Annotated in this window: 49 protein-coding genes, 2 tRNA genes, 3 rRNA genes and 1 pseudogene (2 of these 55 cut by a window edge); 41 read left to right on the forward strand and 14 right to left on the reverse strand. The window is 40.8% G+C overall.

What is annotated here, in order from left to right:
- Window positions 1-1,110: the 3' portion of a bacteriocin secretion accessory protein gene (locus tag BFM96_RS04180; protein WP_068990716.1), read on the forward strand. It extends 246 nt beyond the left edge of the window; 1,110 of the gene's 1,356 nt are visible here — the last part of the coding sequence; its start codon lies beyond the left edge, outside the window; its stop codon occupies window positions 1,108-1,110.
- 246 nt (window positions 1,111-1,356) lie between these two features.
- Window positions 1,357-2,613, forward strand: a complete 1,257-nt coding sequence (locus BFM96_RS04185) for an ISL3 family transposase (RefSeq protein ID WP_068990719.1) — start codon at window positions 1,357-1,359, stop codon at window positions 2,611-2,613.
- A gap of 77 nt (window positions 2,614-2,690) precedes the next feature.
- On the opposite strand, the gene BFM96_RS04190 is transcribed toward BFM96_RS04185, so the two are convergent.
- Complete coding sequence (locus BFM96_RS04190) at window positions 2,691-5,060, reverse strand: bifunctional 2',3'-cyclic-nucleotide 2'-phosphodiesterase/3'-nucleotidase (RefSeq protein WP_083201742.1); 2,370 nt, start codon at window positions 5,058-5,060, stop codon at window positions 2,691-2,693.
- A 200-nt stretch (window positions 5,061-5,260) separates the two neighbouring features.
- Between BFM96_RS04190 and BFM96_RS04195 the strand changes: the two genes are divergently transcribed.
- The 10 genes from BFM96_RS04195 (at window position 5,261) to BFM96_RS04240 (ending at window position 11,675) form a co-directional block, all read left to right on the forward strand.
- Complete coding sequence (locus BFM96_RS04195) at window positions 5,261-5,626, forward strand: DUF1033 family protein (protein WP_068990721.1); 366 nt, start codon at window positions 5,261-5,263, stop codon at window positions 5,624-5,626.
- 61 nt (window positions 5,627-5,687) lie between these two features.
- Entirely contained in the window at window positions 5,688-6,629 is a 942-nt protein-coding gene (comGA, locus tag BFM96_RS04200; RefSeq protein ID WP_068990723.1) for a competence type IV pilus ATPase ComGA, read from the forward strand.
- Window positions 6,550-7,593 carry a competence type IV pilus assembly protein ComGB gene (gene comGB / locus BFM96_RS04205; protein ID WP_068994164.1) on the forward strand — a complete coding sequence of 348 codons (1,044 nt, stop codon included), beginning with the start codon at window positions 6,550-6,552 and terminating at the stop codon, window positions 7,591-7,593. Before comGA ends, comGB begins: the two co-directional genes overlap by 80 nt.
- An 11-nt stretch (window positions 7,594-7,604) precedes the next feature.
- Entirely contained in the window at window positions 7,605-7,925 is a 321-nt protein-coding gene (gene comGC, locus BFM96_RS04210) for a competence type IV pilus major pilin ComGC (protein WP_068994166.1), read from the forward strand.
- A gap of 10 nt (window positions 7,926-7,935) precedes the next feature.
- Window positions 7,936-8,313 carry a competence type IV pilus minor pilin ComGD gene (comGD, locus tag BFM96_RS04215; protein ID WP_068990726.1) on the forward strand — a complete coding sequence of 126 codons (378 nt, stop codon included), beginning with the start codon at window positions 7,936-7,938 and terminating at the stop codon, window positions 8,311-8,313.
- Window positions 8,285-8,575 (forward strand): competence type IV pilus minor pilin ComGE, encoded by a 291-nt coding sequence (comGE, locus tag BFM96_RS04220; RefSeq protein WP_068990728.1) that lies wholly within the window; start codon window positions 8,285-8,287, stop codon window positions 8,573-8,575. Before comGD ends, comGE begins: the two co-directional genes overlap by 29 nt.
- Window positions 8,541-8,999, forward strand: a complete 459-nt coding sequence (gene comGF / locus BFM96_RS04225; protein ID WP_145939743.1) for a competence type IV pilus minor pilin ComGF — start codon at window positions 8,541-8,543, stop codon at window positions 8,997-8,999. The genes comGE and comGF overlap by 35 nt, the downstream gene beginning before the upstream one ends.
- Entirely contained in the window at window positions 8,971-9,435 is a 465-nt protein-coding gene (gene comGG, locus BFM96_RS04230; RefSeq protein ID WP_068990735.1) for a competence type IV pilus minor pilin ComGG, read from the forward strand. Before comGF ends, comGG begins: the two co-directional genes overlap by 29 nt.
- A 43-nt stretch (window positions 9,436-9,478) precedes the next feature.
- Window positions 9,479-10,426: a class I SAM-dependent methyltransferase gene (locus tag BFM96_RS04235; RefSeq protein WP_068990737.1), complete on the forward strand. Its 948-nt coding sequence runs from the start codon at window positions 9,479-9,481 to the stop codon at window positions 10,424-10,426.
- Between the two features lie 58 nt (window positions 10,427-10,484).
- A complete protein-coding gene (locus BFM96_RS04240) occupies window positions 10,485-11,675 on the forward strand; it encodes an acetate kinase (RefSeq protein ID WP_068990741.1) in 1,191 nt (396 codons plus the stop codon).
- A 198-nt stretch (window positions 11,676-11,873) separates the two neighbouring features.
- Here BFM96_RS04240 and recD2 read toward each other — a convergent pair whose 3' ends face one another.
- From recD2 to rnhC, 3 genes are all read right to left on the reverse strand, one after another.
- Window positions 11,874-14,267, reverse strand: coding sequence for an SF1B family DNA helicase RecD2 (recD2, locus tag BFM96_RS04245; protein ID WP_068990743.1), 2,394 nt, complete (start codon window positions 14,265-14,267; stop codon window positions 11,874-11,876).
- An 82-nt stretch (window positions 14,268-14,349) separates the two neighbouring features.
- Entirely contained in the window at window positions 14,350-14,973 is a 624-nt protein-coding gene (gene lepB / locus BFM96_RS04250; protein ID WP_068990745.1) for a signal peptidase I, read from the reverse strand.
- Window positions 14,974-14,976: 3 nt separating this feature from the next.
- Entirely contained in the window at window positions 14,977-15,867 is an 891-nt protein-coding gene (gene rnhC, locus BFM96_RS04255) for a ribonuclease HIII (RefSeq protein ID WP_068990747.1), read from the reverse strand.
- Between the two features lie 98 nt (window positions 15,868-15,965).
- Here rnhC and BFM96_RS04260 point away from each other — a divergent pair, with 98 nt between their 5' ends.
- The 13 genes from BFM96_RS04260 (at window position 15,966) to BFM96_RS10815 (ending at window position 27,345) form a co-directional block, all read left to right on the forward strand.
- Window positions 15,966-16,271, forward strand: coding sequence for a hypothetical protein (locus tag BFM96_RS04260; RefSeq protein ID WP_068990751.1), 306 nt, complete (start codon window positions 15,966-15,968; stop codon window positions 16,269-16,271).
- Window positions 16,268-16,816, forward strand: a complete 549-nt coding sequence (locus BFM96_RS04265; RefSeq protein ID WP_068990752.1) for a CvpA family protein — start codon at window positions 16,268-16,270, stop codon at window positions 16,814-16,816. The genes BFM96_RS04260 and BFM96_RS04265 overlap by 4 nt, the downstream gene beginning before the upstream one ends.
- Window positions 16,817-16,871: 55 nt before the next feature.
- A complete protein-coding gene (locus BFM96_RS04270) occupies window positions 16,872-19,205 on the forward strand; it encodes an endonuclease MutS2 (protein WP_068990756.1) in 2,334 nt (777 codons plus the stop codon).
- A 115-nt stretch (window positions 19,206-19,320) separates the two neighbouring features.
- On the forward strand, window positions 19,321-19,713 hold the full coding sequence (locus BFM96_RS04275) for a VOC family protein (RefSeq protein WP_068990759.1): 393 nt from the start codon (window positions 19,321-19,323) through the stop codon (window positions 19,711-19,713).
- Window positions 19,714-19,884: 171 nt separating this feature from the next.
- Window positions 19,885-20,199 (forward strand): thioredoxin, encoded by a 315-nt coding sequence (trxA, locus tag BFM96_RS04280; RefSeq protein WP_068990764.1) that lies wholly within the window; start codon window positions 19,885-19,887, stop codon window positions 20,197-20,199.
- Window positions 20,200-20,718: 519 nt separating this feature from the next.
- Window positions 20,719-22,266 (forward strand): 16S ribosomal RNA (locus tag BFM96_RS04285).
- Between the two features lie 54 nt (window positions 22,267-22,320).
- A tRNA-Ala gene (locus BFM96_RS04290) sits at window positions 22,321-22,393 on the forward strand.
- A gap of 133 nt (window positions 22,394-22,526) precedes the next feature.
- Window positions 22,527-25,431: ribosomal RNA gene (locus BFM96_RS04295) — 23S ribosomal RNA — on the forward strand.
- A gap of 92 nt (window positions 25,432-25,523) precedes the next feature.
- Window positions 25,524-25,639, forward strand: a 5S ribosomal RNA gene (gene rrf / locus BFM96_RS04300).
- Together the 16S, 23S and 5S rRNA genes with 2 tRNA genes alongside form the textbook arrangement of a ribosomal RNA operon.
- Window positions 25,640-25,644: 5 nt before the next feature.
- Window positions 25,645-25,718: transfer RNA gene (locus tag BFM96_RS04305), tRNA-Asn, on the forward strand.
- 237 nt (window positions 25,719-25,955) lie between these two features.
- On the forward strand, window positions 25,956-26,141 hold the full coding sequence (locus tag BFM96_RS04310; protein WP_068988958.1) for a hypothetical protein: 186 nt from the start codon (window positions 25,956-25,958) through the stop codon (window positions 26,139-26,141).
- The gene (tnpB, locus tag BFM96_RS04315; protein WP_068988960.1) at window positions 26,122-26,472 is read left to right on the forward strand and encodes an IS66 family insertion sequence element accessory protein TnpB; all 351 of its coding nucleotides are present in this window, start codon (window positions 26,122-26,124) and stop codon (window positions 26,470-26,472) included. The genes BFM96_RS04310 and tnpB (BFM96_RS04315) overlap by 20 nt, the downstream gene beginning before the upstream one ends.
- A 57-nt stretch (window positions 26,473-26,529) precedes the next feature.
- Complete coding sequence (locus BFM96_RS10815) at window positions 26,530-27,345, forward strand: IS630 family transposase (RefSeq protein WP_083201807.1); 816 nt, start codon at window positions 26,530-26,532, stop codon at window positions 27,343-27,345.
- Window positions 27,346-27,381: 36 nt separating this feature from the next.
- On the opposite strand, the gene tnpB (BFM96_RS04325) is transcribed toward BFM96_RS10815, so the two are convergent.
- From tnpB (BFM96_RS04325) to BFM96_RS04365, 8 genes and pseudogenes are all read right to left on the reverse strand, one after another.
- Window positions 27,382-27,732: an IS66 family insertion sequence element accessory protein TnpB gene (tnpB, locus tag BFM96_RS04325; protein WP_068990766.1), complete on the reverse strand. Its 351-nt coding sequence runs from the start codon at window positions 27,730-27,732 to the stop codon at window positions 27,382-27,384.
- Between the two features lie 185 nt (window positions 27,733-27,917).
- Window positions 27,918-29,270, reverse strand: coding sequence for an IS66-like element short variant transposase (locus BFM96_RS04335; protein WP_068990772.1), 1,353 nt, complete (start codon window positions 29,268-29,270; stop codon window positions 27,918-27,920).
- The gene (locus tag BFM96_RS04340; protein WP_068990777.1) at window positions 29,224-29,430 is read right to left on the reverse strand and encodes an IS66 family transposase; all 207 of its coding nucleotides are present in this window, start codon (window positions 29,428-29,430) and stop codon (window positions 29,224-29,226) included. Before BFM96_RS04340 ends, BFM96_RS04335 begins: the two co-directional genes overlap by 47 nt.
- Window positions 29,431-29,481: 51 nt before the next feature.
- Window positions 29,482-29,832: an IS66 family insertion sequence element accessory protein TnpB gene (gene tnpB / locus BFM96_RS04345; protein WP_068990780.1), complete on the reverse strand. Its 351-nt coding sequence runs from the start codon at window positions 29,830-29,832 to the stop codon at window positions 29,482-29,484.
- Window positions 29,813-29,998: a hypothetical protein gene (locus BFM96_RS04350; protein ID WP_068990783.1), complete on the reverse strand. Its 186-nt coding sequence runs from the start codon at window positions 29,996-29,998 to the stop codon at window positions 29,813-29,815. Before BFM96_RS04350 ends, tnpB (BFM96_RS04345) begins: the two co-directional genes overlap by 20 nt.
- Window positions 29,999-30,237: 239 nt before the next feature.
- Window positions 30,238-31,047 (reverse strand): hypothetical protein, encoded by an 810-nt coding sequence (locus tag BFM96_RS04355; protein ID WP_068990789.1) that lies wholly within the window; start codon window positions 31,045-31,047, stop codon window positions 30,238-30,240.
- The gene (locus tag BFM96_RS04360) at window positions 31,011-34,337 is read right to left on the reverse strand and encodes a VWA domain-containing protein (protein WP_068990792.1); all 3,327 of its coding nucleotides are present in this window, start codon (window positions 34,335-34,337) and stop codon (window positions 31,011-31,013) included. The genes BFM96_RS04355 and BFM96_RS04360 overlap by 37 nt, the downstream gene beginning before the upstream one ends.
- A 48-nt stretch (window positions 34,338-34,385) precedes the next feature.
- Window positions 34,386-34,781: pseudogene (locus BFM96_RS04365) on the reverse strand (IS630 family transposase); the annotation flags it as partial.
- A 439-nt stretch (window positions 34,782-35,220) separates the two neighbouring features.
- On the opposite strand from BFM96_RS04365, the gene BFM96_RS04370 reads away from it, so the two are divergent.
- On the forward strand, window positions 35,221-36,279 hold the full coding sequence (locus BFM96_RS04370) for a hypothetical protein (RefSeq protein ID WP_068990795.1): 1,059 nt from the start codon (window positions 35,221-35,223) through the stop codon (window positions 36,277-36,279).
- Between the two features lie 1,002 nt (window positions 36,280-37,281).
- Here BFM96_RS04370 and BFM96_RS04375 read toward each other — a convergent pair.
- Entirely contained in the window at window positions 37,282-37,914 is a 633-nt protein-coding gene (locus BFM96_RS04375) for an HXXEE domain-containing protein (protein WP_068990796.1), read from the reverse strand.
- A gap of 100 nt (window positions 37,915-38,014) precedes the next feature.
- Here BFM96_RS04375 and BFM96_RS04380 point away from each other — a divergent pair, with 100 nt between their 5' ends.
- The 8 genes from BFM96_RS04380 to BFM96_RS04415 all read left to right on the forward strand — a co-directional run bounded on the left by BFM96_RS04380 (window position 38,015) and on the right by BFM96_RS04415 (window position 49,305).
- Entirely contained in the window at window positions 38,015-38,638 is a 624-nt protein-coding gene (locus tag BFM96_RS04380; protein WP_068990797.1) for a TetR/AcrR family transcriptional regulator, read from the forward strand.
- 743 nt (window positions 38,639-39,381) lie between these two features.
- Window positions 39,382-40,212 (forward strand): MetQ/NlpA family ABC transporter substrate-binding protein, encoded by an 831-nt coding sequence (locus BFM96_RS04385; RefSeq protein WP_068990800.1) that lies wholly within the window; start codon window positions 39,382-39,384, stop codon window positions 40,210-40,212.
- Window positions 40,213-40,309: 97 nt separating this feature from the next.
- A complete protein-coding gene (locus BFM96_RS04390; protein WP_068990802.1) occupies window positions 40,310-41,332 on the forward strand; it encodes a methionine ABC transporter ATP-binding protein in 1,023 nt (340 codons plus the stop codon).
- The gene (locus tag BFM96_RS04395; RefSeq protein ID WP_068990806.1) at window positions 41,325-42,032 is read left to right on the forward strand and encodes a methionine ABC transporter permease; all 708 of its coding nucleotides are present in this window, start codon (window positions 41,325-41,327) and stop codon (window positions 42,030-42,032) included. Before BFM96_RS04390 ends, BFM96_RS04395 begins: the two co-directional genes overlap by 8 nt.
- A gap of 529 nt (window positions 42,033-42,561) precedes the next feature.
- Window positions 42,562-43,848, forward strand: a complete 1,287-nt coding sequence (locus tag BFM96_RS04400) for a TRZ/ATZ family protein (RefSeq protein WP_068990808.1) — start codon at window positions 42,562-42,564, stop codon at window positions 43,846-43,848.
- A gap of 435 nt (window positions 43,849-44,283) precedes the next feature.
- On the forward strand, window positions 44,284-46,155 hold the full coding sequence (locus BFM96_RS04405) for a beta-glucoside-specific PTS transporter subunit IIABC (RefSeq protein ID WP_068990811.1): 1,872 nt from the start codon (window positions 44,284-44,286) through the stop codon (window positions 46,153-46,155).
- Between the two features lie 78 nt (window positions 46,156-46,233).
- Window positions 46,234-47,904, forward strand: a complete 1,671-nt coding sequence (locus BFM96_RS04410; RefSeq protein ID WP_068990814.1) for a carboxylesterase family protein — start codon at window positions 46,234-46,236, stop codon at window positions 47,902-47,904.
- A gap of 252 nt (window positions 47,905-48,156) precedes the next feature.
- Window positions 48,157-49,305, forward strand: coding sequence for a CapA family protein (locus BFM96_RS04415; RefSeq protein ID WP_223245873.1), 1,149 nt, complete (start codon window positions 48,157-48,159; stop codon window positions 49,303-49,305).
- Window positions 49,306-49,431: 126 nt separating this feature from the next.
- On the opposite strand, the gene BFM96_RS04420 is transcribed toward BFM96_RS04415, so the two are convergent.
- Entirely contained in the window at window positions 49,432-50,313 is an 882-nt protein-coding gene (locus tag BFM96_RS04420) for an AraC family transcriptional regulator (protein WP_068990819.1), read from the reverse strand.
- Window positions 50,314-50,423: 110 nt separating this feature from the next.
- Between BFM96_RS04420 and BFM96_RS04425 the strand changes: the two genes are divergently transcribed.
- From BFM96_RS04425 to BFM96_RS04455, 7 genes are all read left to right on the forward strand, one after another.
- The gene (locus BFM96_RS04425; RefSeq protein WP_068994171.1) at window positions 50,424-51,830 is read left to right on the forward strand and encodes a glycoside hydrolase family 1 protein; all 1,407 of its coding nucleotides are present in this window, start codon (window positions 50,424-50,426) and stop codon (window positions 51,828-51,830) included.
- A gap of 94 nt (window positions 51,831-51,924) precedes the next feature.
- On the forward strand, window positions 51,925-52,557 hold the full coding sequence (locus BFM96_RS04430) for an SGNH/GDSL hydrolase family protein (RefSeq protein ID WP_068990824.1): 633 nt from the start codon (window positions 51,925-51,927) through the stop codon (window positions 52,555-52,557).
- 198 nt (window positions 52,558-52,755) lie between these two features.
- Entirely contained in the window at window positions 52,756-55,011 is a 2,256-nt protein-coding gene (gene metE, locus BFM96_RS04435; protein ID WP_068990830.1) for a 5-methyltetrahydropteroyltriglutamate--homocysteine S-methyltransferase, read from the forward strand.
- A gap of 50 nt (window positions 55,012-55,061) precedes the next feature.
- Complete coding sequence (gene metF, locus BFM96_RS04440) at window positions 55,062-55,928, forward strand: methylenetetrahydrofolate reductase [NAD(P)H] (RefSeq protein WP_068990834.1); 867 nt, start codon at window positions 55,062-55,064, stop codon at window positions 55,926-55,928.
- A gap of 146 nt (window positions 55,929-56,074) precedes the next feature.
- A complete protein-coding gene (locus tag BFM96_RS04445) occupies window positions 56,075-56,923 on the forward strand; it encodes a Cof-type HAD-IIB family hydrolase (protein ID WP_068990837.1) in 849 nt (282 codons plus the stop codon).
- Window positions 56,920-57,516: a histidine phosphatase family protein gene (locus tag BFM96_RS04450; protein WP_188595295.1), complete on the forward strand. Its 597-nt coding sequence runs from the start codon at window positions 56,920-56,922 to the stop codon at window positions 57,514-57,516. Before BFM96_RS04445 ends, BFM96_RS04450 begins: the two co-directional genes overlap by 4 nt.
- Window positions 57,513-57,671, forward strand: the start of a protein-coding gene (locus BFM96_RS04455) for a histidine phosphatase family protein (protein ID WP_068994174.1). The gene runs 420 nt beyond the window's last position; 159 of the gene's 579 nt are visible here — the first part of the coding sequence; the start codon lies at window positions 57,513-57,515; its stop codon lies off the right edge, out of view. Before BFM96_RS04450 ends, BFM96_RS04455 begins: the two co-directional genes overlap by 4 nt.

Consider the following 57,671-nt stretch of genomic DNA (forward strand, 5'->3'; position numbering starts at 1 on the left):
AAGGGGCAAGTACTTGTCAAATACAAGCTAGAAGGAGAACAGGCGCAACAAGCAACCCTTTCTTCCCAACTAGAAACCCTAAAAGAACAAAAAGGCCAGTTAGAACTACTCAAAGCCAGTCTTGAATCTGGATCTAGCCAATTTCCTGCAGCAGATAAATTTGGCTATGAACAAAATTTTCAAGACTATCTTAATCAAGCAGCTAGTTTAAGTGCAAATACGGAGCAACAAAATGCCACTATTGCTTCTCAAAACGCAGCCGCAAGTAATTCTCAAGCAGAACTAGGTAACATTATCAATGAAACCAATGCCAAGATTGCAGATTATCGAGCAGTTAAATCTGCTATCCAAACAGGGGCTAGCTTAGACCCCACAACAAGTGGCTATGAGATTTACCAAGCCTACAGTGCCCAAGTAACCGATGGTTCTCAAGAACAGCTCAAAAGTCAATACCTGGCGCAAGTAGATGGTCAAATCAGTCAATTAGAATCTGCCCTATCTGGCTATCGCTTGCAATATGCAGGATCAGGAGCTCAACAGGCTTATTCTGGGAGCCTTCCTAGCCAGCTAGAATCTCTCAAAGCGCAAAATCTAGCTAGGGTTGGTCAAGAAATGACAGCACTCGAACAAAAAATTATGGAAGTTGAAGGAAATAGCAAGATTCAAGCAGGCTTAACTCAAAAAGGAGAAATCCTCGCCCTAGAAGATGGGATTATCCACCTCAACCCCGAAACAAAAAGCTCTAGTCTGGTTCCTGAAGGAACCCTCCTAGCCCAGCTTTACCCAAATCTAGTAGAAAATAGCAAGGTAAAAATCACCAGCTATATCTCCTCGAAGGACATCTCTAGTATCAAAGAAGGGGATAAAGTTCGCTTTACGACTGTCGATGACGCCAATAAGCAAATGAGCCTAACATCTACTATTTCTAGCATTGATAGCAGTGCGACAAAGACAGAGAAAGGAAATTTCTTCAAGATTGAAGTAAAAATTACCCTCACAAAAAAAGAGGCAGCTACTCTGCGATATGGTCTAGAAGGACGCTTGGTCATGATTACAGGACAAAAGACTTACTTTGATTACTATAAAGACAAGTTTTTGAATCAGTCATGAAGGACTGCTAGGAATATCTATAAGAAAAAGCTCTTAGGAAGACTAGGCGATTGCTGTCTCTAGGAGCTTTTGTTGATGATAGAAAAAAGATAGAAGAAAATTCCCCAGATTGAGACTTTTTGGCTCTATAATATCTGTAGTGGGTAAATCCACTGTGGAGATTATGGAACCTTTTTCAGTGTAGAAAAAAAAGTCCCATATGACCTATAATGAAAAGCGAAGAAACTATCATTTAGAAAGAATCATATGGAACAACTAAATCTTATCACAAATTTTCTCAAAATGAAAGACAAAAATATCACGATCACTAATGAATGCGACATGGGAACACACTTAGAACTCCACGGTCACTTGGATTACACAGCCCCTAAATGCCCTTCCTGCAAGGGACAAATGGCTAAGTATGACTTCCAGAAAGCCTCTAAAATCCCCTACTTAGAAACTGCTGGCTACCCACTACTTATCCGCCTTCGAAAGCGTCGTTTCAAGTGCAAGGAATGTGGGAAAATGGCGGTCGCTGAAACTCCTATTGTTAAGAAGAACCATCAAATATCTGTCGCTGTCAACCAGAAAATCGCACAATTACTCATCGAAAAGCAAGCAATGACACATATCGCACACAGACTCTCCATTTCTACATCTACAGTTATTCGAAAACTCAATGAGTTTAAATTTGAAACGGATTGGGATAAGCTTCCAGAAGTCATGTCCTGGGATGAGTATGCCTTCAAGAAAGGGAAAATGAGCTTTATCGCTCAAGATTTTGACACAAATAACATCATCGCTATCCTTGATGGAAGAACGCAAGCAACCATCCGAAATCACTTTCTGAGATACCCTAGACAGGTCAGAAACCGCGTTAAATTCATCACTATGGACATGTTTAGCCCTTACTATCAACTAGCCAAACAACTTTTTCCTCATGCTAAAATCGTGCTGGATCGCTTCCACGTTGTGCAACATTTAGCTCGTGCTATGAACCGTGTCCGCATACAAATCATGAATCAATTCGATAGAAAATCCCAGGAATACCGTGTCTTAAAACGCTACTGGAAACTGGTACAACAAGATAGCCGTAAACTCAGTGATAAACGATTTTATCGCCCTACATTTCGCATGCATTTGACCAATAAGGAAATCTTAGACAAGCTCCTATCCTACTCAGATGAGTTACGACAACATTATGAACTCTATCAACTTCTTTTATTCCATTTCCAAGAGAGGAACTCAGAGCATTTCTTTGACCTAATTGAGCAAGAAAGAGCCACTGTTAACCCTATTTTCCAGACGGTATTTAAGACCTTTCTAAAGGATAAGGACAAGGTTTTAAACGCTTTGGAATTGCCTTATTCCAACGCTAAATTGGAAGCTACCAATAATCTTATCAAAGTCATTAAACGAAATGCCTTTGGTTTCAGGAACTTTGAAAACTTCAAAAAGCGGATTTTGATTGCCTTAAACATCAAAAAAGAGAAGACCAAGTTGGTCCTCTCTAGATGTTAGCTGACATCTACCCACTACAGTTGACAAAGAGCCGACTTTTTCTTCTATCTTATGAGTTGTGGTATATCTAGTAGATATTAGTCTTTAGAGTGGTTGCCTTTTTTCAAGCCGAGACTTGCTAGAGCAAGTGTTGCCAGACCGAATAATCCTAAAGGAGAAGTGGAAGTACCTGTATTTGGAAGTTTTCCTTTGTCTGAGCGAGAATTCTTAGAAATGCTCGTTGCAGGCAGACTGGTTTTGCTTTGCGGTTGAACAATCTTGCTTACAGGGAGCGTCACTTTTTGACCATTTGGTAGAGAAATTTCTTCCTTGATTTCTTTTTCAATGATTGGAGTTGTTGGTGCGAGTGGAGGAAGATTTGGTTCTTCTACTTGTATAGTCGGTTCTACATAAGTGAAGCGATACGTACCAAAACCTTCGATACTTGAAGGTTCAAGATAGCTGACATCTTCAAGATTGCTACTGAATTCTTTGGCAGAATTTGCAGTCATAAAGCGTAGATCTAGCCCTTTGATGGTATCAGCAAAGTACCAGTTTTGATTAGCACGAGGATTGATTTCTTTTTGTGCGAGGATATAATTGATGATAGCTTGACGATTTTCCAAATTCAATAGGCGTTTGAGACTCGCGTCTTTGACACCTGGGAAGGTTCCGTTAGAGCGATAGTTGTTGGTAACAACGATAAATTCTTGATTTGGATCAATAGCTTTTCCTTGGTATTCCAAGTTGACAATCCGATTGGCAGTCTCATGGACTATTTTTCCATTGCGATCATATTTATTTGGTTGAGTAACATCAATTCGATAGGTTACGCCATCAATGACATCAAAATTATAAGTGCGGTATTCTGTATTGATCAAATTTTGAGGCTGCGTAGCATGTGGATCAATGGTGTTAAATTGACCGGCAGACATCTCTAGCCATTCTTTCAATTGAGCACCTGTTACCTTTACAATTGCTGTAACATTATCGTAGAGATAGAGATCTGCCACGTTTTTAATTGCAATCGGACCGGCTGGAATATTGGTATAAGCAGTTGGATCATTTCGAGTACCTGCTTTGAAGGGAGCAGCAGCTGAAAGGAGTGGCAAATTAGCTTCTGGAGTTCCAGCGAGTTCTTGTTTTGCATACCAAAGTTGAGCGTTATTAACGATTTGAACAGACGGATCGTCTTTCACCAAGGCAAAGTAGCTGGTAATTGGAGCAGTAGTTGTACCGACTTGTTGGCGAACGTAGGTGACTGTTCCTTCGTGTGCTTCTTTAGCTAAATCAAGAATGGTCTTATCTGCAGCTGCTGATTTAGTATCAATCTTGCGGATTTGTCCCTTACTGGTATTGACATTCCATTTCCCAGCTGTGTAGGTTAAATTGAGGTCAATAATCCCAAGATGGTCACCGTATTTTCCTGCCATAGTGACTGGTGTTCCATTGATTTTTCCTTCAATGCCATCGACACCCTTGTACTTCTCATAAAAACCGCTACCGTTGCCACTTGGAAATTCTGCATGGGAATGACCTGTTACCACTGCATCAACTCCAGGCAAGCTAGCGATTTGGTAGCCGACATTTTCTTCACCATGTTCATAAATATCATCCCCGATTCCCGAGTGAGAAAGGACGAGGACAATGTCTGCTCCCGCCTTACGTAGGACAGGTATCATATCTTTTACAGCATCTACAGCGTCACGGACGATGACTTTTCCTTCTAAATTTGCCTTGTCCCAGAGCATGATTTGCGGAGGAACAATCCCTGTTACCCCGATTTTTACTAGAGTTTTGCGACCTTCTGTATCGATAAAAGCCTTTTCTAAGATTTTATAAGGTTCATAGATAAATTCCCCTGTCTGAGCATCTAGGACATTAGCATTGACGATGGGCATTTTTGCACTTGCAATCACTTTGTTAAGATAATCTAAACCATAGTTGAATTCATGATTGCCTAGTGTTCCAATATCATAGCCTAGAGCATTTAAGGCGACATACATAGGATGCTCTTCGCCATTTTCAATCGGCTTAACAATAGATTTATAGGTTCCAAGAGGAGTTCCTTGGATAGTGTCTCCGTTATCTACCAAGACGGTATTTGGATTTTCCTTTTTAGCTTCCTCAATCAAGAGGGCTGTTTTGGCAAGTCCCAAGGTTTCAACAGGCTTATCTTGGTAGTAATCATAGTTGACTAGATTGGTGTGAAGGTCTGTTGTAGCTAGGATTCGAACATCAACAGTTTGTCCTTCAATTGGTTTTACATCGCTAGTATTGACATTTGTAATGGTAGGAGCGGCAGGATTGTCTATATTTGGTGCGTCTAGTGTGATTGGAGTATGTTGCCCAGCACCTATAGTGATAGGTTGTTCTTGTTCATTCGCATAAGTTAGTTGTTGCTGGGTAAATACGGCTGCAAAGGCTGTCAAAGCCAAAGTACTTTGTAACATAAATTTTTGCTTCATAACTCTCTCCTTAAAATTAGATAATTACATTATATAAAATGAAAACGGATTTATCAACATTTTCTGAAAAATAAACGAAAAATAATTCATTTTCAAGAAAATAATGTTCGTAAATTCAAGTTGTCTGAAAAATCCCAAACAAATCTTTTTGAAATTTTGTCAATTTTCAGTATAATAGGCTTACAAGGAAGTGAGAGTATATGTATTGTGTAGTAGAGATGTATGGAGATTATGAGCCTTGGTGGTTCCTAGATGGTTGGAAAGATGACATTGTCAAAACATGGACGTTTGACGATTATTATGTTGCACTTAAGCACTACAAGCACCATTGGGCTGATTTGGCGGAAGCCTCTCCATTTTATCGCAGTCGAAGTGATTTGATGACAGCTTTTTGGAATCCAGAAGATGAGCGTTGGTGTGAAGAATGCGGAGAATATGTGCAGCAGTATCATTCCTTAATGCTTTTAGAAAACGATAAGGTCATCCCCCAGAGCAAGCTTCGTCCAGGATACAATAAGCAAAATGCTTTAGAAAAACATCGAAGTTGCCAAACAAGAAATAATTAAAAAATGTCAGTTTTGCTGGCATTTTTTAATTTCCTTGCGAATAGTTAGGTAAGGAGGGCGTATGGTTCAAGAAATTGCACAAGAGATTATCAAGCAGGCTAGAGAAAAAGTAGCTCAGGATATTTACTTTATCCCAAAAGAGGATTGTTATGAACTCTATATGCGAATTGGCGATGAACGCCGATTGATTGGGCAATATGATTTTGAAAAATTTGCAGCAGTCATCAGCCATTTTAAGTATAGAGCGGGGATGAATGTTGGAGAAAAACGTCGCAGTCAGTTGGGCTCCTGTGATTATCCTTGTGGACAAGAGGAAGTATCTCTACGTTTATCCACAGTTGGAGATTATCGAGGTCTAGAGAGTCTTGTGATTCGCTTGCTTCATGATAAAAAATCCCAACTTCACTTTTGGTTTGCGGATTTGAAAGAAGTGAGCAAGATTGTGAAACAACGTGGCCTCTATCTTTTTTCGGGACCGGTAGGAAGTGGGAAAACGACTTTAATGCACTATTTGGCACAGATGCGTTTTAAAGGGCAACAGATTATGTCTATCGAAGATCCTGTGGAAATTAAGCAGGATACGATGCTCCAGCTCCAACTCAATGAAGCGATTGGCTTGACCTATGAAAATCTCATCAAGCTATCCTTACGCCATCGGCCAGACTTGCTCATCATTGGGGAAATTCGAGATGCTGAAACGGCACGGGCAGTTGTCAGAGCAAGCTTGACGGGAGCAACTGTTTTTTCAACCATTCACGCTAAGAGCATCCGTGGGGTGTATGAACGTTTGCTCGAGTTGGGTGTGAGCGAGGATGAACTGCGGATTGTGCTACAAGGCGTATGTTATCAACGATTGATCAAGGGAGGAGGCCTAGTCGATTTTGCAAACCAACACTATCAAGAGCACCAGCCAGAAGTCTGGAATGCGCAAATTGATCAGCTTTTTGCAGCAGGACATATCAGTTTTGAACAAGCGGAAAGCGAAAAAATTATCCATCAATAAGCAGAAAAAGGTCATTGAACTGTTTAATAATCTCTTTTCAAGTGGTTTTCATTTGGCAGAGACGGTAAATTTTCTAGGTAGAAGTGCGTTGTTAGAGTCTGTCTATGTGGATACGATGAGAGATGGCTTATCCACAGGTCAACCTTTTTCAAAAATTATGGGGTGTTTAGGGTTTTCAGATGCTATTGTGACCCAGCTATCCTTGGCTGAGTTTCATGGAAATGTAACGCTGAGTATGGTCAAGATTGAAGAGTATCTGGAAAATCTTTCTAAGGTTAGAAAGAAACTGATTGAAGTGGCCACCTATCCTCTTTTGCTTTTGGGATTTTTAGTCTTGATTATGCTGGGGTTGCGGAATTATCTTTTGCCCCAGATGGACAGTAGTAATCTAGCAACTCAGATCATCAGTCATTTGCCCCAGATTTTTCTAGGGATTGTACTGTTCCTATCGCTAAGCGTACTAGCCTTTCTCGTGTATGTCCGCAAAACAGCTAAACTCAAGCTCTTTTCTTTCCTGGCTAACATTCCCATTTTGGGGCCGTACATTAGCATTTATCTAACAGCCTACTACGCTAGAGAATGGGGAAATATGATTGGACAGGGCTTGGAGCTCGGTCAGATTTTCCAGATGATGCAGGAGCAGCCCTCTAAGCTTTTTCAAGAAATTGGAGGAGATTTGGAATTGGCTCTGCAAAATGGACAGGGATTCTCTCAAAAAGTGCAGGATTATCCCTTTTTCAAAAAGGAATTAGGCCTTATTATCGAATACGGAGAAGTAAAATCCCGCTTAGGGAGAGAGTTAGAGGTCTATGCTGAAAAGACGTGGGAGGAATTTTTCACGCGGGTCAATCGAGCGATGAATTTGGTTCAGCCCTTGGTCTTTGTCTTTGTTGCCCTTATGATTGTTATGCTCTATGCAGCGATGTTATTACCAATTTATGAAAATATGGAGGTTCAAATCTAATGAAAAATAGAATGAAAAAGATGAAACAAGCACAGGTAAAAGCATTTACATTGGTAGAAATGCTCGTGGTTCTTTTGATTATTAGCGTGCTCATGCTCCTTTTTGTTCCTAATTTAACTCAGCAAAAAGACTTGGTGGCAGAAAAAGGCAATGCAGCAGTCGTTAAGGTGGTTGAAAGTCAAGCAGAATTGTATGAGTTGAACCATCCAGGAGAAACGGCAACTCTAGGGAAATTAAAGGAACAAGGTCAAATATCTGACAATCAAGTCAAATCTTATCAAAAAGTGATTGCTTCCGGAAAAGTTGAACAAGGTCGTGTGATTAGTGATTAAAGGATTTACCATGTTAGAAAGTTTACTCACCCTCTTCATTACTAGTTTTGTACTCTTACTGTTATCAAACTCGGTGCATGCCTCGTTTGAAAAGGTACAGAATCAGATTTTCTTCTTAGAATTTGAGAATTTCTACCGCGAAAGTCAGCAGTTAAGTGCTTCCTCGCAGGAAAAACTGGATGTAACGATTGAGCAAGGGAGAATTTCAAATGGCTACCGTCAGCTAGCTATTCCAAGTTCGGTGCAGGCTCCAGATTACCAAGTTTTGCATTTTGACCGAGCGGGTGGGAATTCTTCGCTGAGCAAGATTGTTTTTCAAACGAAGGATGAAACAGTTAGTTATCAATTATATATCGGCAATGGAAAAATTAAGAAAACAAGCAGTTGAGGGGAGCATTTTATTGGAGGCTCTCCTTGCCTTTAGTGTCTTTGCGTTTATTGCAACATTTTTGCTGGGGCATATCCATGATTCTAGAAAGGAACAAGCCCAGCAATTAGCAGCAGAAGAAGTCCTACGTGCAGCAAAAATGGCCTTACAGACAGATAAAAGTGATTTGACAGTGAATGAGGTGGATATCCATGTGGAAAAATCAGCCCAGCTTCTTGTCGTCTATCATGGAAAGGAGGAAATCATCCGTGTGGAAAAATAAGAAGTTACGAGCTTTCACGCTCCTAGAAGCTTTGGTTTCCCTTCTAGTTATCAGCGGTAGTGTCCTCCTTTTTCAGTCCATGGCCCAACTCCTTGCGTCTGAAGTTCAGGCACAGAAAAATAATGACATCAAGGAATGGTTGCTTTTTGCGGATCAGTTAGATGCTGAACTCAGCCGAAGTCAGTTTGACAAGGTTGAAAATGGTAAACTATATGTAACCCAAGGTGGCAAAGGGATTGCTTTTGGCAAGTCTAATAAGGATGATTTTCGCAAGACAGATTCGAGTGGCCGTGGCTATCAACCGATGCTTTATGGTCTGAAAGAGGCACAAATTACGAAGGAAGAGTCATTGATTCATATCCATCTGCAATTTGAAAAAGGACTGGAAAGGGAGTATGTGTATCGTGTGGAAGAAAAAGGTTAAGGCAGGCGTTCTTCTTTATGCACTCTTTATGGCAGCTGTTTTTAGCTTAGTTTTGCAATTTTACCTCAATCGTGAAGTGGCAAGCCGGCACCATTTTCTGCTCAGTCATGAGCGAACAAAAGCGTATGCCATGGCTGTTTTAGCAAAAGATGAGGGAAAAGAACATACAGGTCATCTCCAGTTTAAGGATGGACAAGCGAGCTATCAAAAGGAAAAGGACAAGATGAGTGTGACAAGCCAGCTGGCTTCAGGTCGTCGCTATCAGTTTTCTTTTGCTCAAAAAGAAAAAGAAGAGCAAGAAAAGAAAGACAAGAAAAATCCCTCAGACAAAAAAGAGCAGACAAAGACTTCTGAGAACGAAGATGTAGACCGTGAACATGAACAGCAGGTTAAGGAAAGTGAGCCATCTCCCTCTCGTAGCCCGAGGTCAGAATAGCCAAATCAATTGATTTTTGATATGATAGGGAGCGGAGGAAACTATGAATTTTGAAACTATTGAGCAGGCCTATTACCTGCTACTAGAAAATGTCCAAACCTTGCAAACAACCCTATCAACTAGCTTTTATGATGCTTTTGTGGAGCAAAATGGGATTTACTTGGATGGTGAGACGGATGTCGAAAGTGTGAAAAGAAATAACCAACTCCTGAAAAATCTAAACTTGAATAAGGAAGAATGGCGCAGAGCTTTTCAATTTCTCTTGATGAAAGCCGCACAGACGGAACCCTTACAGGCCAATCACCAGTTTACGCCAGATTCCATTGGTCTACTGTTAAGCTTTTTAGTAGATAGTCTAGTGCCTTCTCAGCAAGTCGATGTACTTGAAATTGGGAGTGGTCTGGGCAATCTAACTCAAACTCTGCTCAATCACAGCCAGAAAACTCTCAATTACCTAGGGATGGAAGTGGATGATTTACTAATTGATTTGTCCGCTAGTATGGCAGAAGTGATGAAAGCAGAAGTGAGCTTTGTGCAAGGGGATGCTGTTCGCCCCCAAGTCCTAAAAGAAAGTGACCTTATCCTTAGTGATTTGCCTGTTGGATTTTACCCAGATGATCAGATTGCGAATCGCTACCAGGTCGCAGCTCAAGAGGAGCATACCTATGCCCATCATTTGCTGATGGAGCAATCTCTCAAATACCTTAAAAGAGATGGTTATGCCTTCTTTTTAGCACCGAATAACTTGTTGACTAGTCCGCAAAGTCATCTGCTCAAGGCTTGGTTACAGCAAGAAGCCCAAGTTTTAGCGATGATTAGCCTACCAGAAAGCCTTTTTGGTCACAGTCAGCATGCGAAAAGCATTTTTATTCTACAAAAACAGCATGAAGCTATCGAGAACCCGTTTGTTTATCCATTAACAGATTTACAAAATCGAGAAGAAATGATGCAATTTAGAGAAAATTTTCAAAAATGGGTTCAAAGAAAGTGAAATTTAAGCAAAATTTTGATATACTATATGAAAACGCTTAATACCAAAGGGGAACATTATGTCAAAAACAATTGCAATCAATGCTGGAAGTTCAAGTTTGAAATGGCAACTCTATGCTATGCCAGAAGAAACAGTCCTTGCAAAAGGATTGATTGAGCGTATTGGTTTGCCAGATTCTATTTCAACTGTAAAATTTGATGGTCGTGCTGAGAAGCAGGTGTTGGACATCGCTAATCATACACAAGCGGTAAAAATTTTATTGGATGATTTGATTCGTTTTGAAATTATTACAGCCTATGACGAAATCACAGGTGTTGGGCACCGTGTGGTTGCAGGTGGAGAATTCTTCAAAGAATCAACCGTAGTCGATGATGAAGTTCTGCAAAAAATTGAGGACTTGAAGCTTCTGGCTCCACTTCACAATGGAGCAAATGCAGATGGTATTCGTGCTTTCAAAGAATTGCTTCCTGATATTACTAGTGTAGCGGTCTTTGATACCTCTTTCCATACGACGATGCCGGAGAAAGCGTATCGTTATCCATTACCAACCAAGTATTACACAGAAAATCAAGTTCGTAAATATGGTGCCCACGGAACTAGCCATCAATATGTAGCTCAAGAAGCTGCTAAACATCTTGGTCGCCCAGTAGAAGAGTTGAAGATTATCACTGCCCATATCGGAAATGGTGGTTCGATTACAGCTGTGAATGGTGGACAATCTGTGGATACCTCTATGGGATTCACCCCGCTTGCAGGTCTTATGATGGGAACGCGGACAGGGGATATTGATGCGGCGATTATCCCGTACTTAATGGAGCATACAGACGATTTGAAAACACCAGCTGATATTAGCCGTGTCTTGAATCGTGAATCTGGTCTCTTGGGGATATCTGGTCAATCTAGTGACATGCGAGATATTGAAAGTGCTATGCAGGCTGGGAACAAGGATGCGACACTTGCTTTTGATATGTTCGTAGATCGTATTCAAAAATATATCGGTCAGTACTTTGCTGTGTTAAATGGAGCAGATGCCATTGTCTTTACAGCAGGCATTGGGGAAAACTCAGACCTTGTTCGTGCGGCTGTAATTGAAGGCTTGTCTTGGTTTGGTTGTGACATCTTACCAGAAAAAAATGTTCGAGGAGCAGAAGGTGTAATTTCAAGTTCCGATGCGAAGGTAAAAGTCCTAGTTATCCCAACAGACGAAGAGTTGGTGATTGCACGTGATGTCGAACGTTTGAAAAAATAAAAAAACAAAAAATAGGTTGGAAGTTTCTAACCTATTTTTATTTTCAATTAAATCTAGAGTATTAAGGCTAATGCAATATTTGAGAGCATACTAAATAGAACATCGAATAGGATATGAAAACGGATAGGTCTAATGAATTGTTTCATAATGTATTCTCCTAATCGTTAGCTAAGCTAGTGACTAACTCTTGACATTCCTTTATTTCTCTTGCTTTAGAGGGCTGAAAAATGCTTGAATATCTTCTTCAGTCAGTCCAATCATTGGGTCGATGGAGAGGATATTTTCTTCAGACAAAAGAAAGTTTTCCACTGGAATAGCAGACTTTTCAACAGATTTTTCCACATTTTCCACAAGGTTCTGCACAACTTCTGTGGATAACCTTGCTTGGTCATCGTCAAATCGTTCGATGAGATAGGTATTTCGAGTAGTTCCTGTGTTTTTAGTCGCATAGTCAAAAGCAGCATACTCTCCTAGGAGGATTAACTTACTTTTGGAACGTGTAATAGCGGTATAGATGAGATTGCGTTGGAGCATCCGCCTGCTTCCTAGGGTAATGGGGAGGATAACGACAGGAAACTCACTGCCTTGGGATTTGTGGATACTCATCGCATAGGCTAGGCGAATCTTGTACCACTCGCTCCGCTGGTAGGTAATTTCATTGCCATCAAAGTTCATGGTTATTTCATCTTGTTTGGAGTCGCTATACTTAGCTGGGATAAGGTCAGTAATGTACCCCAAATCTCCGTTAAAGACATTACTTTCTGCATCGTTCACCAAATGAATAACTCGATCGCCCATTCGATAACTTTGTTCAAGATTTTCAAAAATAAGTTCATCTTTTTCCACAGGATTGAGAAGATTTTGCATGAGTTGGTTGATTTGGTCAATTCCAGCCTGTCCCCGATACATGGGGGCAAGGACTTGGACATCTGATGGTGCGATCCCGCTACGAATGGCTGCTGCGGAGATTTTCTCAATCATGGCAGGAATATGTTCGCCCCTTGCTTCAAAATAAGAACGATCGGCCTTTTTCTCCCTAAAATCAAGAGGCAGGGCTCCGTCTCGTATTTGACTAGCAAGTGTAACAATCGTAGAATCCTCACCTTGTCGATAGATTTTTTGAAGCCTAGTTTGTGGAATAGTTGGCACTTGCAACAAATCAGCCAAGACTTGTCCAGGACTGACCGAAGGAAGCTGGTCACTATCTCCGACAATTAAAATCTTACTATTGGTTGAAATGTTACTGAACAGCTGATTAGCTAGCCAAGTATCCACCATGGAAAATTCATCGACGATGATAAAGTCAGCATCTAGGTAGTCATCCAAGTGGCTGGTATCATCATCTCCAGTCATGCCCAAATGCCGATGAATGGTTGCACTTGGAAGACCTGTTAATTCATTCATGCGTCTGGCAGCGCGACCAGTTGGTGCCGCAAGGAGAATAGGGAGTTCATCTTTAGCTAGGTTAATCTTGTGGAGCTGGGCGTAGACAGCGATAATCCCGTTGATAACGGTTGTTTTTCCTGTCCCTGGTCCTCCGGTAAGAATAAAGACCTTGTTTTGAATGGCATCGCAGATGGCTTGCTTTTGTATGGCATCATAGCTAATCTGGGTACTTTCCTCGACTTGCCTGATTGCCTCATCAATCGTTGCTTGCTGAAATTGCTCGTTTTTTCCTTTTTCTAAAATCCGTGTCAGATGACTGCGAATGCCTTCCTCGGCAAAGTAAAGACTATTGTCAAAAATCTTCGTGCCTACATTTTGAACCTTGTCTTCTTCGATAAGGCTGGCTAATTGATTGGCGACTTGGCTAGGATCTAGCTCAATCTGTCTTGCACTTTCGAGCAGGGTAATGGTAGCTTCTAGTAATTGTCTAGCTTCGATGTAGGTATTCCCAGTTTCCATGGAAAGGCTAAGCAAGGTATGGATAAGTCCCGCTCGAAATCGTTCTGGAGCATCGCTTTCAATCCCGAGTTTCTCCGCCAGCTGATCGGCAATTTTAAACCCAATCCCTTGAATATCTTCCACCAATTGATAAGGATATTCTTCCACGATGTCCATGGTTTCTTCCTTGTAGAAATCTTGGATTTGGAAGGCCAGTTTATTAGGAATGCCATAGTTGGCGAGTTTAGCGAGGATAAGTTCTGTTCCATAATTTTGACGGAGTTTGCTGACAAAGGCTTCACGATTGACAGCCGATAGTCCTGTGATTGTCTTTAATCTCTCAGGTTCAGCGAGGATTTTATCAATAGTATTATCCCCGTATAAATCGACGATTTTTTGAGCTGTTTTAAGGCCAATTCCTTTGAAATGATTGCTCGAAAAATAGTTGACCAAGCCTTTTTGGCTAGGCTTTGCACGTTCATAACGACTGAGTTTTAATTGCTGACCATATTTTGGATGTTGCACTAAATCGCCCCAAAAGGTGTACTCTTCCCCTTCTAGAACATCGGCCATGGTCCCTGTGACAATGATTTCTGGCTCATCCAATTCACTGTTGGTTTCCTCAATTTCAAGAAGTAAAATCCGAAAAAAATTACTTGGATTTTCAAAAATAATGCGTTCAATGGTTCCTGAAATATACAGTTCCATATCTTCCTCTCTTCTGATAAAAAAGAAGGAATGAGACAGGAGTCACACGGGCTCTGTCCCACCCCTTTCTTGGTGTGGTTTGTTAAAAGGTGCCAATTCGCTTGAATGGCCAGAAACGAACCTTGGCCTCGCCTTGGATTTGTTCTGCTTTGAAGGTTCCGACCTGACGACTATCTTTTGAGACAATTCGGTCATCTCCTAACAGTAAATATTCCCCTTGAGGGACTTCAATCGTGAAGTTAGGATTGCCCTCTTTATCAACTGTAAAGGCTTGAACGTTTTGAGCCAAACGCTGGAAGAAACTATTATAGGAGTAGGTACTTTGCAAGCGATCGTCCTTGAATTTTTCCATATAGTCTGTTAGGTAAGGTTCATCCGTTTTTTCACCGTTAATGTAGAGCTGGTCGTTCTCATAGCGAATTGTATCTCCAGGCATACCAATTACCCGCTTGACAATTTGCTTTTCTTTGCCGTCGTCATCTGTTTCTTTTGCAACGACAATATCAAAGCGGTCAATCGGCGTTACCTTGACAATCACCAGGCGTTCTTTATCAGCAAGCGTTGGGTCCATAGAGTGACCATCGACCACAACGAGATTCCAAACAAAAATGATGGATAGATAACCTAGAGCCATGGTCAGGCTAAAGAGCCCCCATTCTGCTATAAAGCGGGCAAAAGCCCCTTGTTTTCGATTTTGTCTTCTCATAGCTTACCTTTCTAGTAACTGTTTAATTTTTTCTGTATTTTTAAAGTGTAGTTTAGCAGTTTGCTGCAAACCGTTCATACCGCAAGCAGCAAGGACTTTCTTTCCGACCTGGTCTGACTTACTACCAGCCCCACTTGGCAAGGGATAGCCGAACTCTTGACTGAGTTGCTCCAGATTTTCTAAAAATAAATCTCTGGCTAAAATGGAGCTAACAGCGACTGCCAAATATTTGCCCTCGGCCTTTTCTTCCAAGCTGATTGGATTAGCAAAGTGATTGCGTTCGTTTTGAAGGTAGTTTTGATAATTTTTTAAACTGGTAAAGGCATCAATCACAATTTTTTGTGGGGTCACACCTTGCTTGAGCAGGAGGTAAATAGCTTGATTGTGGAGAGCAACCTTGACAGAAACGGCATTGTAGCCAGAATCAATGACTTCGTTGTATTTTTTAGGACTGAGTAGCAGGGCTTGGTGCTGGATTTTTTCCTTTAAGAGCGGTGCTAATTGCCGAATTTTTGAATCGGTTAGGGTCTTTGAATCTCCTACTCCTAGCTTTTTTAAAAATTCGTGCTGGTCAGGAGTGACAAAGGAAGCAACAACGGCGATACCTCCAAAGTAGGAACCATTTCCAACTTCGTCTGTTCCAATCAAGGGTAAATCTTGTCTCGAATCTCTGTCTTTTTGCCCAGAAGCCTGGTAGCCAAAACTTTTAGCGACCTCTTGAGCACGACCACCTTGAATGAGGACCTTTCCAGAAGTATAGATAGAAACAGTTGCTTGCTGTAATCTAAAAAAATAACGTATATATTGATTGTTGCTAGGAGACAACTGATCCTTGTATTTCTTTACAAAGTCTTGGATTGTTGTCTCGCTAGGAGTAAGGCTAATACTATCCATGGCATTTATTATATCATAAAACCCATAAAAAACACTGAAAATACTATAAAAACTGACAAAATCTTGTCTTTTTGGTATAATATCTTGAGGTGAAATTTATGGCAAATCTAAATCGATACAAATTTACATTTGGAAAGAAAAGCTTAACCCTAACAACTGAACACGAGAATTTGTTTATGGAAGAGGTCGAAAAAGTCGCACGGGAGAAATATGCAGCGATCAAGGAAAGTATGCCAACTGCTGATGATGAAACTCTGGCGATTTTATTAGCGGTGAACACACTGGCAACTCAATTAGAACGGGAGATTGCTGTCGATGATATGGAGCAGGAATTAGAGAGTTTGCGGAAAAAAGTTGTAGAAAAGGCTCAGAAAGAAGCACTCGAAGATGAGGAGAGTAAATGATTTCCATCGTTTTAGTTTTAATCCTAGCTTGGAGTTTTTATATCGGTTATAGCCGCGGTCTAATCTTGCAGGGTTTCTACACCTTTATGGCAGTTCTTGCAGGCGTCATCGCCAGCCAACTTTATAGATCGTTTGCACAACAAATCAGTCTCTTGGTTCCGTATGCCAATCCTCAAAATGGAGCGACGACGTATTTCTTTTCCAGTCAACAGATTTTTGAGTTGGATCAGGTATTCTATGCGGGTTTGGCCTTTTTAATACTATATACAATAGTATATAGCTTGGGACGTTTTGTAGGTATTTTCTTGCATTTACTACCATTGCGGTACTTGGATGAGCGAACCTATAATGTGGCAGCAGGTCTTTGTTCTGTGTTTGTAACCCTGTTTGGCTTGCAAATGATGTTGACCGTTTTAGCGACAATCCCTATGGACTTGGTACAAACCCACTTGAATAATAGTGGCTTGGTTCGTTTTTTAGTCAATCACGTGCCGATTACGACCAGCCTATTAAAAAACCTTTGGGTGACAAAGATTATTGGATAAGAGATAAACTCAGTTGGCCAGCTAGCTGAGTTTCTTTACATAAAGAGGAAAAAAGATGAATCAGAAGATATTAGAAACCTTGGAATTTCAAAAAGTCAAGGCTTTATTCACTCCCTACTTAGTGACAGAGCAGGGGCAAAAGGAGTTGGCGGAGCTTGTGCCGACAGATAAGGCTGACAAGATTGAAACAGCCTTTTTAGAAATGCAGGAAATGCAGGCTATTTTTGTAGAAGAGCCTCATTTTTCTCTGGGAGCCACAAAGGACATTACAGCCATTGTCAAACGCTTGGAATTAGAGAGTGATTTGAACATTGAGGAATTTTTGGTACTCAAGCGAGTATTGATGGTTAGTCATGACTTGGTGGACTTTTATGCTGAATTAGAAAATGTTCGCTTGGAACGCTTGGCACGTTTATTTGAGAATTTAGTTGATTTTCCCGCATTACAAGGGAGTTTACAGGCCATCAATGACGGTGGCTTTGTAGAGAGTTTCGCCAGCGAAAATCTAGCACGAATTCGGAGAAATATTCAAGAAAAGGAACATCAAGTACGGGAGATTTTGCAGGATATTCTCAAAAATAAAGGAGATATGCTAGCAGACCAAGTCGTTGCCAGTCGAAATGGTAGGAATGTATTGCCAGTCAAAAACACCTACCGCAACCGAATTTCAGGAGTTGTTCATGATATTTCAGCGAGTGGAAATACGGTTTACATCGAGCCTCGAGCCGTGGTGAATCTTAATGAGGAAATCGCCAGTCATAAGGCAGATGAACGTTACGAAATTTTACGAATTTTAGAAGAACTATCCGCTATGATTCGTCCCCAAGCAAGAGAAATTGCAAACAATGCTTGGATTATTGGGCACTTAGATTTGACAAGTGCCAAGGTTCGATTTTTGCAAGACTATCGGGCTGTGGTACCGACATTATCTAAAGAGCAAAACGTCCAGCTCCTCAATGTTCGGCATCCTTTGGTCGAAAATGCGGTTGCAAATGATCTATATTTTGGAGACGATTTATCCGCCCTTGTAATCACAGGGCCTAACACGGGTGGTAAGACCATCATGCTAAAAACCCTTGGCTTAGCTCAACTGATGGGACAGGCAGGTTTGCCAATCTTAGCAGAGAAGGGAAGTCGTATTGGACTTTTTCGTCAAGTGTTTGCTGATATTGGGGATGAGCAATCAATTGAGCAAAGCTTGTCAACTTTTTCTAGTCACATGACCAACATCGTCTCTATTTTGGAGCGCGTGGATGAGCAATCTTTGGTGCTCTTTGATGAATTAGGGGCAGGGACAGATCCGCAAGAAGGAGCTGCCCTTGCAATTGCTATTTTGGAAGATTTGCGTCTTCGAGGGATTAAAACGATGGCAACCACTCATTATTCAGAGTTGAAGGCTTACGGAATTGAAACTAAAGGAGTGCAAAATGCTAGTATGGAGTTTGACACCAATAGTCTGCGGCCTACATATCGATTTATGCAGGGAGTTCCGGGTCGTTCCAATGCCTTTGAAATTGCTAGACGCTTAGGGTTGATGGATATTATTGTCCGAGAAGCTGAGGAGTTAACAGATACCGATAACGATGTGAATCGTATTATTGAGCAGCTAGAAGAGCAAACCTTGGAAAGTCGCAAACGATTAGAGCATATCCGTGAAGTCGAGCAAGACAATCTCAAATTCAATCGTGTACTCAAAAAACTCTACCATGAGCTCCATCGAGAAAAAGAAACAGAGCTCAACAAAGCTCGCTTAGAAGCCAAAGAAATTGTGGATATGGCTTTGGTTGAGAGTGATAGTATTTTGCAAACTCTTCACCAGAAAGCAAGCCTCAAACCCCATGAAATTATCGAAGCTAAAAAACAGTTAAAACAGCTAGCACCAGAAGTGGTGGACTTATCAAAAAATAAGGTGTTAAAGCAAGCCAAGAAAAAACGTCAACCAAGGATTGGTGACGCGATTATTGTCACGAGTTATGGTCAGCGTGGTAGTCTTGTTAAACAGCTAAAAGATGGCCGTTGGGAAGCACAAGTTGGACTTATTAAGATGACTTTGGAGGAGAAAGAGTTTGATCTTGTAAAAGTAGAAAAGGAAGAAACACCAAAGAAAAAACAGGTGAATGTGGTGAAACGTGCGAGTGGCAGAGGTCCGAGTGCCCGTTTGGATTTACGTGGCAAACGTTATGAAGAGGCCATGCAAGAATTGGATGAATTTATTGATCAAGCCTTACTGAACAATATGGCACAAGTGGATATTATCCATGGTATCGGAACAGGTGTCATTCGTGAAGGTGTTACCAAGTACCTTCGCCGCAACAAACACATTAAAGAATTTGGGTATGCACCGCAGAGTGCGGGAGGATCGGGCTGTACGATTGTAGTGTTTAAGTAGAATTCTCTTCGCTACTCGATCGTAGGAAACAAGGTTAGGATATCTTCTCTCAACCTCGTTTTTAGTGTTAATGTACAATAAAAATGTTAAATAGATAAAAACAAGAGGATTTGCCATGGAATTTAATACACTAATCCCAGAATTATCAGTATTTGATGTCACACAAACCAAAGAATTTTATCAAAAATTGGGATTTCAGATAGAATATGAGCGAGAAGAAGAAAATTTTGTATTTATGTCTTTCCAAGGTAGCCAGTTTATGTTTGAACAAATCCATGAGGACGGATGGAATATCGGCGAGTTAAAGTATCCCTTAGGCCGAGGCATCAATTTTTCAATTGTGAGCAGTCATATTGAAGAACTCTATAATCTGGTAAAAACTGAGCATCTAGAAATTTATAGAGGATTAACCAGAAGTACTTATATGGTCGGACATGTGGCAGAAGAGCAGATGGAGTTTCTCATTCAAGACCCTAATGGGTATCTATTAAGATTTACAAATGGATAATTGTCATCTGTCGTATTTTGTTACATTTAAAAAAACAAACTTTTAGCATTATCCTGATTTTAAATATTGAATGAAGGAAATCACTATATAAGATGATAGACGTAGCAAATATTTTGAAAAAGCTTTCTTTTATAGTAGAATAACAGTACAAATAGAAAAAGGAGAACAACTATGGTTCAAGCAGTTACTGATGCAAATTTCGTAGAGGAAACGAAAGAAGGTCTTGTTTTGATTGATTTTTGGGCAACTTGGTGTGGTCCATGCCGGATGCAGGCCCCTATTTTAGAGCAATTAGCGGAAGAAATTCACGAAGATGACTTGAAAATTCTGAAAATGGATGTGGATGAAAATCCAAACACAGCCCGTGAATTTGGGATTATGTCAATCCCAACTCTTCTCTTTAAAAAAGACGGACAAGTTGTCAAACAGGTAGCAGGAGTGCATACGAAAGAGCAATTAAAAGCTTTCATCGCAGAGCTTAGCTAAGAAATATAAGAAGTAGCCAGTCAGTCGTTGACTGGTTTTTCTTATTCTATGCTAGAAATAGATTAGTAAATTTAAATTGATTTTACCCCTATGTATAGAGATTTTAAGATAGTTTAAACATCAATATAGAAATAATAGTTTCTAATCTTTTGAGTAGAATGATAAAAAAGAGATACCTATTCTAACTATCGATCCTATATTGAAAAGATTATTGAAATCAGTCTTCAAGAAGAAGAAAGGTAAGGGGGTGATGGGAAAGTTGTTTTAGAGGGGGAATTAGAATTAATGGAAGAAAAGAATGAAAAAAGTTCAAAAAAAAACAAAAAAAAAAGAAAAAAAGTGTTGACAAAGGAATGGATAGGTGATATACTAAGATAGTTGTCGCGAGAGAGCGACAAAGACCTTTGAAAACTGAACAAGACGAACCAATGTGCAGGGCGACTGAGCGAAAGCTTAGTCAGTCAAACACAAGAAACAATAAATCTGTCGGTGGACAGAATGAGTGAAGAGCTCAAACTTTTAAATGAGAGTTTGATCCTGGCTCAGGACGAACGCTGGCGGCGTGCCTAATACATGCAAGTAGAACGCTGAAGCTTGGTGCTTGCACCGAGCGGAGGAGTTGCGAACGGGTGAGTAACGCGTAGGTAACCTGCCTGGTAGCGGGGGATAACTATTGGAAACGATAGCTAATACCGCATAATAGTGCTTACTGCATGGTAAGCATTTGAAAGATGCAATTGCATCACTACCAGATGGACCTGCGTTGTATTAGCTAGTTGGTGAGGTAAAGGCTCACCAAGGCGACGATACATAGCCGACCTGAGAGGGTGATCGGCCACACTGGGACTGAGACACGGCCCAGACTCCTACGGGAGGCAGCAGTAGGGAATCTTCGGCAATGGGGGCAACCCTGACCGAGCAACGCCGCGTGAGTGAAGAAGGTTTTCGGATCGTAAAGCTCTGTTGTAAGAGAAGAACAGCGATGGGAGTGGAAAATCCATTGTATGACGGTATCTTACCAGAAAGGGACGGCTAACTACGTGCCAGCAGCCGCGGTAATACGTAGGTCCCGAGCGTTGTCCGGATTTATTGGGCGTAAAGCGAGCGCAGGCGGTTAGATAAGTCTGAAGTTAAAGGCTGTGGCTTAACCATAGTACGCTTTGGAAACTGTTTAACTTGAGTGCAGAAGGGGAGAGTGGAATTCCATGTGTAGCGGTGAAATGCGTAGATATATGGAGGAACACCGGTGGCGAAAGCGGCTCTCTGGTCTGTAACTGACGCTGAGGCTCGAAAGCGTGGGGAGCGAACAGGATTAGATACCCTGGTAGTCCACGCCGTAAACGATGAGTGCTAGGTGTTGGGTCCTTTCCGGGACTCAGTGCCGCAGCTAACGCATTAAGCACTCCGCCTGGGGAGTACGACCGCAAGGTTGAAACTCAAAGGAATTGACGGGGGCCCGCACAAGCGGTGGAGCATGTGGTTTAATTCGAAGCAACGCGAAGAACCTTACCAGGTCTTGACATCCCTCTGACCGCTCTAGAGATAGAGTTTTCCTTCGGGACAGAGGTGACAGGTGGTGCATGGTTGTCGTCAGCTCGTGTCGTGAGATGTTGGGTTAAGTCCCGCAACGAGCGCAACCCTTATTGTTAGTTGCCATCATTTAGTTGGGCACTCTAGCGAGACTGCCGGTAATAAACCGGAGGAAGGTGGGGATGACGTCAAATCATCATGCCCCTTATGACCTGGGCTACACACGTGCTACAATGGCTGGTACAACGAGTCGCAAGTCGGTGACGGCAAGCTAATCTCTTAAAGCCAGTCTCAGTTCGGATTGTAGGCTGCAACTCGCCTACATGAAGTCGGAATCGCTAGTAATCGCGGATCAGCACGCCGCGGTGAATACGTTCCCGGGCCTTGTACACACCGCCCGTCACACCACGAGAGTTTGTAACACCCGAAGTCGGTGAGGTAACCGTAAGGAGCCAGCCGCCTAAGGTGGGATAGATGATTGGGGTGAAGTCGTAACAAGGTAGCCGTATCGGAAGGTGCGGCTGGATCACCTCCTTTCTAAGGAAAAGGAACTGCATATTGGTCGTCATGTTTAGTTTTGAGAGGTCTTGTGGGGCCTTAGCTCAGCTGGGAGAGCGCCTGCTTTGCACGCAGGAGGTCAGCGGTTCGATCCCGCTAGGCTCCATACAACTGGAGACAGTTGTAGAGATTTGCACATTGAAAATTGAATATCTATATCAAATAGTAACAAGAAAATAAACCGAAAACGCTGTGAATTAATGAGTTTTCTAATTTGAAAGAATTAGGTTAAGAAATAAGGTTAAGTTAATAAGGGCGCACGGTGGATGCCTTGGCACTAGGAGCCGAAGAAGGACGTGACTAACGACGAAATTCCTTGGGGAGCTGTAAGTAAGCGAAGATCCAGGGGTGTCCGAATGGGGGAACCCAACATGTAATGCATGTTATCCATGACTGTTAAGGTCATGCGAAGGAAGACGCAGTGAACTGAAACATCTAAGTAGCTGCAGGAAGAGAAAGCAAAAGCGATTGCCTGAGTAGCGGCGAGCGAAACGGCAGGAGGGCAAACCGAAGAGTTTACTCTTCGGGGTTGTAGGACTGCAATGTGGACTCAGATTTTGTAGAAGAATCTACTGGGAAGTAGAGCCAAAGAGAGTAAGAGCCTCGTATTCGAAACAGAGTCTGTACCTAGCAGAATCCTGAGTACGGCGGGACACGCGAAATCCCGTCGGAATCTGGGAGGACCATCTCCCAACCCTAAATACTCCCTAGTGACCGATAGTGAACCAGTACCGTGAGGGAAAGGTGAAAAGCACCCCGGGAGGGGAGTGAAATAGAACCTGAAACCGTGTGCCTACAACAAGTTCGAGCCCGTTAATGGGTGAGAGCGTGCCTTTTGTAGAATGAACCGGCGAGTTATGATATGATGCGAGGTTAAGTTGAAGAGACGGAGCCGTAGGGAAACCGAGTCTGAATAGGGCGAATTAGTATCATGTTATAGACCCGAAACCATGTGACCTACCCATGAGCAGGTTGAAGGTGCGGTAAAACGCACTGGAGGACCGAACCAGGGCACGTTGAAAAGTGCTTGGATGACTTGTGGGTAGCGGAGAAATTCCAAACGAACTTGGAGATAGCTGGTTCTCTCCGAAATAGCTTTAGGGCTAGCGTCGATGTTAAGTCTCTTGGAGGTAGAGCACTGTTTGGGTGAGGGGTCCATCCCGGATTACCAATCTCAGATAAACTCCGAATGCCAACGAGATATAATCGGCAGTCAGACTGCGAGTGCTAAGATCCGTAGTCGAAAGGGAAACAGCCCAGACCACCAGCTAAGGTCCCAAAATAATTGTTAAGTGGAAAAGGATGTGGGGTTGCACAGACAACTAGGATGTTAGCTTAGAAGCAGCTATTCATTCAAAGAGTGCGTAATAGCTCACTAGTCGAGTGACCCTGCGCCGAAAATGTACCGGGGCTAAAACAATTTACCGAAGCTGTGGATACCTAAATATAGGTATGGTAGGAGAGCGTTCTATGTGTGGAGAAGGTGTACCGTGAGGAGCGCTGGAACGCATAGAAGTGAGAATGCCGGTATGAGTAGCGAAAGATGGGTGAGAATCCCATCCACCGTAAGACTAAGGTTTCCAGGGGAAGGCTCGTCCGCCCTGGGTTAGTCGGGACCTAAGGAGAGACCGAAAGGTGTATCCGATGGCCAACAGGTTGATATTCCTGTACTAGAGTATGAAGTGATGGAGGGACGCAGTAGGCTAACTCAACCAGACGATTGGAAGTGTCTGGCTAAGCAGTGAGGCGTGGTATGAGTCAAATGCTTATACCTATAACGTTGAGCTGTGATGGGGAGCGAAGTATAGTAGCGAAGTGAGTGATGTCACACTGCCAAGAAAAGCTTCTAGCGATGTATCATACTCTACCCGTACCGCAAACCGACACAGGTAGTCGAGGCGAGTAGCCTCAGGTGAGCGAGAGAACTCTCGTTAAGGAACTCGGCAAAATGACCCCGTAACTTCGGGAGAAGGGGTGCTCAGTATAACTGAGCCGCAGTGAATAGGCCCAAGCAACTGTTTATCAAAAACACAGCTCTCTGCTAAATCGTAAGATGATGTATAGGGGGTGACGCCTGCCCGGTGCTGGAAGGTTAAGAGGAGGGTTTAGCGGCAACGCGAAGATCTGAATTGAAGCCCCAGTAAACGGCGGCCGTAACTATAACGGTCCTAAGGTAGCGAAATTCCTTGTCGGGTAAGTTCCGACCCGCACGAAAGGCGTAATGATTTGGGCACTGTCTCAACGAGAGACTCGGTGAAATTTTAGTACCTGTGAAGATGCAGGTTACCCGCGACAGGACGGAAAGACCCCATGGAGCTTTACTGCAGTTTGATATTGAGTGTCTGTGCCACATGTACAGGATAGGTAGGAGCCAAAGAAGTCGGGACGCCAGTTTCGACAGAGGCGTTGTTGGGATACTACCCTTGTGTTATGGCCACTCTAACCCGGATAGGTGAACCCTATCGGAGACAGTGTCTGACGGGCAGTTTGACTGGGGCGGTCGCCTCCTAAAAGGTAACGGAGGCGCCCAAAGGTTCCCTCAGATTGGTTGGAAATCAATCGCAGAGTGTAAAGGTATAAGGGAGCTTGACTGCGAGAGCAACAACTCGAGCAGGGACGAAAGTCGGGCTTAGTGATCCGGTGGTTCCGTATGGAAGGGCCATCGCTCAACGGATAAAAGCTACCCTGGGGATAACAGGCTTATCTCCCCCAAGAGTTCACATCGACGGGGAGGTTTGGCACCTCGATGTCGGCTCGTCGCATCCTGGGGCTGTAGTCGGTCCCAAGGGTTGGGCTGTTCGCCCATTAAAGCGGCACGCGAGCTGGGTTCAGAACGTCGTGAGACAGTTCGGTCCCTATCCGTCGCGGGCGTAGGAAATTTGAGAGGATCTGCTCCTAGTACGAGAGGACCAGAGTGGACTTACCGCTGGTGTACCAGTTGTCTCGCCAGAGGCATCGCTGGGTAGCTATGTAGGGAAGGGATAAACGCTGAAAGCATCTAAGTGTGAAACCCACCTCAAGATGAGATTTCCCATAACGTTAAGTTAGTAAGAGCCCTGAGAGAAGATCAGGTAGATAGGTTAGGAGTGGAAGTTGTGTGAGCAATGGAGCGGACTAATACTAATAGCTCGAGGACTTATCCAAAGATAATAACATTCAACGAGCTTACAGCGTAAGGTAACCCTTGTGAAGGATTGATAAGATATTCAATTTTGAGTGTGGAAATACTCAGATAGTTAAGTGACGATAGCCTAGGAGATACACCTGTACCCATGCCGAACACAGAAGTTAAGCCCTAGAACGCCGGAAGTAGTTGGGGGTTGCCCCCTGTGAGATATGGTAGTCGCTTAGCTATTATCCGCCATAGCTCAGTTGGTAGTAGCGCATGACTGTTAATCATGATGTCGTAGGTTCGAGTCCTACTGGCGGAGTATAAATATTTTTAAAATAATGGATTTTCAGTATTTTTAGGATATTTGTCAAGTGTAGTGGGTAGATGTCAGCTAGCATCTAGAGAGGACCAGCTTGGTCTTCTCTTTTTTGATGTTGATGGCAATCAAAATCCGCTTTTTGAAGTTCTATTGTAACCGCCCAATAACCAGGTGTCTATGATATTTTCCACGCCTCTAGTATACTGTTATCAGAAAACAGAACTGGAGGCTATTTTGATGTCACAACCTATTGTTCCCTTGAAAACACCACAATCTCGTCGATTTCCTCATAAATCCAGAAGTGATTTGATAATGAAAATGCGTATTGGAAAAGTTGAACTAAGCTTGTTCCCATCTCTTCATCAAGAAACACTGGAAACTATTTTAGATAAGGTACTTGCTTATGAGCATCCGACTCAGTGATTTAGGGCAGGTCTATCTGGTTTGTGGCAAAACTGATATGCGTCAAGGGATTGATTCGCTGGCCTATCTCGTTAAACGTCAATTTGAATTAGATCCCTTTTCTGGTCAAGTTTTTCTCTTCTGTGGTGGCCGCAAAGATCGTTTCAAGGCCCTTTATTGGGATGGACAAGGTTTCTGGTTGCTTTACAAGCGATTTGAAAACGGCAAACTCACTTGGCCTAATGATGAACATGAGGTCAAAGCCCTCACTTCCGAGCAAGTAGACTGGCTGATGAAGGGATTTTCGATAAGTCCTAAAATAAAATCTACAAAAAGTCGTGATTTCTATTGAAATCATGGCTTTCTTTTTATACTTAACAAAAATCAAATTCTGATGTATAATAGTCCTATGAACGCTACACAAGAACAAATCACAGAACTCAAATCAGCTCTCAAGGCTAAACACCTCTCTGCCTATCACAAACGGATTCAAGCGGTCTATTTACGCTCTCAAAAGTTGACCTACAAGGCCATTTCTGACTTAATCGGTTTATCTCATGATACGATTTGGCGTTTGGTGAAAAAATATGAACAAGAAGGCCTCTCTGCCCTTACCCATGATGCACGAGGGGGGCGTCATCGTTCTTATCTTACTTACGAAGAAGAAAAAGCATTCTTAGAAGAACAGTTTGTTGGTAGTGCTTCAGGACAATTTGTCACTATTGCAGAAATGCACGAGGCTTACCAAACTAAAATTGGGAAGTCTTGGGTGCCAAAAGGAGTACGACCTCATGTTCACAGCCACTATATTCGAGAATATCGCTACTGCTATGGAGCTGTCGATGCCCATACAGGGGAATCTTTCTTTATCATTGCTGGGGGATGTAACACCGATTGGATGAATGAATTTTTAAGACAACTGTCCCAAGCCTACCCTAATGACTATATCTTACTCGTGATGGATAACGCCGTATGGCATAAATCACGGACGTTAGAGAAACCTACCAACATTGGCTTTGAGTTCATTCCACCTTATACGCCTGAGATGAATCCCATTGAACAAGTCTGGGCTGAGATTCGTAAGAGAGGTTTCAAGAATAAGGCCTTTAAGACGCTAGACGATGTCATTAACAAGCTGCAAGAGGTGATTCAACGTCTGCATTGGTCTGTGTTAAAACCCATTGTTTATAGAAATTGGCTCTTTTCAGATTTTGATGTTAAATGAGTATTATCTCATTATACCGAAAAGAAAGCCATGATTTCAATAGAAATCACGACTTTTTGTAGATTTTATTTTAGGACTTATCGAAAATCCCTTCATCAGCCAGTCTACTTGCTCGGAAGTGAGGGCTTTGACCTCATGTTCATCATTAGGCCAAGTGAGTTTGCCGTTTTCAAATCGCTTGTAAAGCAACCAGAAACCTTGTCCATCCCAATAAAGGGCCTTGAAACAATCTTTGCGGCCACCACAGAAGAGAAAAACTTGACCAGAAAAGGGATCTAATTCAAATTGACGTTTAACGAGATAAGCCAGCGAATCAATCCCCTGACGCATATCAGTTTTGCCACAAACCAGATAGACCTGCCCTAAATCACTGAGTTGAATGCTCATAAGCAAGTACCTTATCTAAAATAGTTTCCAGTGTTTCTTGATGAAGCGATTGGAACAAGCTTAGTTCAACTTTTCCAATACGCATTTTCATTATCAGATCACTTCTGGATTTATGAGGAAAGTAACCGCTCCATAACGAGGTATATTGAAAAAGTTCCAAAGTCTTGCTTGACTCTGGAACTTTTCTATTTGCAGTTGTTCTGAATTCGTTCAGTCCACGGTAAATAAGCCTCTAGAACCTCCTTTTTTGCGAGTGACTCCTCGTTTGGAAGATGTTCCAGAAGATAAGTGATGTATTTCTCTGAATCAAGACCATGCCTCTTAGCTGTCTCCAGTAAACTCAGGATAATGGCAGTTGCTTTAGCTCCCTCAAAACTTTGGGAAAACAACCAATTTTTCCGTCCCATGACCAAGGACTTAATAGCGCGTTCTGCTACATTATTGGATAGAACCAAGCGACCATCTTGAAGAACTGCCTTGAATAGTTCTTCATACTTAAGGCTATACTCTATCGCACGACCAAGTTTTGACCCAGGTAAAATAGATTGATTGCGGCACCAGTCGAAGAACTCATCCATCAAAGGGGCTAACTCTGTCTGGCGTTTATGTAGTCGCTCCTCGCTAGACAAATCTGCCCAATCATTCTCCAAGGCAAATAGACGGTCGCAATAGGCTAATCCCTTAGCACCCAAGGAAGTCCTGTCTGCCTTTTTAGGCGTCGCCTCGAAGAACTTTCTTCTGACATGAGCCCAACAACCAACCAACTCAGCTCGTTCTAACTGCCTATAGGCCGACCACATATCACAATGTACATAGCCTGTATAATCTCCAAGAAACTCCTTCACAACCAAGCCACTCCGCCCTTTATCGTGATGATAAAGAGTGATTCCCTGTTCTTCATGCTTCCCAGACAAGAAGGTCCAATAATAAGTCAACTGACTATCACTTTCCAAGACCCTATAAGAAGTCTCATCCGCATGGAGAACAGGCTGTTCTAGTAATTTCTCGTGCAGAAGGTCATAAATCGGCTCGAAATAATACTGACTAGACTTGATGTGCCAGTTGGCGACTTCCTTCCGTGTGATTGGCAAGACAAGCTTGTTCCAATCCTCTTCCTGGCGGTAGTTGGGGACCTTGAGATTGAATTTCTGGTGAATGGTGTGGGCAATAATGGAGGCTGACCCTAGGCTATGTGCCAAAGGAGCCTTCGGAACAGGAGCCTTGATAATCTTATCGTTAAAATTCTTCTCGCTACAGTTCTGGCACTTGTAAGCGTGTTGGACATGGTCAAGGCGTTTCAATTGGGCAGGGATATAAACCAATTCCTGCCTCTGAATACAAGAACCAATCTCTTTCAACTGACCGTGACAGTCTGGACAAGTGCAGTCTTCGCCTTTTAGTTCATGATGAACCATCTCTGGAGTAAACTGACTGAAAACAGCCTGACGAACTCCCTTAGCTTTCTTACGTTGATAGGTAATCGTTTCTGTATCACCTGGGTAAGTCAGCGTCTTCTTCAGGAAGTGGTTCTTCTTCAAAGAGACTTAGCTGACCAGGTTGATACACAACCTTCTCTGATGACTTGCCATAAAGCTTTTGTGTCAGATAAGCCACCTGTTCACGAAGGAGGGTCAACTCATTGGTCATGATTTCAATAGTTTTTGTTAGACTTTCAATCACTTTATCTTGTGGCTCCATGGACTCACCCCCTTCTTTTTATCTCATTATACCTAAAAGAAAGCCATGATTTCAATAGAAATCACGACTGTTTGTAGGTTTTATTTTAGGGCTTATCGAAAATCCCTTCATCAGCCAGTCTACTTGCTCGGAAGTGAGGGCTTTGACCTCATGTTCATCATTAGGCCAAGTGAGTTTGCCATTTTCAAATCGCTTGTAAAGCAACCAAAATCCTTGTCCGTCCCAGTAAAGAGCTTTGAACCGGTCTTTGCGGCCACCACAGAAGAGAAAAACTTGACCAGAAAAGGGATCTAATTCAAATTGACGTTTAACGAGATAGGCCAGCGAATCAATGCCCTGTCTCATATCGGTTTTGCCACAAACCAGATAGACCTGCCCTAAATCACTGAGTTGAATGCTCATAAGCAAGTACCTTATCTAAAATAGTTTCCAGTGTTTCTTGATGAAGAGATTGGAACAAGCTTAGTTCAACTCTTCCAATACGCATTTTCAGCACCATCTCGTTTTTGTTTTTCTTATCAAAACGACGAGATTGGGGCGTTTCCAAAGGAACAATAGGTTGTGACATCACAATAGCCTCCAGTTCTGTTTTCTGATAACAGTATACTAGAGGCGTGGAAAATATCATAGACACCTCGTTATTGGGCGGTTACTGAGGAAATCGACGAGATTGTGGTGTTTTCAAGGGAACAATAGGTTGTGACATCAAAATAGCCTCCAGTTCTGTTTTCTGATAACAGTATACTAGAGGTGTGGAAAATATCATAGACACCTCGTTATTGGGCGGTTACTATTATTCTATTAGCACTATTGGAACCATTTACCTACGTTTTTTATTGCATTAGCACCAAGATCCCAAATATCTTTACTTATAGAAACTGCACCATTTACAATAGTATTCTTTACAAATTTGACCGCATTGTTAATAGGTGAAATGATAGAGCTTGCAGTACCAGCAATTTTAGCTAGTGAGTTAGAAAATCCTTCCAAATTGCTTTTCTGAGGTTCCATAAAATAGCTTTCAGACGTCCTCTTTCCTTGAGAGGTATTTTGGAAGAAGGAGGTTAAAAGATGTGAGTAGTTCAGCCAATCCTTTCGCTCTGCTTCTGCTTTTTTATCATCTGGAGTTCTATATTCATCCTTGATATACGAAGTGATAACAGTTTCTAAATTTGGATGCTTTAATATTCCCTTGGAAAGAATTGAAACAAGATTTACAACTAATGTAGTTTTATCTAAAGCTTCTACAATCAAAGAAGAAGGAGTGAGTTTATTTGCAATCTCTTCTGCTGTTTTTTCTATGACCTTTTCAAATGTAAACTTAGTAGAATTACCCGAGAACCCTGTAAAAATATCTCCAATAATATTTAGAATGCCGTTAGCATTATAGATTATATCTGATAGAAATTCAAATTCGTATTCATTAAGTCCTACATTGCTCGGCAATCCTCCAAATACAATCAACGTATTAACACTTGGTTGATCTGTGTACATTGACTTAATCGGTAAATTTTTTAATAATGCAAAATCATTTTTATTAAGGGCGTGAATACCTGGACCATTAAAACCAATTCCACCGGTTAATTTTTTTGCAAAATCGCTCTTAGATAATTCCAAAGCGCCATAATAAGCTTCATAGCCCCCAATGAATGACCTGTAATATAAACTTTTTCAACATCTAAATGTTTAAGTGAATCAATTATGGTCCCAATCTGTTTTTTTGCGATTTCCTCTACCTTACTTGAATTTAACGCTATTTTTAAATCCATGATGAGTTCACTACGATATTGTAGTTTTGAATTTATACTAAAATCGTCATTGTTCTCATCTGTCCCTCTATATGCAATTACGAGTGATTTACTATTCTCATTATAAAACCAAGAAACACTGGAATGGAAAGGAACTGCATATTTATCATACTCATCTGTATTAGAACCAATCAATTTCCAAGATTCAAAGAATCTTTTATCAGATAAATCTAAATTGAATTTATCAAAACGAGGTGTAATACCATTGTTTTGGAATAAGTTTTTAAAATCGGCTAAAAACTTATTTGAGTGTGTTTTTAAAGTATCATCGCTTAAATATGAAATTGCTGAAAGTAAGAGAAGGTCTCGGGGCCCTACATTCCATTTTTTGAAATCAAAATCTTGATTAAATTTATCTTTACTTTTACGTTTCTCAAGAGCATCATCATAACCATCACCATCAGAATCATCTATTGTAGAAGATGTAGATATTTCATAACCATGTTGTTTTGATCGACCAAGGAGTGTAGTAATATCACTAAATGCTTCCCTAATTGAAGTATCTGTTGCAAGTTCGAAGAAATATCCATCGGTATTTTCAGCAATCTCTCTTAGCAACTTCACATCAATATCATGACCTAGTCCCATAGTGAATATCTTAATTGATTTTTCTTTTGCTTTTTTTGTTAATTCTGAATAGTCATGATAGTAACTATCTTGTCCATCTGTAAATAATAAAATAACCTTATTTCGTTCAGAAGTGTCACCAATTAGAGTACGAATACCTCTATCCAGACCTGCCCAAATATTCGTACCACCAATACTATCAATTGCACTAATATGAGAATTTAAATCTTCTTTATTATTTAACAGCAAAGTATGATTTCTGACACTGCTATCAAAATCAACAATAGAAACTAAATCTTCTTTCAGGTTTAAGAGATTTAACAAATTAGATGCCGATTTCTTTCTTAAATCGTGTGGATCATAATCTTCCATACTGCCAGAACTATCGATAACCAGTGATAACGCTAAACTTTTTATTATTTTATCATCATGAGTAGTTTTAATAATTTTAGAAGGATCTATTGAAACTACTGGTTGATTTTGTGATGTCGCTAGAGTTTTATTTTCCCAAATAACAGCAACATTTTTTCCTTTATCTAAATCAGAAATGGTTGCATAAGCTACATCCCCATAGACTTCAGTGTCACTTTTAACTTTTGTAATAGTATTATCAATCTCGTTAATCGTTACCATTACCGGTTTTGATTCTAGGTCGCTAGACTTAGGTCTCTTAAATTGTAAACCAATTTTGGCGGAATTAGTTGTTTTATCAGTAGAATGTATAAAAATTGGATTGCTAATTAGCGGTGAATTTTGAATAGGAGTATAAATACTCTCAAAGACTTTCACATTACTAAGATCTGATGTGGTGTTATCAGAATTTGAAATACTGATTAGTTGTCCAGTCTTATCAATTCCTTCAACACCAGGCAATCTCGTGCCCAAAGTAACTGTAATAATATATTGAGGAATCTCTTTTGAAATGAGAGTTTCAATCTTATCTTCTTTTCCAGGCTCACTTATTTTTTTTCTTACTGTTCCTGTTACAAAGGCAGCTTCAATATTTGTAATTTGTTGGTCTGATACCATCCTTGTTTCATCATATTTTGTAATTACTTTGATAGCACCGATTTTATCTAACGAATCTTTAGATAGATCTACTTGGAAGGAAAGATTTTTTGTTAATTCTTCTAATAACTGCCTCTGACGAATACTAGTAGCATTAGATTTAGTGACAATTTCTGTAAAGTATGTTTCTGAGTATCCTGGTTTCGTTAATCGTTCTGTAGAAGTATCTTTTGTTTTTTGAAGATTGTTTAAGCTAGTAGAGTTAACTAGATTTATGCCACTATTAGTCTGAGTGCCTTTGGTTCCAACTTTTACATAAGTTGGTGAAGCAACCTTGGAAATTTCTGAAATAGTTGTACGACTAGCTTCAACTCCATCAACTATTTTAACTTCTTGTATACTGACTTTTTTACCAGATTGGCCTGCAGAAACAACAACCACTTCACCAGACGGTAATGTACTATCTTCAGTTACGATAATCTCTGATGGTATTTCTTCAGTAACACGAACGGTTCTTAAAATCGTTTGGTTTGAAGCAACGGTCTTATTAACAGGATCTTCTTTAATTGTAGCATCTATTACTGTAGCTACTTCATTAGAAACATTGATAACTTCTGTGGATTCAGACAATCCATTAATTTCTGTCGTTTCATTAAATAGATTAGTAGTGGAATTACCCTCTAAGATTGTTTCAGAAGATTCTTTTCGATTATTAGTTGTCTCAGTAGCAGAAGTTTGAGATCCTGAAAAATTAATTTCGGAAGAGAGAACCGCACTTTCATGATTGTGAGTTTGTTGATGATTAATATTAGCACTGATACTACTATATTTTTCTGAAATTGAACTGTCATTTGATATTGAAGCTGCTGTATCTGCGGAAACAACTTTCTCGGATAAAATTTCTTCGTGTACAACAGGTAAAGTTGCTGTGAGTGTATCTAATGGCACAAGTGATGATAACCCTTTGGATAACTCGTTATTTATTCCATCCATAACATTTTGACCGTCTTTAATTACTGATTTAATCGGAGTTTTATTCTTTGCTTTTTCCTCATATTCGTTTTTTAAAAATTTATTAATTGATTTTGAATCCCCGCTATCAAAAACTTCAACTTGTTCTATTGTTTGAATGTTTTCTAAGTTAGAATTAAAAATATAAGCTATGGCCTTATTTCCATTATCTACTATAATTTTATTTCCATGTTTACTAAAATATAGTTTATTTCCTTCATAAATCAGATCTACATTCGAAATCTTATTAAGTTCGACGAGAACTTTCATATCAATTTTTACGGCTTCTGAAATTACTGATAGTGTATCTCCCCACTTAATTATGTAAACAGTAGAATCTTCACTTTCAGCTAAATCTTTTTTCACCATTTCTACTGTTCGTGCTGTCCATTCCCGTACAAAAGCGAGCTCACTATCAGTCCATGCACCAATAGTTGCAACTGAAAGTGCAAGTCCCGTCATACATACCCATTGACCAGTGCGTTTCTTATGCCATTTGGAAGTTTTTTCCATTATGTTGTCTCCTAATTATACTATTATATGTATTCTACTATATAATACTCATTTAACATCAAAATCTGAAAAGAGCCAATTTCTATGAACAATGGGTTTTAACAAAGACCAATGCAGACGTTGAATCACCTCTTGCAGCTTGTTAATGACATCGTCTAGCGTCTTAAAGGCCTTATTCTTGAAACCTCTCTTACGAATCTCAGCCCAGACTTGTTCAATGGGATTAATCTCAGGGGTATAAGGTGGAATGAACTCAAAGCCAATGTTGGTAGGTTTCTCTAACGTCCGTGATTTATGCCATACGGCGTTATCCATCACGAGTAAGATATAGTCATTAGGGTAGGCTTGAGACAGTTGTCTTAAAAATTCATTCATCCAATCGGTGTTACATCCCCCAGCAATGATAAAGAAAGATTCCCCCGTATGGGCATCGACAGCTCCATAATGGATTTAAAATAATGTTATTTTTAATGTTTGTTCAGTAAAATGTTTTGTATTCTTGATCCTGGTGATATAAACTATTTGGATGAATCTCTAAAGTTGAATTAAGAATTTTTAAAAGATGTTCTGTTCGTCTAGAATGAGATTAATCGCAGCTATTTTAAATACTTTTCTTGGTATAAAGAGGCTCTTCCTTGTCATTTAAGTTTGTTTCTATTTTATTATATTATATAAAGTTTCAATCCTTTCAATAATTCTTTGTATAATGTTTTAGAGTCAGTGTATAATCTAGATAATTTTTTGTACTATTAAACATAAAAAATAATTTTATCTCGAAGATTGTCAGATGCCAAAACTATGATATAATTGAATAAAAAATAACAAAGTAGTAATTGGATTATAAATAGTTAGAAAAATACAGGTCATATATTAGGAGAATAATATGTACAAAATTATTAAAATAACAGATACGGAGATCTATATTGGAGCATCGGATGGGACTTTTCAAGTAGTTCCTAGAAATAGTGTGGCGTTTGAGCCGATTATGTTAGGGCAGGAAGTGATTTGCTATGATCGAAATGGCGAGAAAATAGTAATTTTAGCAGTTCAGCCGCAACAGACAAGTTTTAGCAAACTGAAATCCTTTCTCATGCACAATAAAATGTTAATAGGGATTATTGCCATTTTATTGATAGTAGTGATTAGCTTGCTTTTAAATGGTCAGGAGAAGCCTGTAGTAAGTAATTCTAACTCTGATAAGATGGAGCAAAGTATTTCAACAACAAATTCTACAACCAATAAGATAAACAAAGTTATTGATACGGATAAATCTCGTTATATAGAACCTAACTATGATAAGTGGAACCATGAAGAACTTGCAGAAGGAACTAAAATCAAAATTAGCGGAAAGGTGATTCAAGAGCAGTCTGGTAGTGGCTTTCACATTTTGAGAGTAGCTATGAATGGAGATTCTAATAAAGTCGTTTATGTTGAAATTGACAACGAAAACTATAAAAAAGTTATCGCGGAAGATGACGAGATTACTTTATATGGGCTAGCCAATGGACGGACTACTTATGAAACTGTTTTAAAAAGCTCATTGACAATTCCATTAATGGAAGGGCTTATGTATGAAATTGGGAGTACGGAACTAGAAGAGTCCGATAAACCGGAAGTGATTTTTGATCAAGATGGGCTAAAAATTGAGCAAATTGGTGCAAGAAAATTCCGCTTTTATAACAATCGCCCAGAAACTGTGAAACTTCGTACAGATTCGATTGATGTTAATGGACAAATTGTGAGTGAGTATAATTTTAGTGGTCTCGTTATTGAAGACTTGCGCACAGGTCAATTCAAAGAAGGTGAGCTTCGGGATGACGAAGGTGTGATGAAAGCTGGAAAAACAGTCCGTATCACTTTAAAAATCATGGATGATAATTATCGAGAAATTACTGAAATTGAAATTACGCTTGATTTGGATAAGGATGTCCCAAAAACATAACAAAATGATAGTGGAAAAGAATAGTAATTCCTAGGTAGTAAGAAGCTACTTGGGGATTTTGTTTTATGGGGGTCTATGGATACTCTAAAAATCTGAGAATATAAGTTCAGTTAACGAGTATTATCCACATAGCTATTAAAGAACCTGTATTCACAAATATGATATACTAAGCTTATGACATGAAAAGCGTCTGCTACTGATTTAACCGATCAAGAATGAGCTAAGCTTGAGCTCTATTCCTCCAAACACCACACCTATAAATGGTTTAAGCGAGAACTTCGTGATTGCGACCTTATACGTCACAAAAACAGGCTGTCAATGGTATCTGATCCCTCATGGCTTCCTACTATATCCGATTGTATGGAGTTTTTAGTCGTACTAAGAAGAGTAGCCTATGGGATCAGATTTTGATAGTTCTCGTTAAAAAATCGAGTAGAAGCTGGTAGAGCAGTCTCAGAAACCTATGCTATCATTGATTCTCAAAGTGTGAAGATGACGAGTGCTGCATAAGAACATGGAATTGATGGTGAAAAAAAGTCAAAGAAAGGGAGCACTCCATTGCTGTTGATGACATTGGGAATCTTCAGGATGCTGTGATTCATGAGGCTAATCTTCATGACACGAAATCAGGGATTTTGGTTGCTCGTCAACTGATGACTCCATACTCAACCATCAAGCTTTTTTGGCTGATACTGGTTATTGCAACAGTTTTGACGAAATGATGACTGAGGAGTTCCAGTGTCCAGGCGATATTTCTAAAAAATCAAAGGAAGCTGGCAAATTATTCCCAAGCGAGGGGATTGTCGATCGGACTTTGAATCACTCTAGACAATTGGCTAAGGATGTTGAAAAATCAGTATCATCAGAAGTTGCTTTTGTGAAATGAACACGCATTAGTCGGTTTTTAAGGACTTTATGATGTTGGGAATACAGGTTCTAAAATTAAGACTTCTTCCGAGTATTCTTGTCCTACCAGAAAGAAGTCTTTTTAGATATTTTAGATTAGTTTTTTGTTAAATGAGTTACACCAAATGCCGTTTGATCCGTAAGTATATATCCATCTTTCTTGCCAAGTCCCCAATAGATGTTAGAGCGAAAACAGAATATAAATACGATAATGAACCAAAGTACGGCAAGGGCATAGTCATACCAGTTATACAGTTTGCTATCAAATACATCGATGAAATAGTATAAGCCAATAGGACCTAGTCCTAAAATTGCGGTAATTAAGCCGGCATTGTAAATGCTTTTTAGCCTTAAATTAAATATGGAATGCATAATGACTTCCATTAAAAGAAACAACATGGCAGATAATGTTAGAAAACGCACATTAGGTAGTAAAAGTGGGAATACATAAACTAAAATTAGGAATGTCCAGTTTCCAAACATCGAATTGAGATTGTTGCAATCCCACTTGGTTTTATCCATCTCATTGTTGCCAAGGAGTAGTTTTACTCCGAGTAGGGGAAATCCTCCAGGATAACCGAATTCCTCGAAAAAATGTAGAAACAACATACAAATGGAAGCCAAAAGACATTTTTGCACCTCGGTTACTGGCAAAAAAATCGCAAGCAGAGCCGTTAGACCAGCGAGATAGATAGAAATGTTATACCAATTATTTATCATTTTTTTCATAGAAATTACCTCTCAATTATATTATAATTAAATTATAATACGACACAGTGTAAAATAAAACAGGCAGTAGAGTGTAAAATGTCTAATTATAGGAGGCAATATGGCACGTCCAAGGAAAACAGAGTATGCTAATAGGGCTGTAGTAAAAATAGAAAATGCTTTTTGGAAACTTTTAGAGACGGAGAAATATACGGATATTACTGTTCTTCGAATTGCTCAAGATTCTGGGGTTAATCGCAATTCTTTTTATTATCATTATAAAGATATGGATGATTTGGCTTATCAAGCTTTTAAGAATAATACAAGGAACGATGCCTCGAGAATGATGATTTCGTCAATTTTAACTGTCTTAACATTGCAAGATGATGAAAAAGATTCAGATATTGATATGTCTATTTTACCAAATTCGAGACGTATCATGTTGTGTGCTAGAAGTGAGTCAACATACCTGAAACAACTGGTGAATGACTTTTTAAAGGAGATATGGTTAGATTCTTTTTCGATTAATGAAGATCGTTTGACAACAGAGGAGAAAATACAACTTGATTTTATTTTTGCAGGGATTGTAACTACTCTGGGAAGTCAAGAGATTGAGGATAATCCGCTTTTGATGTTGAAACTTGTTTCGTCAGAAATAGGAAAATCGATGCTTTTAACGATGAAGAAGATATCAGTAGCGCAAAATAATCGTTTTCTAGAAACTAAGCAGAATTTGCAGGGATGATAAATCCCAATTTTCATAACGATAGTAAATCTTAATTTCTAGTTACAGTCTTTAGTTATTATGTCTTATTGCTCCAATCACTCACGCACAATGACTTAGAACTTGTATTCACAAAAAATGTTAAACTAAAGGTATGACGCGAAAAAGATATGATATAGATTTAACTGATTGAGAGTGAGACAAACTTGAGCTCTATTTCTCAAACCACCGCACCTAAATGAAGGCTCTTTCAGCCGTTATCGCAACAGTTTTGAGTAGAAGATGACTGAGGAGTTCCAATGTCCAGTCGATATTTCTAAAAAAATCAAAGGAAGCCGGCAAATCACTCCCAAGCGCTAGGTTGTCGAGCGAACGTTCTCTTATTAGCTAAGGAGGTTGAAAAATCAGTATCTTCAGAGGTTGCTTTTGCGAAATGAATACGCATTAGTCGGATTTTAAGGGCCTTATGATGTTGTGAATATATTTTCTAACTTCCTATACGACCGTTCTTGGAGCGGAGATGCCCCTGCCTTCCATGGATATTGTCTTTTACACGCGACATTAAGCTATACATAAAGGGGCTAAAAATAGCCTCTTGTTTTTTTTGTAAAATCTTTCTTCCCCTTCTCTCCCAAAGGTTTTGCCCTTATAATTTCTACCTATACCCCATGATAGATTTTTGGTATTGGACAGGGTGTAAGCGAGATGGTACACTAGTATCAATCACATTAGACAACGATGGTTGTAGATAAAGGAGATAGATAATGAACTTTAAGAAATTATTGACGTTTGCTTTTGTAGGTGTGGCAGCAGCCACTTTGACAGCTTGTGGCTCTAGTAATTCTGCAGATGGTGGCAAAGACACTAAAATCACGGTCGTAGCTTCACCAGCTCCGCACGCAGAAATCTTGGAAGCAGCAAAACCAATCTTGGAAAAAGAAGGATATAGCCTAGATATCAATATCGTAAACGACTATGTAACGCCAAACAAGATTGTCTTTGATGGTGATGCAGATGCTAACTTCTTCCAACACACGCCTTATCTTGAGAAATTTAATAAAGAAAACAATCAAGACCTTGTGAGTGTCGGAAATGTCCATATCGAACCACTTGCGATTTATTCTAAGAAATACAAATCAATCAAAGATTTACCAGAAAATGCGACAGTTTATGCGTCAACAAACCCAGCAGAGGTGGGACGTTTCATCGATTTGTTTGTAAAAAATGGCTTGATGACCTTGAAAGATGGGGTTGATCCAGTAACTGCGCAGTTAACGGATATTGCAGAAAACAAGAAAAATATCCAAATCAAGACAGAGATTGCACCAGAATTCTTGGTGAAAACTTATGAAAATAATGAAGGGGATGCGGTTATCATCAACTCAAACTTTGCAATTGATGCGAAACTTTCTCCAGTGAAAGATTCTATTGCAATCGAAGATGAGTCTTCGCCTTATGCGAACTTGATTGCTGTAAAACCAGCAGACAAGGACAAAGATAAGATTAAAGCACTTATTAAAGTTCTTCAAAGTGATGATATTAAAAAATTCATCGAAGATACCTATAAAGACGGTTCTGTAATCCCTGCTAAATAATAGGGAAAACCTATCCAACGAACTAGCTTGGGCTTTCGCTATCAAAGGCAAAGCGACTGTGCTAGTTCGTTTTTCTGGTGAAGAGAGGAGAGAAAAAATGATTCGAATAGAAGAAGTATCAAAGGTCTATCAGACCAAGCAAGGAGAGGTGACAGCTGTCAACAATGTGTCTCTTACCATTGAAAAAGGAGATATTTTTGGAATTATTGGTTTTTCGGGTGCTGGAAAGAGTACCTTGGTTCGTTTGTTGAATGGCTTAGAAAGTGTGTCTTCTGGGAAGATTTTCTTGGGAGGAAAAGACATTACGAGTCTGAAAAAGAAAGAACTGCTAGACACTCGTAAGAAAATTTCCATGATTTTTCAGCATTTTAATCTGTTGTGGTCACGGACGGTGGAGGACAACATTTCCTTTCCGTTAGAAGTGGCAGGGGTTCCCAAAGAAGAGCGACAAAAGCGAGTCAAAGAATTGATTGGCTTGGTTGGTTTGGAAGGTCGGGAGCAATCCTATCCTGCTCAGCTTTCTGGTGGTCAAAAGCAGCGGGTCGGTATAGCTCGTGCACTTGCCAATCATCCCGAAGTTTTGCTCTGTGATGAGGCGACAAGTGCCTTAGACCCTAAAACAACCAAGGATATTTTAAATCTGCTTGTCGATATTAACAAAAAATTGGGCTTGACCATTGTCATGATTACCCACGAAATGCATGTTGTGAGCCAGATTTGCCACAAGGTAGCTGTTATGGAAAATGGGCAAGTGGTAGAAGAAGGTAAGGTTATTGATGTCTTTAAACATCCGCAAAAAGCAATCACTCAACAATTTGTAGGTGAAGAGCGTTCGGAAGAAGATTTGACCCAAGTCTTTGCTCATCTGGAAGGAACGCTCAAGCTTGGCGTTCTAGCACGTGTTCAGTACCTGGGCGACAGTACTGGAACAGGAGCTCTGGCAGAGGTAATCCGCAGTTTGGATGTGTCAATTTCGATTTTACAAGGGAAGGTAAACATCACGCAGGAAGGTCCAATTGGTAGCTTGATAGTCGTGATTGAAGATGCTGAAAAAGTAACAGCTGTGGTGGAACAACTGACCCAGAAAGGGATGAAAGTGGAGGTATTGGAGCATGTATAAAGCAGTTCAAACAGGATTTTTCGAGCTTTTACAGGATATGTTGAGTTTTCAGAACGTTGACTGGGGTGAAGTACTTAAGGCAACGCAGGAAACCCTCTATATGACCTTGATTTCAACGGCTTATGTCTTTGTGATTGGCTTGATTTTGGGATTATTTCTCTACTTGACAGGTCCTGGGAAAATGTTGCAAAATAGATTGGCAAACCTTGTTTTAGCTGGTTTGATTAACATTTTCCGTTCAGTTCCCTTCATCATTCTTTTGGCGCTTTTAATGCCCTTTACGAAAGTGTTGATGGGGACGATTTTAGGGCCTCGGGGAGCCTTGCCGACCTTGGTGATTAGTGCGGCACCTTTCTACGCCCGCTTGGTGTCTATTGCCCTTAATGAAATCCCTTCTGGTGTCATTGAAGCAGCAGAGTCAATGGGAGCCAATACACGCCAGATTATTTTCAAGGTCTTGATTCCAGAATCATCTCCTGCCCTTGTCTCAGGAATTACGGTGACGGCGATTGCCTTGGTTGGTTCAACAGCTGTCGCAGGGGTTATTGGAGCAGGAGGTTTGGGAAATCTAGCCTATCTGATCGGATTTACTCGTAATAAACAGGATATTGTTTTGGTATCCACGATTGCTATTTTAGTGTTGGTCTTTATCTTGCAATTCATTGGAGATATTGTCACCAAGAAACTAGACAAACGCTAAACTGAAACTAGTAGGAGGATGGCTCATCAGTTGCCAACCTCCTTTTTATGATGGATGAAGTCGGCTTTAGAGATTAGAAAAATGCAATACTCATTGAATTTCAAAACAGCTCTTTTATCTATGTCTATTGATGCACCAGAAAATGGAGCGAGTTAAGTGAATTAATACTCAATTAATTTCAAAAACAGATAAAACATATATAAATATACATTATTTGCTATAAAATAAAGCGGGCTAAGTAAGTCAAACATGATGCTTTTTCAGTAAATGAAAAGGACAGTGATAAAAAAGAGGTAATTTACGTCTGAAAATATCTAAGAAAGTCGCAAAATTGCTAACTTTGATTTTGAATGAGTATAAATTAAAATTTCATATTTTCTGACTAATGAAACCTAAAAGACAATAAAAAGTCTGTTTTTTCTATCCAAAAATAGTGATTTTTCTGTATTTTTTGAAAAATAGTTGAGATTTTCTGTTTATCCTGTTATAATAGCAAACATTAGAAGTCAGTATCGGTGGAGGATAAGAGATGAAAGCGTTCAAAAATGTCACCTTGGTAACCTGTGATGAAGAATTCCAGATTTTTAAGGAAGGGCTTTTGGTGATTGATAGGGATAAGATTAACTACTGTGGGTCGATGGATGTGTCTGTTTTGGAGCGGTGTGAAGAGGTCGTAGATGGCGAGGGAAGCTGGATTTTACCTGGTTTAGTGAATTGCCACACCCACAGCCCGATGACGGTCTTGCGAGGCATTCGTGATGATAGTAATCTCCATGAGTGGCTGGAGGACTATATCTGGCCAGCTGAAAGTCAGTTTACACCAGAGGTGACAACGCAGGCGGTCAAGATGGCCTTATGTGAAATGCTTCGCTCTGGAACAACAACCTTCAATGATATGTATAATCCTCAGGGCGTGGATATTCGTGCGATTTATCAGGCGGTCAAGACCTCGGGGATGCGTTGTTATTTTTCACCAACGCTGTTTAGTAAGCAAGAGGAAAGCTCAGACCAAACAATCGCTCGAACACGTCAGACGATTGAAGAGATTTTATCCTATCAAGACGAGCGTTTTCGTGTCATGGTGGCACCGCATTCTCCTTATACGTGCAGCCGTGAGTTACTAGAAAAGAGCCGTGCTTTGGCTGAGGATTTGGGTCTGAAATTACACATTCATGTGGCGGAGACAGAGCAGGAAAGTCAGATTATTTTGGAGAACCATGGTAAACGTCCTCTAGCTTATTTAGATTCCTTGGGGTATTTGGATTGGCCAGCAATTTTTGCCCATGGAGTAGAACTAAATCAGGAAGAAATAGCTCGTTTAGGACAGTCACAGGCTGGCATTGCCCACAATCCTATTAGCAATCTTAAACTAGCTTCAGGGATTGCTCCCATCACCGAACTTCAAAAGCAAGGGGTGACGGTCGGTATTGCGACAGATTCGGTCGCTTCTAATAATAATTTGGATCTGTTTGAAGAAGGGCGGACGGCCGCTCTTCTTCAAAAAATGCGAACAGGTGACGCTCGGGAGTTTTCGATTGAAGTGGCTTTGAAGGCGATGACGATCGAAGGAGCAAAGCTGCTTGGGATGGAACAAGAGATTGGCAGTCTAGAAGTTGGAAAGCAAGCGGATTTTCTCATGATTCAGCCCAAAGGCAAGGTTCATCTGTATCCGAGAGAGCGCATGTTGTCGCACTTGGTCTATGCTGCTAAGGGACAGGATGTGGATCATGTATATATTGCAGGCCAGCAGGTGGTGCGAGATGGGGAAGTGCTGACTGTCTATATGCGGGAAATTTTTGAAAATCCTCTTTTGTAGATTTTTTGGCCAATATAATAGAAGTCCAGCTGTAGATGGTTAGCGGTTACTTGATTGCTACAAAGCGAAAGAATGAGGTCCTATGTTGACTTTTCGGGTTTCCAATGTTTCATAAAGAGGAGTAGAGTTTGTCTTAACAACCTGTTTTGAAAGGCCAGGCAAACTCCTCCTTTTTATAGTCCTACATAAAAATTTTAAAAAATTTAAATTTTCTAAAGAAACCGCTTGCAATTTTTGAAAATTCTGATATACTAAGAGTGTGGATTGTTACTGGTCATGCAGGCAAAACCTAGTTAAATACGAAATATTGGGAAATAGGAGTCATCTATTTCTTACTGTTTGGTATTTACCTAGGTTTTTTTGTACCCCAATTTCCTATATCAGCGCTGGTAGGAAGGGGAACGGTGGCCAAAATATCATAAAGGAGGAGAATCCATGGCGAAATATACAGCACTTGCACAAGACATTTTAGACCACGTTGGTGGAGCAGAAAATGTCAATAGCTTAAAACATTGTGTGACTCGGTTACGCTTTAGCTTGAAAGACGAAGGAAAAGCGGATACGGATTATTTGAAACAACTAGATGGTGTTGTGACGGTTGTTCAAGCGGGAGGTCAGTACCAAGTCGTTATCGGTAACCACGTTCCAGAGGTGTATGCGGAAGTTTTGAAAGTCGGAAATCTGCAAGGTTCTGGAACAGTGGATGCGGACGAGGAGGGACCAAAAGGTAATCTCTTTGATCGCTTTGTCGATCTTGTTTCTGGAATCTTCCAACCTTTCTTGGGTCCTCTTGCCGCAGCAGGGATTATCAAGGGAATTGTAGCGATTTTAGCTGTTACAGGTATGAGTCATGACAATAGTGCTCTATATGCGATTTTGGAAACTGCTGGAGATGGATTTTTCCAATTTCTTCCGATGTTGATTGCCATTACTTCGGCTCGTAAGTTCAAGATGAATGAATTTACAGCGTTAGCGATTGCAGGGGCTTTGGTTTATCCAACCTTGCCAGCGACGATTGCGACTTTGAGCGAAGCAAAATTAGCTCATGTGCTAGGGATTCCATTTGAATTGCCATCATCAGGTAGCTACCTGCAAACAGTTATGCCAGCGATTTTGGCTATTTGGGTAGCTTCTCACGTTGAGAAATTCATGAAAAAAATCACACCAGATGTGGTGAAATTATTCGTCGTCCCATTTGTGACCTTGCTTGTAACGGTGCCGTTGACCTTCTTGGTGGTAGGACCTGTGGCTAATATCGCTTCTGATCTCCTATCAGGTACTTTTACAGCCATCATGGGCTTCAGTCCTTTACTTTACGGGCTTTTGTTGGGTGCTCTATGGCAAGTCTTGGTTATGTTTGGTCTTCACTGGGCGCTTGTTCCGCTTGCAATTCTCCAATTACCAGAACTTGGTTGGACAACAATTCTTATCCCTGCGTCATTGCCAAACTTCACCCAAACAGGGGTTTTGGCCGCTATCTACCTAAAAACAAAAGAGCAAAAGGTCAAAACTTTGACAGTTCCTGCTTTTATTTCCTCTCTCTTTGGAGTGACTGAGCCAGCGATTTACGGGATTACCCTTCCAATGAAAACACCGTTTTATATTTCATGTGTGGTTTCAGGACTTGTTGGTGCAGCTCTATCTTTCTTTGATATTAAAGGGTATTCATTTGGTGCGTTAGGAATTTTCCAATATCCAGCTTATGTAGGTCCAGATGGTTTGATGCCGATGTGGATTATGATTGGTTTTAGTGTGGTGGCTATTGTGGTTTCATTTGCTATTCAAATGGCACTTCCAGTTCCAACCCTTTATGCCAAAGCAGAAGTGGCTGAGCCAGTTGCTTCTACAAAAACGGTAACTGAGCAAGTGATTGCTAGCCCATTGTCAGGAGAAGTCATTGCGCTTGAAGATACGCCAGACGCTGTATTTGCCAGCGGAGCAATGGGGCGTGGAATTGCGGTTGAGCCAAGTCTTGGAGAAGTTGTTGCTCCAGCCGATGGATTTGTTCGTCTCCTTTTCCCAACCAATCATGCCATTGGTTTGGCCACAGAAGATGGGACAGAAATCCTAATTCATGTGGGAATGGATACCGTAGCTCTTAATGGAGAAGGATTTACAGCCCATGTCACTCAAGGCTCTCGCGTACGTAAAGGCCAGTTACTCTTGACCTTTGATATTGAAAAAATCAAGGCAGCTGGCTATCCCGTTACAACGCCTGTGATTGTAACGACCCCAACCAGCGATGTGCAAGTCACAGATGCAGACACTGTCAATGTCGGAGATTATCTATTGACAGCTATTCAATAACATGATGAAGGAAATATCCAATGATCTGGGTATTTTCTTTATGGAGAAAAAAGAAAACGATTACAAAGGAGGTAAAATATGAAGAAAATACTATTGAGTTTAGGGATGGCTACATTGCTTTTAGCGGCTTGTCAGTCTCAACAGCTAATGGATAAGCAAGCAGCAGAATTTGATACTAGCGTGACTAAGACCATTTCAACTGGTCCCATAAAAGGGAGCAAGGACGAAAAAAATGATGTGCTACAGTGGCTCGGAGTGCCTTACGCACAGGCAGAGCGATGGAAAGAACCTAAAAAAGTAAAAGCTTGGAAAGAAGAGTTGGATACTACCAGCTATGGAGAACAAGCAATCCAAGCCAACCAAGGAAAGGTGTCTGGCAAAGAGGATGCGCTCAATCTTGATATTGTTCGTCCGAATACTCCAGAAAAGAAATTGCCTGTCATGGTTTATATCCATGGTGGTAATAATCAAACAGGTTCAGCACAGGAAATCAAAGGAAATAGCTTTGTAACAGATATCAATGCTGTTTATGTTTCTGTTAATTATCGCTTGGGACCTCTCGGCTTTAATCCACTTCCAGCAATCGCTTCGGGTAAAGATGAGGCTAGCTCAGGCAACTTTACCTTGCTTGATATTGCGGCAGCTTTGGACTGGGTGGAGGAAAATATTGAAACTTTTGGGGGCGATAAAGAGAATGTCACATTAGCAGGATTTTCAGCTGGTGGACGTGATGTGATGGCAACCCTCATCTCTCCAGTATTTAAGGGAAAATACGATAAGGCCATTTCTTTTAGTGGAGGGATGACCTTGGCAGACCTTTCAGATAGTCGAGAAATTTTTGCAAAAGCTTTAGCTCCGCTGGTTGTAGAAGATCAGGTAAAGACAAGTGAAGACAAAGCGATAGAGTGGTTGTTGACAGACCAAGAAGACGTACGGACATATCTCTATGCTCTTTCTCCCGAACGTTTGGCTCCTCTTATGGGAAATGCTATGATTCGCATGTCTGTTTTTCCACATCTTTATAAAGATGGACAGGTGATTCCAAAAGAGGGATTTGAAACAAAGCATTTTCAAGATGTTCCGCTGATGTTAGTGACAGGAACAAATGAGTTTTCTCTCTTCACAGCATTTGATCCTCGCTTTATGAAAGATTTTACAGGTGGAAATCTTTTCAAAGATGAAGAAAAGGCAAAAGAATTTTATTACGTTAGGAATTACGGAGGAAATCTCTACCGCCTCTCTAACGGGGTAGAAAGTGCACGGAAAATGGCTGCAAATTATACTTCGGATATCTATGTAGGAGAGATTTCGTATGGGGATGATGAAACTGTAACACCTGAGCTGGCAAAAGGCTTCGGGGCTTTCCATGGCATTTTTGAGCCCATGTTGCAAGAACCTTCAAATTATAAGGACTTTATAGGAGAAAATTTCCAAACTCAAGGGGCACAGCAGATGTCAGCGACATTCAAGCAATATCTTAAACAATTCTTAGCAACTGGCAATCCAAACGGAGAAACCTTGCCGAAATGGAATAAGTGGACTGCTAAAAACAATGTACTATCCATCTCTGCTAGCAAGGAAACAGAAGATATTCGAGAAATAGTCGATGAGGATACTGCTCAAGGAATTCTTGAGAAGATGAAGGCAGATCAAACATTGTCAGATCTCGTAAAAGAGGAACTAAATCAGACTGTGTTAAACGGTCGTTGGTTTAGTGAAGTGTTAGATGAGTTGGAGGGCCATAAATAAGAGATGACTTTTTCTATGCATGATAAACTAAGTTTTCAATAAATACTCTGGGAGAGGCATAGTTTTTAGGATTTTAAAAACACCGTAGGAAATTGCTAGTTTTTAAACGAAGATTTTGTATGGTGTTTTTCTTATCTTGTTAACTTTTACCAGTTTTTGACTTTTACTCGAAAATAAACATAGAATCTGCTATACTCACTATAGGGGGATTCTATGAAAAAATCATTATTTATGTTCGGAGTAGCTATAGCAATGGGAGCTTTGCTAGTCAGTATAGCATTAGTGGTACTTTTAGTTACTTTCACTGGTCAAAAATCGGCTAAAGAAAGGGTTCAAACAGCTCGGGTTATGGCACATGGAGATTTGTTGTACCATGATATCTTGTATATGAGCACCTTACAGTCCGATGGCTCTTATGATTTTTCAGAAAACTTTACCTATGTGAAACCATGGTTTGAAAAAGCAGATTTGATGATTGGGGACTTTGAAGGAACGATTCGACCAGATTATCCTCTGGCAGGTTATCCCTTGTTCAATGCTCCAAAGGATGTGGTAACTGCTATTAAGGATGTTGGTTATGATGTGCTCGATTTAGCTCATAATCACATCTTGGATTCTGGGTTAGAAGGGGTGAGTACAACGGTAGCGGCTTTTGATAAGGCTGGCATTGCGACTGTTGGTGTTTATCCAAAACAAGCTCGGGATGAAGCACCTCTCCTCATTAAGGAAGTGAATGGCATAAAAATTGCAATTTTGGCGTATTGCTATGGTTTTAATGGTCTCGAAGAGAATTTGACCAAAAAAGAGTACCAAAATGTTCTTTCAAATCTGGATGAGAAGCGGATGAAGACAGAGCTCGCACGCGCAGAAAAAGAAGCTGATGTAACGATTGTTATGCCGCAGATGGGAGTTGAGTATCAGCTGGAGCCAACGGATGAACAGGTTGCCCTATACCATAAAATGATTGATTGGGGAGCGGATGTTATTTTCGGAGGTCACCCTCATGTCGTTGAGCCTTCAGAGATTGTGGAAAAAGATGGTGAAAAGAAACTGATTATCTATTCGATGGGCAATTTTATATCCAATCAACGCATAGAAACCATGGCTGGAGTTCCAACGGCGGAATGGACCGAACGTGGGGTATTGATGGATGTCACCTTTGAAAAGGCTGGTGATAAGACACGCATTCAAACAGCAAAAGCGCATCCGAGCTGGGTGAGTCGGGTGTCAAAGGGGACGTATTCGCCAGAAGGATATGAATTGTATCATTACCAAACCTTTATTTTGGAGGATTTGATAGAAGGCGGTCCGTATCGAGAACGCTTGGATGATGAAACGAAAGAGCGGGTGGACCGAGCTTATCGAGAAATGAACACCCATGTGAACCTAAATTGGAAGTAAAATAGACAAAAAGCTTAGTCACTAGGATTTAGAAACTAAGCTTTTTGCGTTATAGATATCTGTCGTGAAGGAGATGATGACAGAGACAAGTTAAAATCGCATTCAGAAGATTTTGATAGTTAGCCATCAATGGGGCTTTTCTCTCCGATATTGGCTGGGAGTCAGATGGTAATATTTTTTAAATTGGCGATTGAAATTGGACAGATTATTGAAACCGACTTGATTTGAGATTTCTAGGATGGTTAAGGTAGAATGTTCGAGCAATTCGGTCGCTTTTCGCAAGCGGAATTGGATGATGTATTCCATGCAAGAAATGCCGAGATGTTTTTTAAAGAAATTCATAAAATGCGTTTGGCTGTATCCGCAGAGTGTGGAGAGTTCCGCCACAGTCAGCTCTTCCTGGTAATGCTCGCTGATGTGATCGATAATGGTTCGAATTTTTTCTTCCTTACGATAGCCTTCAAGGGACAGTTCTTTGGAACGGACATAGTCGTGAGTAAATAGCAGATGGAGGAGTTGGTGAAGTTGGGCCTTGAGGTTCAATTCAAAATAGCTTTTCCGATAATAGCCAATTTCCATCGCCGCAAGAAGGCAGGTGCGAATCTCGCTATATCCTGTTTGATGAGGCTTGATGACGCGAACAAAATCTAGTTGCCCATGATAAAGCGGCTGGAGATATTGGAGACTGACCTGATCAACCGTTGAAAAACCTAGCAAGTCTAGGTGAACATTGATGGCATCCATGAAATGTTCCTGATTGCCGATGGGATGAATCGAATGGAGAGCATTGGGACGAATCAGGACAATATCGCCTGGTTGACTGTTAAAATAATCATTATCAATATGAAATTGTGCCGTTCCTTCATGGACATAGATGAGCTCCATGTCGGTATGCCAGTGAAATAAAATATCAGGCTGTCCATTTTGTGTATAGGTTCGAGTGATTGAATAGGGAGTTAAGGGATTTTTATAACTGCTATTTTTATGCAATTGGCCAAGGTCTAGCATGAAAGTTCCTCTCTCGTAGAATAGTATCAGTTTATCGTAGAATTGTGTTAGAAAAAAATAGTCACCTTCATTATAATATAAGTAAGTAAAAAATGAAAGGGCTTAATACAATGACACGATTTCCTAAGAATTTTCTATGGGGCGGAGCGACCGCTGCCAATCAATATGAAGGAGCCTATAATCTCGATGGTAAAGGCTTGTCTGTCCAAGATGTGACTCCAAAAGGAGGTTTTGGACCAGTTACAGAGGAGCCAACGCCAGATAACTTAAAATTAGAAGGAATTGACTTTTACCATCGTTATAAGGAAGACATTGCCTTGTTTGCAGAAATGGGCTTTAAAGTCTTTCGGACATCAATTGCCTGGTCACGCATTTTCCCAAATGGAGATGAGGAAACTCCAAATGAAAAAGGGTTGCAATTCTATGATGATTTGTTTGATGAATTGGCAAAATATGGCATCGAGCCTTTGGTGACTCTTTCTCACTATGAAACACCACTTCATCTGGCACGTACCTATAACGGTTGGACAAACCGTGAGTTGATTGGTTTTTATGAACGCTATGTGCGCACAGTCTTTACACGCTATAAGGACAAGGTTAAATATTGGTTGACCTTTAACGAAGTCAACTCCGTGCTTCATGCTCCGTTTATGAGTGGAGGAATTGCGACACCACTTGAAGAGTTATCGAAGCAAGACTTGTATCAGGCAGTACATCATGAGCTGGTCGCATCGGCTCTGGCAACAAAGGTCGGTCACGAAATCAATCCAGACTTTAAGATTGGGTGTATGGTTCTTGCAATGCCAACCTATCCAATGACACCAGACCCACGCGATGTACTAGCAACTCGTCAGTTTAGCAATCAAAATTACCTTTTCTCAGATATTCATGCGCGTGGAAAATATCCAAACTATATCACGCGTTTCTTCAAAGAAAATGGCATTAAGATTCAGTTTGCAGATGGTGATAAGGAGCTACTTGCACATCATACGGTTGATTTTATCTCCTTTAGCTACTATATGAGTACCGTGCAGGCTCACAATCCTGAAGCTTACAGTAGTGGCAAAGGAAATATCTTGGGAGGTGTGACAAACCCTTATCTTGAAAGCTCTGAATGGGGTTGGCAGATTGACCCGATTGGTCTTCGCTTAGTGCTAAACGATTTCTATGACCGTTACCAATTGCCACTCTTTATTGTGGAAAATGGACTTGGGGCTAAAGACGTGCTTGTCGAAGGGCCAAATGGTCCGACTGTTGAGGATGATTATCGGATTGATTATTTGAGAAAACATTTGGAGCAAGTCGGAGAAGCGCTTGAAGATGGTGTGGAAGTGATGGGCTATACAACATGGGGCTGTATCGACCTTGTATCTGCATCCACAGCTGAAATGAGCAAGAGATATGGCTTTATCTATGTTGATCGTCATGATGACGGAACAGGAAGCTTGGCTCGCTATAAGAAGAAATCTTTCGATTGGTATAAGGAAGTGATTGAAACCAACGGAGCGAATATATAGTAGCATCTTGTCTTTCCTTAAAAAAAACTGGACTCGCCATCCAGTTTTTCTGTATATTAGGGTATAATGGAAGTAGGGAAAAGGAGGTTACAAGATGGCTGTTCAATTATTGGATCAATGGTTGGAAAAGGAGCAAGAAAGGCTCTGTCAGGTTTATGAAGATTTGAATGCCGTTTCTTTCAAGGAACCAGACATCATCTTTTTAGGAGATTCGATGGTGGAGTATTATCCCTTGGGAGAATTACTTGAGACTTCTAAGCAGATGGTGAATCGTGGCATTCGTGGCTACTCTACGGATAAATTAGTCGAAAATTTTGAACGATTGCTTGCTGGAACATGCTTGGATAAGATCGTTATCCTGATTGGAACCAATGATATTGGCAAAGGAATACCAACGAGTGAGACGGTGGAAAATCTGGAGAGGATTTTTCAGACTGTTTTCCAAACCTATCCCTTGGTTGAGATTTATCTTGTGTCGGTTCTTCCTGTCCATGAAGGAACTGCCTATCAAACGACAGTTCACATTAGAAACAATCAGGCTATCCAGCACTTGAATCAAGCCTATCAAGACTTGGCACAGTCGTTTGTACAAGTGCATTATCTGGACGTATATAATCATTTTTTAGATGAAAACGGACAGTTAAAACCCAATTTTACCACGGATGGTCTCCATCTGACAGTTGCTGGCTATGTGGAATTGTCTCGTTTGCTGCAAAAATATTTGTAGCATATTGCTGGATTTTGCTATAAATATTACCTATAACAATCTATAAATAAGAATAATAGTAATTGCCAGTAAAGGGATTTTGAGAGCTAATAAGAAAAGGTATAGTTTTTGGCTATATCTTTTCTTATTTATTTCCAATTATGCAAGAGGTTAGTTTTCTGATAAGATAAGGGCAAGAATAAGATTGGAGGCGCTTTTATGGCAACAAGTATCGTTGGTTTCCCACGGTTGGGAGAATTTCGTGAATTAAAATTTACAACGGAAAAATATTTCAGAGGAGAAATCGAAGAAGCAGCATTAGTAGAAACAGCGAAGGAACTTCGTAGGAAGCATTGGAATTTGGTGAAGAAAGCAGGTATTTCTGAAATTCCAAGTAATGACTTCTCCCATTATGACAACGTTTTAGACACTGCTTTTCTCCTCAATGTCGTACCAAAAGCCGTACAAGACTTGGACTTAACGGACTTGGAGCGTTACTTTGCCCTTGCGCGTGGCTATCAGGGAGAAAAAGGGGATGTCCGGGCACTACCGATGAAAAAATGGTTTAATACGAACTACCACTACATCGTACCAAAATTTGAAAAAGAGACGAAAGTAGGACTGGCTAGCCAGAAAATTTTTGAGGAATTTACAGAAGCAAAAGCCCAAGGATTACTGACACGTCCTGTTCTGATTGGACCATTTACCTTCCTCCAATTAGCAGACTATGAAGAAGGTACAGCAGCTACTGATTATCTGGATGACATTGTCACTACCTATCAAGCAGTCTTTGAAAGATTAGCAGAACTTGGGGCTGAAAAGATTCAGCTCGATGAGCCGAGCTTGGTCAAGGATTTATCACCTGAAGAAAAGACCCTTTTCCTAACGATTTACAAGAAACTCTTAGCAGATAAGAAGGGTTTGGCTATTCTCCTCCAAACCTACTTTGGGGATGTGCGTGATGTGTACGCTGACTTGATTGCCTTACCAATTGACGGCTTAGGACTTGACTTTGTCGAGGGGAAAAAGACGCTTGATCTCGTCTCAACAGGATTTCCTTCTGATAAGGTACTCTACGCAGGAATTGTCAACGGAAAAAACATCTGGCGCAATGACTACGCAAATAGTCTAGCGATTTTAGAAAAAATCCCTGCTGACAAGGTCTATTTAACAACCTCTTGCTCACTGCTACATGTCCCATTTACAACCGCTAATGAAGAATTGGAAGAAGAGATCCTTCAACACTTTGCCTTTGCAGTCGAAAAATTAGCGGAGTTACGTGAGTTGGATACCATCCTCGCTGGCGGTGCTACAGATAGTTTGGCTGCTAACAAAGCCTTATTTGCCAGAGAACGAGTTGGAAAAAATACTGATTTAGCAAATCGTATCGCCAGCTTAACCAATCAAGACTATACTCGCTTGCCAGCCTTTTCAGAGCGTGAAAAATTACAAGCAGAGCGCTTGAACTTGCCAGATTTACCAACGACAACCATTGGTTCTTTCCCACAAACAGCTGAAGTACGTGATACACGCCTCGCTTTCAGAAAGGGAAATATTTCAGCCCAAGCCTACGATGCATTTGTCGCAAAACAGATTGATGATTGGATTCACTGGCAGGAAGAAGTTGACTTTGACGTTTTGGTTCATGGTGAATTTGAACGCAACGATATGGTGGAATACTTTGGACAAAACCTATCTGGCTACCTCTTTAGTAAGAACGGTTGGGTTCAGTCTTACGGTATGCGTGGTGTAAAACCTCCGATTATTTGGGGAGATGTTACTCGCTTGCAACCAATTACTGTAAAATGGTCTAGCTATGCGCAAAGCAGGACAAACAAACCTGTCAAAGGTATGCTAACTGGTCCGGTCACTATTCTCAACTGGTCCTTCTCTCGTGAAGACATTTCCATAAAAGAATCTACCCTACAGATTGCACTGGCTATAAAAGAAGAAGTCTTGGATCTGGAAGCAGCGGGTATCAAGATTATCCAGATTGATGAGGCAGCATTACGTGAAAAATTGCCACTGCGTAGAAGCGACTGGTACGAGGATTACCTCGATTGGGCTATTCCAGCCTTCCGATTGGTACATGCAACTGTCGCACCAGATACACAAATTCACACCCACATGTGCTACAGTGAATTTACTGATATTATTCCTGCTATTGACAATATGGATGCAGATGTCATTTCATTTGAAGCAAGTCGATCAAATCTTGTGATTTTGGACGAATTACAGGCACAGAATTTCCAAACACAGGTTGGTCCTGGTGTCTATGATATCCATTCACCACGCGTTCCAGCTGAAGGAGAGATTGATCAGACCATTCAAGCTATTCTAGCAAAAGTTCCAAGTCGCAAAGTTTGGATCAATCCTGACTGTGGACTTAAAACACGTGGAATCAAAGAAACGCGGGAAAGTCTCGTTCGGCTTGTCGAAGCAGCCAAATCCGCTCGGCAAAAAATTCAGCAGTAACAAGAGGAGAGAACCTCGTTTTCTCCTCTCTTATCAGAAAGGAAAAAACAATGGTTGTTCAGAATCCCAGACTCTCATTTGAAGTTTTCCCGCCAAATCCAGCAGCAGGAAATGAAAAAATTTTCGCAGCTTTAAGAGATATGCAGGATTTGTGTCCTCATTTTATCAGCGTGACAGCCAGTAATAATAAGTTCAATCTCGAAGAAACAACTGTTTGCTTGGCCAATCATATTCAAAATGACTTGGGAATTCCTTCTATTGCCCATTTACCAGCTATCTATCTGACCAAGGATCAGGTTGCTAACATTTTAACCTCCCTTGATCAGATTGGGGTGCATAAAATCTTGGCCCTGCGAGGGGATATTATTCCTCATGTAGCTCCGCAAAAAGATTTTCAGTATGCAACTGATTTGATTTCTTTTATCAAGGCAGAAGCACCTCATGTTGACATTATCGGGGCTTGTTATCCTGAAAGTCATCCAGATTCTCCTAGTCAGATCGCCGATATTAAGCATTTGAAAAAAAAGGTGGATGCCGGCTGCTCAACTCTTGTAACTCAACTGTTTTTTGACAATGAAGTCTTTTATGATTTTCAAGAGAAGTGCCATTTAGCGGACATTGAAGTCCCGATTTTGGCAGGCATTATGCCCATCATCAACCGCAATCAGGCTCTACGTTTGCTGAACACTTGTGAAAATATCCGCTTACCACGGAAATTTCGTGCGATTTTAGACAAGTATGAACATGACCCTGAATCCTTGAAAGCTGCAGGTTTAGCTTATGCTATCGACCAAATTGTGGACTTGGTAACGCAGGATGTAGCAGGCATTCACCTCTACACGATGAACAATGCAGAAACAGCCCGTTATATCCACGATGCGACTCATGCCTTGTTTCACCATCAAGATTTGGCTTAAAGAAGTTGAGCAAAGGTGCTCGACTTTTTATTTATAAATGGCTGAGAATTCATAGAATAGTATTATCTTTGGTTAGAATAACACTAGAAAAAAGCGTTTTCTTAGCTTATAATCTTAGTATAGAATAGGCTGGGAGGAAAAGGGAAATGAGGAAACTTGTATTTTTAGATGTTGATGGGACTTTGGTGGATTATGAAAATCGGATTCCAGCATCGGCTATCAAAGCTATTCGAAAGGCGCGAGAAAATGGGCATTTGGTCTATGTGTGCACAGGTCGGAGTCGAGCAGAGATGCAAGAGGAGCTTTGGGAGATTGGCTTGGATGGTATGATTGGAGGAAACGGAGCCTATGTAGAGCATAGAGGAGAGGTTTTGTATCATGAAATGATTTCCTTTGAGCAGGAAAAAGAAGTGGTAGATTGGCTCCATGAGCGTGGCCTGGAGTACTATTTAGAAAGTAATAACGGCTTGTTTGCGAGTCGAAGATTTAAGGAAGCGGCAGGTCCAGTCTTGAGAGAGTATGCCCAGAAAAAAGGGAAAACAGCTGAGGAAGTCGCTGATTTAGAAACGGACGATGTCTTGCATGGTCTGGTTTATGGGGCGGATTTGTACCGCGATGATGTAAATAAGATTAGTTTTATCTTGGGAAGTTACCAAGACCATGTGGACTCACAGAAAGCTTTTCCAGAGCTAAAAGCAGGGACTTGGGGCGGTCGTGGCGACTCTGCTCTCTTTGGCGATTTGGGCTTGAAGGACATGACAAAAGACAAGGGGATTTCTATTCTACTAGAGCACTTAGGAGCTAGCCAAGCAGATACGATTGCTTTTGGGGATGCTAAAGTTGATATTCCCATGTTAGAGTTTTGTGCACTAGGAGTGGCTATGGGCAATGGCGGTCCTGAAATTCTCTCGATGGCAGATATGGTGACTACCGATGTGGAAGCAGATGGACTTTATCTAGCCTTTGAAAATCTCGGATTATTGGGAGGGAACTGATGAAAAAATATATCTATCTAATGAGGCATGGAGAAACGTTGTTTAATCGCCGTAGAAAAATTCAAGGCTGGTGCGATGCTCCGCTGACGGATTTTGGCAAATACCAAGCAAGTTGTGCTCGAGATTATTTTAAACACCAAGGGATCACCTTTAAAAAAGCCTATAGTTCGACCTCTGAGAGAGCTTGTGATACGCTTGAAATAGTGACTGAAGGAGCTCTTTCCTATCAACGTCTTAAAGGCTTGAAAGAATGGAATTTTGGTACCTTTGAGGGAGAAAGTGAAGACCTTAACCCTCCTTTACCCTACAAAGATTTTTTTGTTACCTATGGTGGAGAGTCGCAAGACCAAATCGTTGCAAGAATGGTAGCAACGGTCGGTCAGTTGGTGTCGGAAAGTGAGGAAGACACTATTCTCATCGTGTCCCACGGTGGAGCGATTGCCAATTTTGCTCGGGCTTATCAGGAGCATTGGGAGACGGAATTGCCGAAAGGTTTAGGGAATTGTGCGATTTTGAAATTTCGGTATGAAGATGATATCTTTTACCTAGAAGAAGTCATTCGCCACGATTTTAGTGATTGGAAGGAGAACTGATGGACCTATATTTGATGAGACACGGGCAGACCTTTTTTAATCAGGTAGGCTTGGTTCAGGGAGCTTGTGATTCTCCCTTGACAGAGCTGGGGATTGAACAAGCAAGGAAGGCAGGAGAGTTCTTTAAAGATCAGCAGATTAACTTTGATGCGATT

The organism is Streptococcus himalayensis (assembly GCF_001708305.1).
Lineage (GTDB): Bacteria > Bacillota > Bacilli > Lactobacillales > Streptococcaceae > Streptococcus > Streptococcus himalayensis.

Excerpts from the sequence above, each read along its gene's own strand:
- lepB (WP_068990745.1), bottom strand. The coding sequence starts at position 14,973 with ATGAGAAGACAAAATCGAAAACAAGGGGCTTTTGCCCGCTTTATAGCA.
- tnpB (WP_068990780.1), bottom strand. The coding sequence starts at position 29,832 with ATGAGCATTCAACTCAGTGATTTAGGGCAGGTCTATCTGGTTTGTGGC.
- BFM96_RS04380 (WP_068990797.1), top strand. The coding sequence starts at position 38,015 with ATGGCACGTCCAAGGAAAACAGAGTATGCTAATAGGGCTGTAGTAAAA.
- BFM96_RS04410 (WP_068990814.1), top strand. The coding sequence starts at position 46,234 with ATGAAGAAAATACTATTGAGTTTAGGGATGGCTACATTGCTTTTAGCG.
- comGA (WP_068990723.1), top strand. The coding sequence starts at position 5,688 with ATGGTTCAAGAAATTGCACAAGAGATTATCAAGCAGGCTAGAGAAAAA.
- BFM96_RS04385 (WP_068990800.1), top strand. The coding sequence starts at position 39,382 with ATGAACTTTAAGAAATTATTGACGTTTGCTTTTGTAGGTGTGGCAGCA.
- BFM96_RS04350 (WP_068990783.1), bottom strand. The coding sequence starts at position 29,998 with ATGTCACAACCTATTGTTCCTTTGGAAACGCCCCAATCTCGTCGTTTT.
- BFM96_RS04360 (WP_068990792.1), bottom strand. The coding sequence starts at position 34,337 with ATGGAAAAAACTTCCAAATGGCATAAGAAACGCACTGGTCAATGGGTA.
- comGE (WP_068990728.1), top strand. The coding sequence starts at position 8,285 with ATGGAAAAATTAAGAAAACAAGCAGTTGAGGGGAGCATTTTATTGGAG.
- BFM96_RS04400 (WP_068990808.1), top strand. The coding sequence starts at position 42,562 with ATGAAAGCGTTCAAAAATGTCACCTTGGTAACCTGTGATGAAGAATTC.
- trxA (WP_068990764.1), top strand. The coding sequence starts at position 19,885 with ATGGTTCAAGCAGTTACTGATGCAAATTTCGTAGAGGAAACGAAAGAA.
- BFM96_RS04240 (WP_068990741.1), top strand. The coding sequence starts at position 10,485 with ATGTCAAAAACAATTGCAATCAATGCTGGAAGTTCAAGTTTGAAATGG.
- BFM96_RS04260 (WP_068990751.1), top strand. The coding sequence starts at position 15,966 with ATGGCAAATCTAAATCGATACAAATTTACATTTGGAAAGAAAAGCTTA.
- tnpB (WP_068988960.1), top strand. The coding sequence starts at position 26,122 with ATGAGCATCCGACTCAGTGATTTAGGGCAGGTCTATCTGGTTTGTGGC.
- tnpB (WP_068990766.1), bottom strand. The coding sequence starts at position 27,732 with ATGAGCATTCAACTCAGTGATTTAGGGCAGGTCTATCTGGTTTGTGGC.
- comGG (WP_068990735.1), top strand. The coding sequence starts at position 8,971 with ATGTGTATCGTGTGGAAGAAAAAGGTTAAGGCAGGCGTTCTTCTTTAT.
- BFM96_RS04430 (WP_068990824.1), top strand. The coding sequence starts at position 51,925 with ATGGCTGTTCAATTATTGGATCAATGGTTGGAAAAGGAGCAAGAAAGG.
- recD2 (WP_068990743.1), bottom strand. The coding sequence starts at position 14,267 with ATGGAACTGTATATTTCAGGAACCATTGAACGCATTATTTTTGAAAAT.
- metE (WP_068990830.1), top strand. The coding sequence starts at position 52,756 with ATGGCAACAAGTATCGTTGGTTTCCCACGGTTGGGAGAATTTCGTGAA.
- BFM96_RS04375 (WP_068990796.1), bottom strand. The coding sequence starts at position 37,914 with ATGAAAAAAATGATAAATAATTGGTATAACATTTCTATCTATCTCGCT.
- BFM96_RS04420 (WP_068990819.1), bottom strand. The coding sequence starts at position 50,313 with ATGCTAGACCTTGGCCAATTGCATAAAAATAGCAGTTATAAAAATCCC.
- BFM96_RS04270 (WP_068990756.1), top strand. The coding sequence starts at position 16,872 with ATGAATCAGAAGATATTAGAAACCTTGGAATTTCAAAAAGTCAAGGCT.
- BFM96_RS04395 (WP_068990806.1), top strand. The coding sequence starts at position 41,325 with ATGTATAAAGCAGTTCAAACAGGATTTTTCGAGCTTTTACAGGATATG.
- BFM96_RS04370 (WP_068990795.1), top strand. The coding sequence starts at position 35,221 with ATGTACAAAATTATTAAAATAACAGATACGGAGATCTATATTGGAGCA.
- BFM96_RS04425 (WP_068994171.1), top strand. The coding sequence starts at position 50,424 with ATGACACGATTTCCTAAGAATTTTCTATGGGGCGGAGCGACCGCTGCC.
- BFM96_RS04340 (WP_068990777.1), bottom strand. The coding sequence starts at position 29,430 with ATGGAGCCACAAGATAAAGTGATTGAAAGTCTAACAAAAACTATTGAA.
- BFM96_RS10815 (WP_083201807.1), top strand. The coding sequence starts at position 26,530 with ATGAACGCTACACAAGAACAAATCACAGAACTCAAATCAGCTCTCAAG.
- BFM96_RS04195 (WP_068990721.1), top strand. The coding sequence starts at position 5,261 with ATGTATTGTGTAGTAGAGATGTATGGAGATTATGAGCCTTGGTGGTTC.
- rnhC (WP_068990747.1), bottom strand. The coding sequence starts at position 15,867 with ATGGATAGTATTAGCCTTACTCCTAGCGAGACAACAATCCAAGACTTT.
- BFM96_RS04445 (WP_068990837.1), top strand. The coding sequence starts at position 56,075 with ATGAGGAAACTTGTATTTTTAGATGTTGATGGGACTTTGGTGGATTAT.
- BFM96_RS04235 (WP_068990737.1), top strand. The coding sequence starts at position 9,479 with ATGAATTTTGAAACTATTGAGCAGGCCTATTACCTGCTACTAGAAAAT.
- BFM96_RS04405 (WP_068990811.1), top strand. The coding sequence starts at position 44,284 with ATGGCGAAATATACAGCACTTGCACAAGACATTTTAGACCACGTTGGT.
- BFM96_RS04275 (WP_068990759.1), top strand. The coding sequence starts at position 19,321 with ATGGAATTTAATACACTAATCCCAGAATTATCAGTATTTGATGTCACA.
- comGB (WP_068994164.1), top strand. The coding sequence starts at position 6,550 with ATGCGCAAATTGATCAGCTTTTTGCAGCAGGACATATCAGTTTTGAAC.
- comGF (WP_145939743.1), top strand. The coding sequence starts at position 8,541 with ATGGAAAGGAGGAAATCATCCGTGTGGAAAAATAAGAAGTTACGAGCT.
- BFM96_RS04185 (WP_068990719.1), top strand. The coding sequence starts at position 1,357 with ATGGAACAACTAAATCTTATCACAAATTTTCTCAAAATGAAAGACAAA.
- BFM96_RS04415 (WP_223245873.1), top strand. The coding sequence starts at position 48,157 with ATGGGAGCTTTGCTAGTCAGTATAGCATTAGTGGTACTTTTAGTTACT.
- BFM96_RS04310 (WP_068988958.1), top strand. The coding sequence starts at position 25,956 with ATGTCACAACCTATTGTTCCCTTGAAAACACCACAATCTCGTCGATTT.
- BFM96_RS04190 (WP_083201742.1), bottom strand. The coding sequence starts at position 5,060 with ATGAAGCAAAAATTTATGTTACAAAGTACTTTGGCTTTGACAGCCTTT.
- comGC (WP_068994166.1), top strand. The coding sequence starts at position 7,605 with ATGAAAAAGATGAAACAAGCACAGGTAAAAGCATTTACATTGGTAGAA.
- comGD (WP_068990726.1), top strand. The coding sequence starts at position 7,936 with ATGTTAGAAAGTTTACTCACCCTCTTCATTACTAGTTTTGTACTCTTA.
- metF (WP_068990834.1), top strand. The coding sequence starts at position 55,062 with ATGGTTGTTCAGAATCCCAGACTCTCATTTGAAGTTTTCCCGCCAAAT.
- BFM96_RS04265 (WP_068990752.1), top strand. The coding sequence starts at position 16,268 with ATGATTTCCATCGTTTTAGTTTTAATCCTAGCTTGGAGTTTTTATATC.
- BFM96_RS04390 (WP_068990802.1), top strand. The coding sequence starts at position 40,310 with ATGATTCGAATAGAAGAAGTATCAAAGGTCTATCAGACCAAGCAAGGA.